At 40.1% G+C, this 55,219-nt stretch carries 68 protein-coding genes and 1 pseudogene (1 of these 69 cut by a window edge); 62 read left to right on the top strand and 7 right to left on the bottom strand.

The features are described from left to right. The 4 genes from pdhA to CYL18_RS07135 form a co-directional block, all read left to right on the top strand. Positions 1-982: the 3' portion of a pyruvate dehydrogenase (acetyl-transferring) E1 component subunit alpha gene (pdhA, locus tag CYL18_RS07150; RefSeq protein ID WP_104848809.1), read on the top strand. Its footprint begins 86 nt before the window's first position; 982 of the gene's 1,068 nt are visible here — the last part of the coding sequence; its start codon lies beyond the left edge, outside the window; the stop codon is at positions 980-982. Beyond that, the gene (locus CYL18_RS07145) at positions 982-1,998 is read left to right on the top strand and encodes an alpha-ketoacid dehydrogenase subunit beta (RefSeq protein WP_104848808.1); all 1,017 of its coding nucleotides are present in this window, start codon (positions 982-984) and stop codon (positions 1,996-1,998) included. The genes pdhA and CYL18_RS07145 overlap by 1 nt, the downstream gene beginning before the upstream one ends. A gap of 12 nt (positions 1,999-2,010) precedes the next feature. Then, positions 2,011-3,246 carry a dihydrolipoamide acetyltransferase family protein gene (locus CYL18_RS07140; RefSeq protein ID WP_104848807.1) on the top strand — a complete coding sequence of 412 codons (1,236 nt, stop codon included), beginning with the start codon at positions 2,011-2,013 and terminating at the stop codon, positions 3,244-3,246. 120 nt (positions 3,247-3,366) lie between these two features. Further along, complete coding sequence (locus tag CYL18_RS07135) at positions 3,367-4,683, top strand: amino acid permease (protein WP_104849063.1); 1,317 nt, start codon at positions 3,367-3,369, stop codon at positions 4,681-4,683. A gap of 51 nt (positions 4,684-4,734) precedes the next feature. On the opposite strand, the gene CYL18_RS07130 is transcribed toward CYL18_RS07135, so the two are convergent. Beyond that, positions 4,735-5,703, bottom strand: coding sequence for an NAD(P)H-dependent flavin oxidoreductase (locus CYL18_RS07130; RefSeq protein ID WP_104848806.1), 969 nt, complete (start codon positions 5,701-5,703; stop codon positions 4,735-4,737). 68 nt (positions 5,704-5,771) lie between these two features. Between CYL18_RS07130 and CYL18_RS07125 the strand changes: the two genes are divergently transcribed. The 26 genes and pseudogenes from CYL18_RS07125 to CYL18_RS06995 form a co-directional block, all read left to right on the top strand. Further along, a complete protein-coding gene (locus tag CYL18_RS07125) occupies positions 5,772-6,290 on the top strand; it encodes a gamma carbonic anhydrase family protein (RefSeq protein WP_104848805.1) in 519 nt (172 codons plus the stop codon). Positions 6,291-6,539: 249 nt separating this feature from the next. Then, on the top strand, positions 6,540-6,725 hold the full coding sequence (locus tag CYL18_RS07120; RefSeq protein ID WP_104848804.1) for a hypothetical protein: 186 nt from the start codon (positions 6,540-6,542) through the stop codon (positions 6,723-6,725). A 140-nt stretch (positions 6,726-6,865) separates the two neighbouring features. Next, the gene (locus CYL18_RS07115; RefSeq protein WP_104848803.1) at positions 6,866-7,411 is read left to right on the top strand and encodes a GNAT family N-acetyltransferase; all 546 of its coding nucleotides are present in this window, start codon (positions 6,866-6,868) and stop codon (positions 7,409-7,411) included. A 271-nt stretch (positions 7,412-7,682) separates the two neighbouring features. Continuing rightward, the gene (paaK, locus tag CYL18_RS07110) at positions 7,683-9,020 is read left to right on the top strand and encodes a phenylacetate--CoA ligase PaaK (RefSeq protein WP_104848802.1); all 1,338 of its coding nucleotides are present in this window, start codon (positions 7,683-7,685) and stop codon (positions 9,018-9,020) included. Positions 9,021-9,089: 69 nt separating this feature from the next. Next, the gene (gene paaA, locus CYL18_RS07105) at positions 9,090-10,049 is read left to right on the top strand and encodes a 1,2-phenylacetyl-CoA epoxidase subunit PaaA (protein WP_104848801.1); all 960 of its coding nucleotides are present in this window, start codon (positions 9,090-9,092) and stop codon (positions 10,047-10,049) included. 13 nt (positions 10,050-10,062) lie between these two features. After that, on the top strand, positions 10,063-10,425 hold the full coding sequence (paaB, locus tag CYL18_RS07100; RefSeq protein ID WP_104848800.1) for a 1,2-phenylacetyl-CoA epoxidase subunit PaaB: 363 nt from the start codon (positions 10,063-10,065) through the stop codon (positions 10,423-10,425). Beyond that, positions 10,415-11,206 (top strand): 1,2-phenylacetyl-CoA epoxidase subunit PaaC, encoded by a 792-nt coding sequence (gene paaC / locus CYL18_RS07095; protein ID WP_104848799.1) that lies wholly within the window; start codon positions 10,415-10,417, stop codon positions 11,204-11,206. Before paaB ends, paaC begins: the two co-directional genes overlap by 11 nt. A gap of 26 nt (positions 11,207-11,232) precedes the next feature. Continuing rightward, positions 11,233-11,730: a 1,2-phenylacetyl-CoA epoxidase subunit PaaD gene (gene paaD / locus CYL18_RS07090; protein ID WP_104848798.1), complete on the top strand. Its 498-nt coding sequence runs from the start codon at positions 11,233-11,235 to the stop codon at positions 11,728-11,730. Positions 11,731-11,747: 17 nt separating this feature from the next. Next, positions 11,748-12,050, top strand: coding sequence for an EthD family reductase (locus tag CYL18_RS07085; protein WP_104848797.1), 303 nt, complete (start codon positions 11,748-11,750; stop codon positions 12,048-12,050). 1 nt (position 12,051) lies between these two features. Next, positions 12,052-12,828 carry an enoyl-CoA hydratase/isomerase family protein gene (locus CYL18_RS07080; protein ID WP_104848796.1) on the top strand — a complete coding sequence of 259 codons (777 nt, stop codon included), beginning with the start codon at positions 12,052-12,054 and terminating at the stop codon, positions 12,826-12,828. Positions 12,829-12,843: 15 nt separating this feature from the next. Further along, a complete protein-coding gene (locus tag CYL18_RS07075) occupies positions 12,844-13,617 on the top strand; it encodes an enoyl-CoA hydratase-related protein (protein WP_104849062.1) in 774 nt (257 codons plus the stop codon). Positions 13,618-13,722: 105 nt separating this feature from the next. Next, positions 13,723-15,219, top strand: coding sequence for an aldehyde dehydrogenase family protein (locus CYL18_RS07070; RefSeq protein WP_104848795.1), 1,497 nt, complete (start codon positions 13,723-13,725; stop codon positions 15,217-15,219). Between the two features lie 83 nt (positions 15,220-15,302). Further along, positions 15,303-16,178, top strand: coding sequence for a 3-hydroxyacyl-CoA dehydrogenase (locus CYL18_RS07065; protein ID WP_104848794.1), 876 nt, complete (start codon positions 15,303-15,305; stop codon positions 16,176-16,178). Next, entirely contained in the window at positions 16,175-17,377 is a 1,203-nt protein-coding gene (locus CYL18_RS07060) for a thiolase family protein (RefSeq protein ID WP_104848793.1), read from the top strand. The genes CYL18_RS07065 and CYL18_RS07060 overlap by 4 nt, the downstream gene beginning before the upstream one ends. A gap of 146 nt (positions 17,378-17,523) precedes the next feature. Further along, a complete protein-coding gene (gene paaX, locus CYL18_RS07055) occupies positions 17,524-18,405 on the top strand; it encodes a phenylacetic acid degradation operon negative regulatory protein PaaX (protein WP_104848792.1) in 882 nt (293 codons plus the stop codon). A gap of 134 nt (positions 18,406-18,539) precedes the next feature. Next, positions 18,540-19,013: a GNAT family N-acetyltransferase gene (locus CYL18_RS07050; RefSeq protein ID WP_104848791.1), complete on the top strand. Its 474-nt coding sequence runs from the start codon at positions 18,540-18,542 to the stop codon at positions 19,011-19,013. A 50-nt stretch (positions 19,014-19,063) separates the two neighbouring features. Next, positions 19,064-19,621 carry a GNAT family N-acetyltransferase gene (locus tag CYL18_RS07045; RefSeq protein WP_104848790.1) on the top strand — a complete coding sequence of 186 codons (558 nt, stop codon included), beginning with the start codon at positions 19,064-19,066 and terminating at the stop codon, positions 19,619-19,621. Positions 19,622-19,710: 89 nt separating this feature from the next. Continuing rightward, positions 19,711-20,199 carry a GNAT family N-acetyltransferase gene (locus tag CYL18_RS07040; protein WP_104848789.1) on the top strand — a complete coding sequence of 163 codons (489 nt, stop codon included), beginning with the start codon at positions 19,711-19,713 and terminating at the stop codon, positions 20,197-20,199. A gap of 64 nt (positions 20,200-20,263) precedes the next feature. Further along, complete coding sequence (locus tag CYL18_RS07035; protein WP_104848788.1) at positions 20,264-20,686, top strand: DUF1801 domain-containing protein; 423 nt, start codon at positions 20,264-20,266, stop codon at positions 20,684-20,686. Between the two features lie 139 nt (positions 20,687-20,825). After that, positions 20,826-21,302: a GNAT family N-acetyltransferase gene (locus CYL18_RS07030; protein WP_104848787.1), complete on the top strand. Its 477-nt coding sequence runs from the start codon at positions 20,826-20,828 to the stop codon at positions 21,300-21,302. A gap of 130 nt (positions 21,303-21,432) precedes the next feature. After that, the gene (locus CYL18_RS07025) at positions 21,433-21,906 is read left to right on the top strand and encodes a GNAT family N-acetyltransferase (protein WP_104848786.1); all 474 of its coding nucleotides are present in this window, start codon (positions 21,433-21,435) and stop codon (positions 21,904-21,906) included. A 39-nt stretch (positions 21,907-21,945) separates the two neighbouring features. Next, on the top strand, positions 21,946-22,977 hold the full coding sequence (locus CYL18_RS07020) for a serine hydrolase domain-containing protein (RefSeq protein ID WP_104848785.1): 1,032 nt from the start codon (positions 21,946-21,948) through the stop codon (positions 22,975-22,977). Between the two features lie 115 nt (positions 22,978-23,092). Beyond that, on the top strand, positions 23,093-23,551 hold the full coding sequence (locus CYL18_RS07015) for a GyrI-like domain-containing protein (protein ID WP_104848784.1): 459 nt from the start codon (positions 23,093-23,095) through the stop codon (positions 23,549-23,551). A 113-nt stretch (positions 23,552-23,664) separates the two neighbouring features. After that, positions 23,665-24,579, top strand: coding sequence for a DUF4240 domain-containing protein (locus CYL18_RS07010; RefSeq protein WP_161497098.1), 915 nt, complete (start codon positions 23,665-23,667; stop codon positions 24,577-24,579). Positions 24,580-24,713: 134 nt separating this feature from the next. Beyond that, positions 24,714-25,622 (top strand): alpha/beta fold hydrolase, encoded by a 909-nt coding sequence (locus tag CYL18_RS07005; protein ID WP_104848782.1) that lies wholly within the window; start codon positions 24,714-24,716, stop codon positions 25,620-25,622. A 627-nt stretch (positions 25,623-26,249) separates the two neighbouring features. Beyond that, positions 26,250-26,447 (top strand): annotated as a pseudogene (locus tag CYL18_RS06995) (pentapeptide repeat-containing protein); the annotation flags it as partial. Positions 26,448-26,559: 112 nt separating this feature from the next. Here the strand turns inward: CYL18_RS06995 and CYL18_RS19375 are convergent. Next, entirely contained in the window at positions 26,560-26,727 is a 168-nt protein-coding gene (locus CYL18_RS19375; protein WP_201741253.1) for a hypothetical protein, read from the bottom strand. Positions 26,728-26,978: 251 nt separating this feature from the next. Between CYL18_RS19375 and CYL18_RS06990 the strand changes: the two genes are divergently transcribed. From CYL18_RS06990 to CYL18_RS06960, 7 genes are all read left to right on the top strand, one after another. Next, positions 26,979-28,019: an ArsR/SmtB family transcription factor gene (locus tag CYL18_RS06990; RefSeq protein WP_104848780.1), complete on the top strand. Its 1,041-nt coding sequence runs from the start codon at positions 26,979-26,981 to the stop codon at positions 28,017-28,019. Next, the gene (locus CYL18_RS06985; protein WP_104848779.1) at positions 28,019-29,233 is read left to right on the top strand and encodes an MFS transporter; all 1,215 of its coding nucleotides are present in this window, start codon (positions 28,019-28,021) and stop codon (positions 29,231-29,233) included. Before CYL18_RS06990 ends, CYL18_RS06985 begins: the two co-directional genes overlap by 1 nt. A gap of 42 nt (positions 29,234-29,275) precedes the next feature. Next, the gene (locus CYL18_RS06980; RefSeq protein WP_104848778.1) at positions 29,276-29,701 is read left to right on the top strand and encodes an NUDIX hydrolase; all 426 of its coding nucleotides are present in this window, start codon (positions 29,276-29,278) and stop codon (positions 29,699-29,701) included. A gap of 276 nt (positions 29,702-29,977) precedes the next feature. Further along, the gene (locus tag CYL18_RS06975; RefSeq protein ID WP_104848777.1) at positions 29,978-30,859 is read left to right on the top strand and encodes an NAD-dependent epimerase/dehydratase family protein; all 882 of its coding nucleotides are present in this window, start codon (positions 29,978-29,980) and stop codon (positions 30,857-30,859) included. 279 nt (positions 30,860-31,138) lie between these two features. Further along, on the top strand, positions 31,139-31,438 hold the full coding sequence (locus CYL18_RS06970; RefSeq protein ID WP_104848776.1) for a DNA-binding protein: 300 nt from the start codon (positions 31,139-31,141) through the stop codon (positions 31,436-31,438). Between the two features lie 158 nt (positions 31,439-31,596). Further along, on the top strand, positions 31,597-32,115 hold the full coding sequence (locus tag CYL18_RS06965; protein WP_104848775.1) for an NUDIX hydrolase: 519 nt from the start codon (positions 31,597-31,599) through the stop codon (positions 32,113-32,115). A 109-nt stretch (positions 32,116-32,224) separates the two neighbouring features. Further along, positions 32,225-32,545, top strand: coding sequence for a hypothetical protein (locus tag CYL18_RS06960; protein ID WP_104848774.1), 321 nt, complete (start codon positions 32,225-32,227; stop codon positions 32,543-32,545). A 162-nt stretch (positions 32,546-32,707) separates the two neighbouring features. Here CYL18_RS06960 and CYL18_RS06955 read toward each other — a convergent pair whose 3' ends face one another. Continuing rightward, the gene (locus CYL18_RS06955) at positions 32,708-32,911 is read right to left on the bottom strand and encodes a hypothetical protein (RefSeq protein WP_104848773.1); all 204 of its coding nucleotides are present in this window, start codon (positions 32,909-32,911) and stop codon (positions 32,708-32,710) included. 1,087 nt (positions 32,912-33,998) lie between these two features. Between CYL18_RS06955 and CYL18_RS06950 the strand changes: the two genes are divergently transcribed. Next, complete coding sequence (locus tag CYL18_RS06950; protein WP_104848772.1) at positions 33,999-34,751, top strand: hypothetical protein; 753 nt, start codon at positions 33,999-34,001, stop codon at positions 34,749-34,751. Positions 34,752-34,854: 103 nt separating this feature from the next. Next, entirely contained in the window at positions 34,855-35,403 is a 549-nt protein-coding gene (locus CYL18_RS06945) for a GNAT family N-acetyltransferase (RefSeq protein WP_104848771.1), read from the top strand. A 69-nt stretch (positions 35,404-35,472) separates the two neighbouring features. Here CYL18_RS06945 and CYL18_RS06940 read toward each other — a convergent pair whose 3' ends face one another. Next, positions 35,473-35,766: a hypothetical protein gene (locus CYL18_RS06940; RefSeq protein ID WP_104848770.1), complete on the bottom strand. Its 294-nt coding sequence runs from the start codon at positions 35,764-35,766 to the stop codon at positions 35,473-35,475. Between the two features lie 501 nt (positions 35,767-36,267). Here CYL18_RS06940 and CYL18_RS06935 point away from each other — a divergent pair. The 17 genes from CYL18_RS06935 to CYL18_RS06855 all read left to right on the top strand — a co-directional run bounded on the left by CYL18_RS06935 (position 36,268) and on the right by CYL18_RS06855 (position 48,217). Then, complete coding sequence (locus tag CYL18_RS06935) at positions 36,268-37,062, top strand: aminoglycoside adenylyltransferase domain-containing protein (RefSeq protein WP_104848769.1); 795 nt, start codon at positions 36,268-36,270, stop codon at positions 37,060-37,062. A 118-nt stretch (positions 37,063-37,180) separates the two neighbouring features. Further along, on the top strand, positions 37,181-37,642 hold the full coding sequence (locus CYL18_RS06930) for a hypothetical protein (RefSeq protein ID WP_104848768.1): 462 nt from the start codon (positions 37,181-37,183) through the stop codon (positions 37,640-37,642). Positions 37,643-37,906: 264 nt separating this feature from the next. Then, positions 37,907-38,368 (top strand): NUDIX hydrolase, encoded by a 462-nt coding sequence (locus CYL18_RS06925; protein WP_104848767.1) that lies wholly within the window; start codon positions 37,907-37,909, stop codon positions 38,366-38,368. A gap of 123 nt (positions 38,369-38,491) precedes the next feature. Continuing rightward, entirely contained in the window at positions 38,492-38,728 is a 237-nt protein-coding gene (locus CYL18_RS06920) for a DUF3953 domain-containing protein (protein WP_104848766.1), read from the top strand. A gap of 465 nt (positions 38,729-39,193) precedes the next feature. Next, entirely contained in the window at positions 39,194-39,592 is a 399-nt protein-coding gene (locus tag CYL18_RS06915; protein ID WP_104848765.1) for a DUF2178 domain-containing protein, read from the top strand. A gap of 67 nt (positions 39,593-39,659) precedes the next feature. After that, on the top strand, positions 39,660-39,956 hold the full coding sequence (locus CYL18_RS06910; RefSeq protein ID WP_104848764.1) for a TIGR04104 family putative zinc finger protein: 297 nt from the start codon (positions 39,660-39,662) through the stop codon (positions 39,954-39,956). Positions 39,957-40,094: 138 nt separating this feature from the next. Next, positions 40,095-40,772 (top strand): HAD family hydrolase, encoded by a 678-nt coding sequence (locus CYL18_RS06905; protein ID WP_104848763.1) that lies wholly within the window; start codon positions 40,095-40,097, stop codon positions 40,770-40,772. Positions 40,773-40,968: 196 nt separating this feature from the next. Further along, on the top strand, positions 40,969-41,136 hold the full coding sequence (locus tag CYL18_RS19085) for a hypothetical protein (protein WP_236636299.1): 168 nt from the start codon (positions 40,969-40,971) through the stop codon (positions 41,134-41,136). 287 nt (positions 41,137-41,423) lie between these two features. Further along, the gene (locus CYL18_RS06900) at positions 41,424-42,155 is read left to right on the top strand and encodes an ABC transporter ATP-binding protein (RefSeq protein WP_104848762.1); all 732 of its coding nucleotides are present in this window, start codon (positions 41,424-41,426) and stop codon (positions 42,153-42,155) included. Next, positions 42,152-43,216: an ABC transporter permease gene (locus tag CYL18_RS06895; RefSeq protein WP_104848761.1), complete on the top strand. Its 1,065-nt coding sequence runs from the start codon at positions 42,152-42,154 to the stop codon at positions 43,214-43,216. Before CYL18_RS06900 ends, CYL18_RS06895 begins: the two co-directional genes overlap by 4 nt. Positions 43,217-43,256: 40 nt before the next feature. Then, positions 43,257-43,898, top strand: coding sequence for a TetR/AcrR family transcriptional regulator (locus tag CYL18_RS06890; protein WP_104848760.1), 642 nt, complete (start codon positions 43,257-43,259; stop codon positions 43,896-43,898). 649 nt (positions 43,899-44,547) lie between these two features. After that, the gene (gene ltrA / locus CYL18_RS06880; RefSeq protein WP_104848759.1) at positions 44,548-45,813 is read left to right on the top strand and encodes a group II intron reverse transcriptase/maturase; all 1,266 of its coding nucleotides are present in this window, start codon (positions 44,548-44,550) and stop codon (positions 45,811-45,813) included. Positions 45,814-46,008: 195 nt separating this feature from the next. Then, on the top strand, positions 46,009-46,215 hold the full coding sequence (locus CYL18_RS06875; protein ID WP_104848758.1) for a hypothetical protein: 207 nt from the start codon (positions 46,009-46,011) through the stop codon (positions 46,213-46,215). A 316-nt stretch (positions 46,216-46,531) separates the two neighbouring features. Continuing rightward, complete coding sequence (locus tag CYL18_RS06870) at positions 46,532-46,903, top strand: VOC family protein (RefSeq protein WP_104848757.1); 372 nt, start codon at positions 46,532-46,534, stop codon at positions 46,901-46,903. A 102-nt stretch (positions 46,904-47,005) separates the two neighbouring features. After that, positions 47,006-47,239: a hypothetical protein gene (locus CYL18_RS06865; protein WP_104848756.1), complete on the top strand. Its 234-nt coding sequence runs from the start codon at positions 47,006-47,008 to the stop codon at positions 47,237-47,239. Between the two features lie 77 nt (positions 47,240-47,316). Further along, positions 47,317-47,886: a 2-phosphoglycerate kinase gene (locus CYL18_RS06860; RefSeq protein ID WP_104848755.1), complete on the top strand. Its 570-nt coding sequence runs from the start codon at positions 47,317-47,319 to the stop codon at positions 47,884-47,886. A 109-nt stretch (positions 47,887-47,995) separates the two neighbouring features. Further along, positions 47,996-48,217 carry a hypothetical protein gene (locus tag CYL18_RS06855; RefSeq protein WP_104848754.1) on the top strand — a complete coding sequence of 74 codons (222 nt, stop codon included), beginning with the start codon at positions 47,996-47,998 and terminating at the stop codon, positions 48,215-48,217. A gap of 43 nt (positions 48,218-48,260) precedes the next feature. Here the strand turns inward: CYL18_RS06855 and CYL18_RS06850 are convergent, their stop codons facing one another. Next, positions 48,261-48,500: a DUF6429 family protein gene (locus tag CYL18_RS06850; protein WP_104848753.1), complete on the bottom strand. Its 240-nt coding sequence runs from the start codon at positions 48,498-48,500 to the stop codon at positions 48,261-48,263. Positions 48,501-48,665: 165 nt separating this feature from the next. Between CYL18_RS06850 and CYL18_RS06845 the strand changes: the two genes are divergently transcribed. Then, positions 48,666-49,703, top strand: a complete 1,038-nt coding sequence (locus CYL18_RS06845) for a hypothetical protein (protein WP_104848752.1) — start codon at positions 48,666-48,668, stop codon at positions 49,701-49,703. A 134-nt stretch (positions 49,704-49,837) separates the two neighbouring features. Here the strand turns inward: CYL18_RS06845 and CYL18_RS06840 are convergent, their stop codons facing one another. Beyond that, a complete protein-coding gene (locus tag CYL18_RS06840; RefSeq protein ID WP_201741252.1) occupies positions 49,838-50,113 on the bottom strand; it encodes a hypothetical protein in 276 nt (91 codons plus the stop codon). Positions 50,114-50,643: 530 nt separating this feature from the next. Between CYL18_RS06840 and CYL18_RS06835 the strand changes: the two genes are divergently transcribed. The 4 genes from CYL18_RS06835 to CYL18_RS06815 all read left to right on the top strand — a co-directional run bounded on the left by CYL18_RS06835 (position 50,644) and on the right by CYL18_RS06815 (position 53,230). Then, positions 50,644-50,985, top strand: coding sequence for a hypothetical protein (locus CYL18_RS06835; protein WP_104848751.1), 342 nt, complete (start codon positions 50,644-50,646; stop codon positions 50,983-50,985). 342 nt (positions 50,986-51,327) lie between these two features. Next, positions 51,328-51,609: a hypothetical protein gene (locus tag CYL18_RS06830; RefSeq protein WP_104848750.1), complete on the top strand. Its 282-nt coding sequence runs from the start codon at positions 51,328-51,330 to the stop codon at positions 51,607-51,609. A 162-nt stretch (positions 51,610-51,771) separates the two neighbouring features. Then, the gene (locus CYL18_RS06825) at positions 51,772-52,170 is read left to right on the top strand and encodes a DUF5412 domain-containing protein (protein WP_104848749.1); all 399 of its coding nucleotides are present in this window, start codon (positions 51,772-51,774) and stop codon (positions 52,168-52,170) included. A 574-nt stretch (positions 52,171-52,744) separates the two neighbouring features. Beyond that, a complete protein-coding gene (locus CYL18_RS06815) occupies positions 52,745-53,230 on the top strand; it encodes an NUDIX hydrolase (RefSeq protein ID WP_104848747.1) in 486 nt (161 codons plus the stop codon). 543 nt (positions 53,231-53,773) lie between these two features. On the opposite strand, the gene CYL18_RS19370 is transcribed toward CYL18_RS06815, so the two are convergent. Beyond that, entirely contained in the window at positions 53,774-53,938 is a 165-nt protein-coding gene (locus CYL18_RS19370; RefSeq protein ID WP_201741251.1) for a hypothetical protein, read from the bottom strand. Positions 53,939-54,154: 216 nt separating this feature from the next. On the opposite strand from CYL18_RS19370, the gene CYL18_RS06810 reads away from it, so the two are divergent. After that, positions 54,155-54,583 carry an ester cyclase gene (locus tag CYL18_RS06810; RefSeq protein WP_161497096.1) on the top strand — a complete coding sequence of 143 codons (429 nt, stop codon included), beginning with the start codon at positions 54,155-54,157 and terminating at the stop codon, positions 54,581-54,583. Positions 54,584-55,219 lie beyond the last annotated feature (636 nt).

Here is a 55,219-nt window from a genome sequence, read left to right as displayed (position 1 = left end):
GCTGGTGAGAGAGTTCTATTATCATATGGTTCGAATCAGAACGTTTGACCGAAAGGCCATCAGTTTACAGCGTCAGGGACGATTAGGAACCTATGCACCGTTTGAGGGCCAGGAGGCAGCGCAGGCGGGAAGCGCGCTCGCTCTCGGAAATGAGGATTGGGTATTCCCGACCTATCGCGACCACGGTGCAACCTTAACCTTCGGCGCCAATATGGCACGGACCTTCTTATATTGGAACGGCCGGGTGGAAGGCTGTGTGCCGGAGGAAGGGAAGAGAATCTTTCCGCCTGCCGTGCCTATTGCGACACAGCTTCCCCATGCAGCAGGTGCTGCATGGGCTGAGAAGAGAAAAGGGACGAAAAATGCCGCGATTGCCTATTTTGGTGATGGGGCCACTTCAGAGGGAGACTTCCATGAGGGGATGAACATGGCGAGTGTATTCAAGGTCCCTGCCGTCTTTTTTAATCAAAATAACGGGTTTGCCATATCGGTTCCGATTGAAAAACAAATGAATTCTGAAACCGTAGCGCAAAAGTCGGTTGCCTATGGCATACCAGGCGTCCGGGTGGATGGGAATGATATTTTCGCGGTCTATTTCCAGACAAAGGAAGCCTTGGGGCGGGCACGTAAGGGAGAAGGCCCGACATTAATTGAAGCGGTTACCTGGAGATATGGGGCTCATACAACAGCAGATGACCCGACCAAATACCGCAATCAGTCAAAGAGCGATGAAATCAGGCAAACACGTGATCCGCTTATGCGCCTGGAACGCTACATGAAGAACGAGGGCATCTGGGATGAGGGGTGGACCACTCAGATTCAGAATCAAATCACCGAAGAGGTCGAGCAGGCAATCCGAGAAGTGGAGAGCTATCCGAAGCCGAAGGTAGATGATCTATTCGACTATGTATTTGAAACACCGACTTGGACAATCGCGAAGCAAAAGGAAGAGTATTTCCAATTGTTAGGAGGAGAAGCTTAATGGCATTAAAAGAAGAACAGCTGTCAGCAAGCATCAAGACAAAGAACATGACACTCATTCAGGCGATAACGGACGGATTGGGAACCATGCTTGAAGAGGATGAACGCGTACTCTTGCTAGGGGAGGATATTGGTAAAAACGGCGGGGTTTTCCGTGCGACCGAGGGCTTGCAGGAACGATTTGGCCAGGACCGTGTCATGGATACGCCTCTTAGCGAATCAGGAATTATCGGCACCTCTGTCGGCCTTGCGGTTAACGGGTTTAAGCCTATTGCCGAAATGCAATTCTTCGGGTTCATCTATCCAGCCTATGAGCAAATCATGACCCATGTTTCCCGGCTGCGCATGAGAACGATGGGACGCTATACGGTGCCGATGGTCATTCGCGCCCCTTATGGAGCGGGTATCCGTGCACCGGAAATCCATTCAGACAGTGTAGAGGCCTTATTCACCCATATGCCTGGGATTAAGGTTGTCTGCCCATCGTCCGCGCATGATGCAAAGGGGCTTTTAATCGCGTCCATTGAAGATCCTGACCCGGTCTTATTTCTAGAGCCATTGAAGCTTTACCGCTCCGTTCGGGATGAGGTGCCTGAAGGGAAATACATGGTAGAGATCGGCAAGGGCAAAAAAGTAAAAGAAGGGGAGGATGTGACACTCATCGCTTGGGGAGCGATGGTACAGGTGGCCATGAAGGCGGCTGAGCAAGCCGAGAAGGAGGGCATCACCTGTGATGTCATTGACTTAAGAACCTTATACCCTATCGATCGTGACATCATTTCTGAATCGGTCCAGAGAACTGGGAGAGCGGTCATTGTACATGAGGCACATGAAACTGGCGGGGTAGGCAATGATATTGTATCCATTATTAATGATTACTCCTTCCTTTATATGAAATCACCGATTGAACGCATCGCAGGATTTGATGTTCCGGTTCCATTCTTTGCCCTTGAGGAGCACTATTTGCCAACATCGGCAAGGGTTTATCATGCCATCAAAAAAACAGTCAATTTCTAGGAGGGGAATATAGTGGTCGAAGTGAAACTGCATGATATAGGTGAAGGGATGACTGAGGGGGAAATCCTCCATTATTTCGTGAAGGTGGGAGATGCCGTTAAGACGGACCAGCCATTGGTCGAGGTGCAGACTGATAAGATGGTTGCTGAGCTTCCTTCTCCAGCGAGCGGTGTTGTCAAAGATATCGTTATTGATAAAGGAAATACGGTTTCGGTCGGAACGACGCTGCTCGTGCTCGAAGAGGCGGGCGGCAAGGAAACGGCTGTCTCTGCAGAACCAATCCTTGAATACATCGCACAGCCAAACAAGAGAACAGAGCGCCTCTTTATTAAGGCGGCTCCATATACACGAAAGATTGCGCGGGAAGTCGGGGTGGATATTCAACAGATCAAAGGAACAGGAAAGAATGGCCGCATTACCGTCGAAGATGTCTATAATTTTGCGAAAAGCAATAGCCATGGGGAAGAGGTGAAAGAAGAGAAAAAGGAAGTCATCTCTCTTCCAGCAGCCCCTGAGCCAAAAGAGACAGTAGATAATGCACAAGGCAGTCGCCCGAACGCAGAGACCATTCCTTTCAGGGGACGCCGCAAGCAGATTGCCAAAAATATGGTGAAGTCACTCTACACCATTCCGCATGTCACGCATTTCGAGGAGGTGGATATGACGGAGCTTTTGGCCTACCGCAAGAAAATTGATGCGATGGGAAGATCGGTTTCGGTAACAGCCTTCCTAATAAAGGCCATCACCCAAGCCTTGAAACAATATCCGGTCTTCAATGCCAAGCTGGATGAAGAACAGGAAGTCATCATTCTTGAAAAAGAGTACCATATCGGTATTGCCGCTGACACAGAGGATGGCCTGGTTGTGCCGGTCATTCATCATGCGGATCGGTTGTCAGTCCAAGAGATTCATAGGAAGCAAAAAGAACTGACACTAAAAGCGAAGGAAGGTACTCTGACAGGTGTGGACATGAGAGGGGGCACATTCACAATCAGCAATGTTGGACCGCTTGGAAGCATGGGGGCGACCCCAATCATCAATTACCCGCAAACGGGGCTGATTGCTTTTCATAAAACAAAGAAAATGCCGGTTGTGATGGAGAATGATGAAATCGCCATCCGGAGCATGATGAATATCTCCATGTCCTTTGACCACCGTGTCGCAGACGGCGCAACCGCCGTTGCCTTTACGAATGCATTTAAACAATACATCGAGAATCCAACATTATGGCTGATTGATATGGCTTAACTAGAAACATAGAAAATGTTATACGGGGGGTCCATTATAAATAGATTGAAGGAGGAAATGTGTGTGATTTCGAACCAAAATGAAACGCTTCAAAAAAGACTCTTGCCTCGCCATATTACGATGATGGCGATGGGCGGAGCGATTGGGACAGGTATTTTTAAAGGAAGTGCCGAAACGGTGACATTAGCAGGACCGGGGGTCATCTTAACCTATGTGTTCGCAGGCCTCCTGCTGCTTGTCGTGATGGGAGCCATAGCTGAAATGGCCCTCGTGTATCCAAATACGAATATGAAGGGGTTCATACATAGAGCGTTCGGAAAACGGGTCTCGTTTGTCGTCGGCTGGATGTATTGCATTATGTGGCTTGCGGTGTGCGTCATTGAGGTGGTCGTGGCAGGGAGCTTCCTGCAATATTGGTTCCCATCCATTCCGCTGTGGGCCTTAAGCCTTGTCTGCACAGCCTTTGTCATAGGCATCAATATGATGAATGTGAAAAATTACGGAGAGTTTGAATTCTGGTTTGCCGGAATCAAAATCACGATGATCATTCTTTTTATCATCCTTGGGGCATGTATTTTATTTGGACTTATTCCAAGTAATGAATCGAATTATTTGCAGAACTTCACAGGCCATGGCGGCTTTTTCCCGAATGGCTGGACGTCCATCTTTGCGGCCCTGCTCATTGTCATGTACTCCTATGGAGGCTCTGAATTGATTGGGGTTACCGTGAATGAGGCAAAAGATGCCGAGCGGATTCTCCCTAAGGTAATCAAAAGCTTCATTTGGCGGATCATTCTCTTTTATACGCTGCCGATTTTGGTCATTTGCGGACTCATTCCGTGGAACCAAATTAGCGATCAATCGAGTCCATTTGTACAAGTATTATCGATGGCAGGACTGCAGGGTGCCGCACATATCATGAACTTCATCTTAATCACGGCCGTTCTCTCTGCTGCCAACTCTGGTTTATATGGCTGTACGCGTATGCTCCATTCCCTGGCTGCCGGGGGGGAAGCCCCTAAGTCCTTTGGTCAGGTGACCTCAAAAGGGGTGCCGTTCTATAGCCTGATGTTCAGTGCGGCTGTCCTTGTCGGCGGTTCAATGATCGCTTTCTTTGCACAGGACAGGGTGTTCACATTATTAATGGCCTTCCCGGGATTTGTCGTATCCTTAGTGTGGATTAGCGTCACTCTTGCACAGATTAAACTTCGTCCATCCTATCCTTCACTGCCGAGCTTTAGAATATGGGGATACCCATATATCTCAGGGTTTACGGCATTGACCTTAAGCGTGATTACCGTCATTTTCATGTTTAATGAGAGCCATCGGCCAAGTGTGATTACCTGCCTGTTGACGATTGGCATTCTGATCACCATATCCATTGTGAAGTTTCGTGAGAAGGAGCCGGCTGTTAAGGAAGAAGAGGCAGTTCTATAATAGGAAAAAACCATGGCCTCAAACATTTAGAGCCATGGTTTTTTATGAGTTTTAAGATAAATGGCTGTATGTCTTAAGAAGAGCCGTTCCTTTTTGAAGCTGTTCATCTGCTTCTTTCATAATGTCTGCGAGCAGCTCCTTTACTGATGGAATGGACGTGATCAAGCCTGCCACCTGACCGCTATTGAGGAATCCCTCTTCAAGATTTCCATCCATGGCGGCACGGACATGCTTATCCTCATCTGTCAGCTGTGCATATTCTTCTATGGTTAATCCTTGTTGTTCTATCTGGATGAGCTTTTCGGCATAAGGGGTATGCAGAATCCGTCTCACTCTGCCAACCGTTCGCCCGAAGATGAGGGTATCGGTATCAGATGCATTCAACAGCCGCTCCTTATATGCTTCATGCATTGGTGCTTCTTTTGTGGCGATGAAGCGTGTGCCCATTTGCACGCCGCTTGCTCCAAGCATCAGGGCAGCGGCCAAACCGCGGCCATCCCCGATGCCGCCAGCTGCGATGACTGGGATTTTCACCGCATTGGCGATTTGCGGAATCAAGGAGAACGTTGTAATCTCCAGGCTTGAATTAATGCCGGCGGCTTCAAAGCCTTCTGCGACTAACAGGTCAGCGCCTGCCGCTTCAGCTTTTTGGGCATGCTTAACAGAGGCGACGACAACGATGACTTTAATGCCTTCTTTATGTAATAGGGGAATCAGTTTCCCAGGGTTACCTGCTGAAAGGCTTACGACAGGAACTTGATGGGCAATCGCCAGTTCAACTAGTTCTTTGGCATACTTGGTGACGGTAATCGGAATATTGAGTGAGAATGGCTTGCTTGTCCCTTCCTTCACCTCTTGAATCATTTGGTCTACCTCTTCAGGTGTACGGGTGCCCGCACCAATTGTGCCGAGTCCTCCCGCTTCAGAAATGGCGGCGGTGAGTAGAGCATTGCTGATGTTTCCCATGCCCCCCTGGATAATCGGATAGGTAATGTGGAGCAATTCATGAATTGTTTTCAAATCATCTTCTCCTTTTTTTCTTATGTTATAATAAAATGAAAATTATGGCAATTTTAGGAGGTATTTGTATGCTGGTACCATACGGAAAAAAACAGGCAGTCATTGATGAGTCTGTATTTGTAGCACCAGGAGCATTCATCATCGGAGATGTCACAATCGGGGAACAATCCTCCATCTGGTTCAATGCGGTCATGCGCGGGGATGAAGGTCCAATCGTAGTTGGAAAACGGACAAGCATTCAGGATAATTCGACCTTGCATTTGTATGAGGGACAGCCTCTGACAATCGGGGATGAAGTCACCGTTGGCCATAACGCGATCCTGCATGGCTGCACGATTGGCAATCGCTCCATCATCGGCATGGGTTCCACTATTTTGGATGGGGCCGAAATCGGCGAAGAGTGCATCATCGGGGCCAACACATTGATCTCCCCTGGTAAGAAAATTCCTCCGCGTTCATTAGTGGTCGGTTCTCCCGGTAAAGTAGTGAGAGAGCTTGGGGAGAAGGATCTGCAGCTCATCCAGCTATCGATCGAGACCTATGTCCAAAAGGGGCGGGAATTCAAGGAGATTCTGGATCAGAAATAACGAAAATGCTGGTGAAAGGGTGGACTGTGTCGTCCATTCTTTTATCTTTTTTTTAGGCTGTTTTCGTATAGATTGTTGATACTGAAGAAAAGGATATGAATATCCAATTTGTGGTGCAGTTGAATTAGGATGACTTGTTGAACATATGCGGCAGATTAACGGAAGAAGAACTAGTTCTTTCTCTCAATAATGGGATATAAAGTTAGATTAATAACAAGATATTTATTAAGAAGAACAGGAAGTGAAGAAGTGAATAGGAGAGTGCTAAAAGATACAAAGACAATTCTAGCTTTTACTATAGCTTTTGTGTTAGAAATTATAGGAATAGTCTTAGCATTGAAAAATGATGATGCTTGGGTAGCGTTTGTTATTTTCGGTATGTTTTTAACGTTTTATGGTGCGAATAGAGCTGATCGACTTTATAGGGAAAATTAATATCAATGTTTACAATCCTAACAAGGGTATTATTTCACAGAGAAATAATGTCCTATTTTTGAATGTCTAATGGAAGTAAAGCGGCAGTTTAGTTGTACTAGGATTAAAATAATCGATGATAGATTGAGGGGGTATATTTTATGGGATATCCTGAGTTAGAAACTAATCGACTGAATTTAGTTCAAGTAAAAGAAGAACATACAGAAAGCTTTTTCGAAATTATGTCAAAAGATGAAGTGACTAAGTATTACGGAATGGATAGCTTGAAAAGTTTAGAAGAAGCTTCAAAAGTAGTTGAGTCCTTCCAAAGCACTTATGAGAATAAAAGAGGTATAAGGTGGGGCATTGTATTGAAAGATACAGGTAATTTTGTTGGTACATTAGGATTAAACAACCTTAGCACGTGGAGTAAAAAGGCTGAGATTGGATTTGAATTGCATCCTTCACATTGGAATAAAGGAATTGCCTTCGAAGCAGTAAAAGAAGTATTAAGGTATTCGTTTGAAAATTTGGAACTGTTTAGGATTGGAGCAGTGACTTATCCGCAAAATGACCCATCTATACACTTATTAAATCGTTTAGGTTTTACTAAGGAAGGTTTGTTGAGGGGATACCTCTATCAAAATAATCAATCTCACGACTCCTTAATTTTTTCATTGTTGAGTACAGAATGGACAAAAATATAATTAAACTAACCGGGGCGTTAGTCCAATAACAAGTACAGCCACTTCCTTTTGGAGGTGGCTATTTTCATATCATGAACAAGCACCAATCAATAGCAACAATCCTTATGAAAACAGCTTTTTTAAAAAATAGGAGAAAAACGTTTTCTAATTATTTACAAAATTGTGTCGATGTGTTAATTTTTATATAACGGAAATACATCGAAGATAAATATCTTGTTATATATTTTTTTCATACTCAATGAAAGCGCTTTATTTATGAAGGAGGAATAGGATGATTCTCCATGAAAATGAGACTTTGCCTAAAGCTGAGATGGAAGATATTCAGCTAGCCAGACTGCAAGAGACTGTTCGAAATGTCTATGAGAAAGTGCCTTTTTACCGTGATAAGTTCGATCAGGCGGCGATTCAGCCTAGTGACATCCAAACATTAGCCGATTTAAAGAGACTTCCTTTCACGAAAAAAACGGATTTGCGAGAGCATTACCCCTTTGGACTAATGGCTGTTGACCAGAAGGATATCGTACGAATCCATGCCTCCTCTGGTACGAGCGGGAAACCGACCGTTGTCTGCTATACGAGAAAGGACATCGATATGTGGGCAGATCTCGTTGCAAGGTCCATAGCGATTGCTGGCGGCCAGCCGGGAGAAATTTTTCATAATGCTTATGGGTATGGATTATTCACCGGGGGACTGGGCCTGCATTATGGGGCTGAACGCCTCGGGATGGCGACCGTGCCTGTTTCTGGGGGGAATACCGAGCGGCAGATCAGTTTGATTCAAGATTTTAATCCGGCTGTCATCGCGGGAACGCCGTCCTATATCTTGAATATCATCGAGAAAATGGAGACACTCGGATTGGATCCTGCAGACACATCGCTGAAATATGGCATTTTCGGTGCCGAGCCTTGGTCGGAGGAAATGAGAAGGACGCTTGAAGGGAAGCTTGGCATTAAAGCCTGTGATATTTATGGGTTGAGCGAGGTGATGGGTCCGGGGATTTCGATGGAATGTCATGAGGCGCAAGACGGGCTTCATATCGCGGATGACCATTTTATCGTGGAGGTCATTGACCCAAACACACTTGAGCCCGTTCCTGACGGCGAGATAGGGGAGCTTGTTTTCACTAGCCTGACAAAAGAAGCTCTGCCAATCATCCGCTACAGAACGGGGGATCTATCCTCCATTCAAAAAGGTATATGCAAATGCGGACGGACGACCACAAGGATGGCAAGAATCAAGGGCCGTATTGATGATATGCTCATCATCCGCGGAGTCAATCTATTTCCTTCAGAAATAGAGCATCATCTGCTAAAGATTGCTGAATTAGCCCCGTATTATCAGGTGCATCTGCATAGAAGCGGTGTGCTTGATGAACTGGCCTTGCATGTGGAGCTCAGTGAGGAGTTCTACTTAGCCATAGGAAGCGATATGAATCATCCAGACATTTTGATGTTAGCCAAGACAATTCAGCATTCGATGAAGAATAACTGTCTCGTTGCAATGGCGATTCAAATTCTGCCTCCAAAGAGCATTCCGCGCTCAGAAGGAAAAGCCGTTAGAATCATAGACAAACGGGCGCACGGTATCCAATTGGAAACGCAGGGCTGATTGCTGCATATGAATATAACAAATATTTAACGATATTTTTTATATCGTTACAAAGGAGTGGGAAGACACATGGCTGAAATGCTTCCGGCAATGACAGATGAGGAAGAAAAGCTGCGTCAATTTGAACTCAGAATCGCCAATGGAGAAAAGATTGAAGCGGATGACTGGATGCCTGATATTTACCGCAACACCTTGATAAAGCTGATTTCGATGCATGGCATTAGTGAAATCATGGGTGCCCTGCCGGAGAAGGAATGGGTGCCAAAAGCGCCAACCCTTCAAAGAAAGCTTGGCATCATGGCGAAGGTTCAGGATGAAATGGGCCATGGCCAATTATTATTGCGTGTCGCCGAGGATTTAATGAAACCTTACGGGAAAAAGCGGGATGATATCCTCCAGGACTTATTTAACGGAGATTTAAAGTTTCATAATGTCTTCCATATGGAAGCGAAATCATGGGGCGATGCCGGCTTGATCGGCTGGCTAGTCGATGGTGCCGCCATTATCACCCAGACAGACATGCTCGGCGCCTCCTATGGACCATATGGGCGTGCCCTGCAAAGAATCTGCGCGGAGGAGGTCTTCCATGCCCAGCATGGTGAGGCGATTATCATGGCACTCGCAGAGGGGACGGACGAACAAAGAAAGATGGTGCAGAATGCTATTGATTATTGGTGGGAATCGCTGCTCCTCTTCTTCGGACCGCCGAGCAAGAATGAGGTCGGTGCATCCAAACAGGACATCACCATTAAATACCGTATCCGAACCAAAACAAATGAAGAGCTGCGCCAATCCTTCCTGACTAAATATGTGAAGAGAATACGGTCGCTTGGATTCACGATTCCTGATGAGACATTAAGATTTGATGAAGAAACAGGCAAATGGATCTATAAGCAGCCGGATTGGATGAAATTAAAGCAGATTGCCAAGAACGAAGGCCCTAAATCACAGGAGCGCTTAAACCTGAGAAGAAGCTCCTATAAAGCAAACCAATGGGTGCGAGAAGCGCTGGCTCCAAAGGCAAATTAAAGGAGTGAGGATCATGACGAACGAGCAAGGAAGTTTTTATGAGGAGTTTGATGTGTTCAGCCGCAAGACACCGACTGGACCGGTCCAATACCAGTTTAATCTGCTTGCGCCAAATGAAGAGATCGCGCTGATGATGGCCCAGGAAAATTTCATGCGCCGTGAAGCGGTGGCGGACATTTGGGTCGTGAAAAGCAAGAATATCCGTAAGATGACCCATGAGGAGAAGCAAACGCTCACCCGCCTGGATAATAAGGATTACCGGACCACAAAAGGATATGGCTATTTAAAGAAGAAATGGCGCCATTATGAGCAGGAAATGCTCGATGAGAAAGAGATTATGTCCTGGGCAGGAGGGGTGAAGAAGAATGTCAAATGAGGAAACAGCTGCAGTGAAAGAACTGCTGTACCAATTAGCGGATGATGATTTCATCCATTCCTACCGAGGGTCCGAGTGGCTGGGCCTTGCCCCGCATATTGAAGAGGATGTAGCGGCATCTTCCATTACGCAGGACACGATGGGGCATGCAGCCATGTTCTATCAATTGCTTGAAGAGCTTGATGAAGGGGATGCCAACCAATTAGCCCATGACCGTCCGGCTTCCGAACGGAAAAATGCGATTATCCTTGAGCTTGAGAACGGCCCTGGCCATTATATGGGCGAACCAGCTTATGATTGGGCGTTTGCGGTCGTACGCAACTACTTCTATACACAGGCAAAGATGATCAAGATTCAGTCCCTGCAAAGCAGCTCCTATCAGCCGCTTGCCGATATTGCCGTCAAGGTGCGAATGGAGCTCTATTATCACCTGCTGCATTGGAAAACCTGGTTCATTCAACTGATGGGCTCTGGTCATGAGGAGGCTATGACAAGAATGAAAGCAGCGATAGAGAAGACATCCTCTGACATTAGAGGGGTGTTCTCCTATGGCGGGCATCATGATTCATTTGTTCAGGAAGGCTTAATTGAAGATGAAGCTGTTTTGCTCGAAAGGTGGCAGCAATCCGTTACGCCTGTATTGGAGGGCGTTGGACTTGGCAACGTGGAAGCGGGACTCGCATTGGGAGATGGCCGCAAAGGCATCCATACAAAGGATTTAGAGACAGCGCTTGATACCTTAAGGGAAGTTTATGCCATCGACAAAGCAGCCACCTGGTAAAGCTCAAGAGGGAGGGGGGAAGAAAAATGACAAATCGTTTACTGACATCAGCTGACATATATAAAGCCCTTGAAGACGTGAAGGACCCTGAAATCAATACGGTCAGTGTCGTTGATTTAGGGATGGTAGAGGATGTGGTGATAGAAGGCTCCCATATTACCGTGAAGATGCTTCCGACCTTCCTTGGCTGTCCAGCGCTACCAATCATTCAAAAGAATGTGGAGGCGGCTGTCAAGACGCTTGCCTATGCCGAAGAGGTGAAAGTGGAGTTCCTTCATTCGCCATCCTGGACATCTGACCGCATCTCGGAAAAAGGGAAAGCCGGATTAAAGGCATTTGGCATCTCCCCTCCCCCGAAGCATATGGCTGAAGATGGCTCCTGGCATGTGGATTGCCCATATTGCGGCTCGACTTACGTGACATTAGATAATATTTTTGGACCGACTGCCTGCAGAAGCATCCTATACTGCAGGTCCTGCAAGAATCCGTTTGAGGCCATGAAACCAATGATAAAAACAATGTAGAAAATGGAGGAATAAACATGATCAAATTAATCGCTCTATACAAACAGCCTAAGGATAAAGAGGCTTTTGACGAACACTATTTCAATGTGCACGGACCAATCACGGAAAAAATCCCTGGATTGCAAAGAATGGAAGTGACAAAGATTGTCGGCACACCGATGGGCAAGGAATCTGAGTTTTATATTCTTTGTGAAATGTATTATGAGAATCAAGAAGCCCTTCAAAACGGGATGCGCTCGGCAGAAGGAAAGGCTTCAGGCAAAGATTTGATGGGATTTGCGGGTGACTTGGTCACACTAATGATTGGTGAGGAAGTGTAAGATGGAATCTTTGTCATTCATTGAAACATCTATGGAGGACAAAATCGGATTCATTACCCTGAATCGGCCGAAGCAATATAACGCCTTGAATAGACAGATGATTCATGAAATTGTTACGGCCGCAGAGGCATTTGATCGGGACCCAAATGTGCGGGTTATTCTCTTGTCAGGCAATGGACAAGCCTTCTCAGCGGGGGCCGATATTGACGAAATGGCAGAGGAGGGCGCCGTCCAAATGGAACTGCGCAATCAATTTGCTGATTGGGACCGGCTAAGCCTTATTAAAAAGCCGATCATCGGTGCCGTGAAGGGCTATGTATTAGGAGGCGGGTTTGAGCTCGCCTTGAGCTGCGATTTATTAATTGCCGGTAGCGATACACGCTTCAGCTTTCCAGAGGTGACCCTAGGTGTCATGCCTGGTGCGGGGGGAACGCAGCGGCTCACAAAGCTCGTCGGTAAGACAAAGGCCCTTGAATGGATTTTGACAGCAGAGCGGATTGATGCCGAAACGGCCTTGCAATATGGGATTATCAACCGGATAACCGAGCCTGAAAATGTGCTTATGGAAGCGAGAGAAATGGCGGAGAAAATAGCTGCGCAAGCACCACTTGCCGTCCGTCTCATAAAGGAATCCGTTCATAAGGCAGTTGATTATTCCCTGTATGAAGGCATGCAATATGAGCGGAAGAATTTCTATATGCTCTTTGCCTCAGAGGACCAAAAGGAAGGCATGCAGGCATTCGCCGAGAAAAGAAAACCAAATTTCAGAGGCAGATAAGGGGTGGAGATCATGATGTATAAGACCATTACATATCGGACGGAAAATGCGGTTGCTTGGATTGGATTGAATCGTCCCGATAAATTGAATGCATTCACTAGGCAGATGAATGAGGAGATCGAACAAGCAATCAAGCATGCGGAAGAGAATGATGCCATTCGGGCTATTGTGATTACCGGGGAAGGGCGCGCGTTCTGTGCCGGACAAGATCTGACAGAAGTGAGTGACCAAACCAATTTGGGTGATGTGCTGCGCGACAATTATGGTCCGATGATCAAGGAAATCGCAAGCTGTGAAAAGCCTATCATCGGGGCCATCAACGGTGTGGCAGCAGGAGCGGGATTCAGCTTGGCCTTGGCCTGTGATTTCCGGCTTGTATCTGAGAAGGCGAGCTTCTTGAATGCATTCGTGAATATCGGCTTAATCCCGGATTGCGGCAATCTTTATTACCTGACAAGGATGATTGGCCAGGCGAAGGCGATTGAGCTTTCCTTACTAGGCGAGAAGGTATCAGCGCAAGAGGCTGAGCGTCTAGGACTGGCAACCAGGGTGATTGCAATGGATGAGTGGGAAGAGCAAGTCAGCGCTTTCGCCGAAAAGGTTGCAAGCAAACCAACAAAAGCTATTGGGCTGATTAAGCAGTCCATAGAGGCATCCTATCATCTGCCATTCGACCAGTATTTGAAGGTTGAAGCAGAAGGCCAGCGTATAGCCGGCTTAACGAAGGATTATGCTGAAGGGGTTACCGCCTATCTGGAAAAGAGAAAGCCCCAATTTGTCGGGCAATAAGGGGAAAATCATTCAAGAGCACCAAAGCTTTTCATTCGCCATGCAGCGAAAATCTAACAATAAAAGGGGTAGATTCCAATAGCTAAAGTACAGGAAACACCACAAATGAGCAAAATGGACATGAAACGGGATTATTATCATTTAATCATTAATGGAGAGCGCACAGAAAGCTCTAACGGAGAAACCATCGAAGCAATTAATCCGGCAACAGGGGAGTTAATTGCAAAAGTCGCTAAAGGAACCAAAGAGGATGCAGAGAAAGCGGTGCTGGCAGCAAGGGAAGCATTCGATCATGGCAAATGGAGAAAGGCCTCTGTCAATAAACGCTCTCGTGTATTGAATAAGATTGCCGCAATCATGCGTTCACGATTTAATGAATTGGTCGAGCTTGAGGTGCTCAACAGCGGGAAGACACTTTCCACTGCCCAAGGGCAGGTTATGCAGGCTATCGAGGATTTTGAGTTTTACGCCGGCGCGATTGTTGGTCATGGCGGTTCCGTCAACAATATCGCTGGACAGTTTCATAATTATACTGAAAAGGAGCCCGTCGGGGTTTGTGCGCAAATCATTCCTTGGAATTACCCAATGATGATGGCTGCCTGGAAAATCGCTCCTGCGATTGCCGTGGGCTGCTCCGTCATTGTGAAGCCAGCTTCCTTAACGCCACTCACAGCGATTATTCTTGGTGAGATTTGTTTAGAGGCGGGTGTGCCGAATGGTGTCGTCAATGTTCTCCCTGGCTCTGGCTCTGATGTGGGCAATTATTTAGTGGAGCATCCATTGGTGGATAAGGTGGCCTTCACAGGGTCTACTCCAATCGGACGAGACATTATGGGCAAAGCCTCGCAAACATTGAAGCGGGTCACTCTGGAGCTTGGCGGTAAATCTCCTAATATCGTGTTTGACGATGCAGATATCGATGCGGCAGTGGATGGCTCATTATACGGTATCTTCTATAATACGGGGCAATCCTGTGAAGCAAGGTCAAGACTGTATGTTCATGAGGATATTTATGAGGAGTTTATCGAGAAATTCGCTGAAAAGACGAAAAAACTCCAATTGGGTGACCCGTTTGATAAAGGGAGCCATGTCGGTGCGGTTATTGATCAGAAACAGCTTGACGTTATCGATGGCTACGTGAAGTCTGCGATGGAGGATGGAGCGGAAATCCTCACAGGAGGCAAGGCGGCGATCGTTGATGGGTTTGAAGATGGTTTTTGGTATGAGCCAACCATCATTACGAATGTGAATCATGATATGAAGGCTGTCAAGGAAGAAATTTTCGGGCCGGTTGTCGTTGTCATGACCTTTAAGGATGAAAAGGAAGCCATTAAGCTTGCGAATGATACGGAATTCGGCTTAGGCTCAGCGATTTGGACGAAGGACGGAGCGCGTGCAACGCGTGTCGGCAACCAAATCCAAGCAGGAATCGTCATGGTTAACTGCCCATTCTCCGCTTTCCCTGGGACGCCATTTGGCGGTTACAAGCAATCGGGATTCGGACGTGAGCTTTGCATAGAAACATTGGATTTATATACGGAAACGAAGAGCTTTGTTTCCTACTATGGAAGCCGTCCGCTCAATCCTTTTGGCATCCAATAAGTGTAGTTCAATAGAATGTGAGTGTAAGCGGAAAGGTCATTTGCCAAAATGGCCTTTCTCTAATATGAAGGGGGATGTTTCGAATGATCTCGAATATCATGGTCGTTGGTTCAGGTGTCATGGGAAGAGGAATCGCCTATACGGGTGCTTTAGGCGGATTCTATGTCACGGTCGTTGATGTGAATCCAGGGGCATTGGATAGTGCGCGCACAGAGATTGAAGCCATCGTAGAGAAGGGAATCCGTTACGGTAAGATCAGTGAATCAGCGGCAGGTGAAATGAGGGAGCGCCTATCTTTTTCCTCTGCAATCGAGGAGGCTGCTGCATCGGCAGAGCTGATTATTGAGGCGGTACCTGAAAAGGAAGCGATCAAGAAGGCTGTTTTTGAAACGATTGAGAAGCATGCGAAAGCGGATTGCTATTTTGCGACGAACACATCGACGATGAGTCCGACAGAAATCGCTTCATATGCGAAGCGCCCGGAGAAAACGATTGCGATGCATTTCTTCAACCCGGTTCATAAAATGCCGCTCGTTGAAATTGTCCGCGGTTTGGAGACGGATGATGAGACCGTCAGCGCAGTGAAGTCCGTTGCGGAGCGAATGGGGAAAGAAACGGTCGTCATTAATGAATTTCCTGGCTTTGTCACTAGCCGGATTAGCTGCCTCGTTGGGAATGAAGCATTTATTATGCTGCAGGAAGGGCTTGGGACACCAGAAGAAATTGATAAGGCGATTAAATTAGGGCTGAATTACCCGATGGGTCCTTTTGAGCTCGTTGATTTAGTCGGATTGGACGCCCGCCTCAATAATATGAATTATCTACATAGCAAGCTAGGTGAAAAATATAGACCTGCCCCGCTTCTTGAACAATATGTTAAAGCCGGCAGATTGGGCAAAAAATCAGGCAGGGGAGTCTATGATTATAGAGAACAGGAAAAAGGGGATGGAGAGAAATGAGGGAAGTCGTAATTGTGGATGCTGTCCGTACACCCATTGGCCGTTATAAGGGCCAATTGAAAAGCGTGCGTCCCGATGATTTGGGGGCGATTGTCATCAAGGCATTGCTTGAGAGAAATCCGGACATTCCTCCTGCAGCTATCGAGGAAGTCGTATTCGGGAATGCCAATCAAGCCGGGGAGGACAACCGGAATGTTGCACGCATGTCTGCCTTGCTGGCGGGCCTGCCTGTAGAAGTAGCAGGAACAACCATCAATCGGCTATGCGGATCAGGTCTTGATGCGGTCATCTATGGAGCGAGAGCAATAGCCGTGGGAGAAGGCGACATATTCATTGTCGGCGGAACGGAAAGCATGACACGCGCTCCATATGTGATGGCGAAGCCGGATAAGGAATTCCCGCGTGGGTCCATGGAGCTGCAGGATACGACAATTGGATGGCGCTTCACGAATCAGAGGCTAGAGGAGATGTACGGGGCAGAAACGATGCCGAAGACAGCTGAAAACGTGGCTGAGCGCTTTGGGTTATCGCGTGAAGAACAAGACGTATTCGCGCTCGAAAGCCAAACCAAGGCACAAAAGGCTATTGAGGGGAACCGCTTTGCAGATGAAATCGTCCCTGTTGAAATACAAGACCGGAAAGGAAATAAAATCGTCATAGATAAAGATGAACATCCCCGAGCTGATACTTCAATTGAAAAGCTGGGCCGCTTGAATCCGATATTCCCTGGCGGCACGGTGACGGCAGGGAACGCATCCGGCGTCAATGACGGAGCATCAGCTCTCTTAATCATGAGTGCGGAGAAAGCGAGTGAGTTAGGCGTCAAACCACTCGCGAAATATGTGACAAGCGCGACATCAGGGGTAGAGCCGTCGGTGATGGGCATAGGACCGATTTATTCAACCAAAAAAGCGCTTAAGCGGGCGGGGCTGACAGTGGGAGATATCGATTTAGTTGAACTGAATGAAGCATTTGCATCCCAATCGCTTGAATGCATTCGTCAATTAGAGCTGAATCCGGATATCGTCAATGTGAACGGGGGAGCCATTGCGCTGGGTCATCCATTAGGTGCGAGCGGAGCACGGATCCTGACGACCTTAATTCATGAGATGAAGAAAACAGACGTCCAATACGGACTGGCGACTATGTGTGTTGGAGTTGGTCAAGGCATCTCAGTCATTGTCCAAAAGGAATCCTGATTAATTGATTGTCTGAATTTACGGAATGATTAAACGAATGATAAAATAGGAATGACTGGTAAAAGATTATTCGACATGACAAGCACAGTGAAGCTCTTGTTGAATAGAATGGGACGAACCTTTATGCGGGTAGAAAGAGTGATAACATGCCGGACAATACACAATCAATGATATTTACAATTTATGGGGATTATATCCGTCATTACGGAAATAAAATTTGGGTAGGCAGCCTGATTCAGCTCCTCGATGCCTTTGGTCATAATGAGCAGGCGGTGAGAGTGGCCATGTCCCGGATGTACAAAAATGGCTGGGTCCAATCCGAGAGGGCAGGGAATAAAAGCTATTATTTCTTAACCGAACAAGGCATCAAACGAATTGATGAGGCAGGGAAACGGATATTCAGGGTGAAACCGCACTCCTGGGATGGGAAATGGCGCATGCTCTTTTATTCCATTCCAGAGGATAAACGGCATTTGCGGGATGAGCTAAGGAAAGAATTGATATGGAGCGGCTTTGGCAGCTTCACGAACAGCGTATGGATCAGCCCGAACGATTTGGAGGAAGAAGTGCAGCTGATTATCAGAAAATACGAGATTGAGGTATACGTGGACTTCTTTATCTCGGAATATTTAGGTCCGCATTCTTTCGAATCCATCGTAAGGCGGAGCTGGTCACTGGAATTGACCGATGAGAAATATAGGAACTTCATCAAAAACTACAGCGAAAAATACATCATCCACCAAAACTTGCTCCAAAAGGGACAAATGAGTGATGCGGAATGCTTCGTTGCCCGGACCTATTTGGTTCATGAATACCGGAAATCCCTATTCGTTGACCCAGGACTGCCGAAGGAATTACTCCCTGAAGTCTGGTCCGGAAGCCCGGCAGCCATGCTCTTCAAGCAATACTATGAATTACTGGCTGAGCCTGCGAGCCGCTTTTTTGAGCACATCTTTGAAAAGGATAATGAGCTGAGAAATAAGGATAAACAGTATGATGCCTATGCGCATCCATATATAAATGATTGATTTGAAAGGTATCCCTTCTAAGTGTCATGGCTGTCCAATGGGCAGCCTTTTCTTATGCCGCAATAGGAATATGGAAGAAGGGATTTGTTTATTCATGAAGAATATTATTTTAAGGCAGAATGGAAGGGGATAAGATGAAATTCACAATAAGGAATATGGATGAAGATTATGCAGTAGAAATTTTGAATTGGCGCTATGAATCTCCCTATGACTTTTACAATAATGAGGTAAATCCTGATTCTTTGAAGGAATTGCTAGGGGGTTCTTATTCAATCGTGCTGGATCAAAATAATAGCTTGATTGGATTTTTTTGTACAGGAGACTCTGCCCAAGTCCCGGCTGGCCGCCAATTTGGTGCCTATTCAGAGGCTATGGTTGACTTAGGGATTGGGATGAAGCCTGAGTTAACAGGACAGGGGCATGGCAGCACCTTCTTTTCCTTTGTCCTTCGATACGTGCAAGACAATTATGAAGGAGTTCCCATTCGCCTGACGGTGGCGAAATTTAACGAAAGAGCCATTCATCTTTATAAGAAATTTGGATTTGTGCAGAGGATGGGATTTAACAAGGCTACAACGAGATTTATCGCAATGGTGAAGGAACGATAAAGTTAAGGTCAAGGCTGTCCAATGGCCGATATTTTTAAGGATGTGAAGATGTGATTAGCCATATGATTGATCAAGAAGTATCTTTAAGACTATTTACGGAGGATGATGAAGAGGAATTTCATCAATTAATCATGAATTCAAAGGAGCATCTAAAGACTTGGATTACCTGGATAGACACAGTTCATAGCCAGGAGGATACAAATGAAAGTTTAACATTAAGAATAGCATTATTAGCGGAAAATGGCGGGTATCCGATGTGGTTTGCCATTCTCTACAATGGTCGAATGGCGGGGACGATTGGGTTTAATGAGGTTGATAAGACGAATAGAGCAGGGGAAATAGGCTATTGGTTAGGTAATGAGTTTCAAGGAAAAGGGATTATGTCAAAATCATTCAAGGCTGTGATCGATTATGGGTTTCAACAATTGAAACTAAATAGAATTGAGGCCTTTATAGCAGCTGGAAATGAACGAAGTCGTGCCTTACCTGAGAAATTCGGCTTTAAGGAAGAAGGCAGAATAAGGCAGGCGGAATGGTTGTATGACCATTATGAGGACCAGATTATTTATGGGCTTTTGGCTGAGGACTGGAAGGAGCTCCCGAAGTAATCCAGAGGAATGATGATGAAAGGCGAACTCAAGGAGCTGGATTTGTTCTGTTCTGGGTTAATGAAAAGATTTAAAGGGAGGACTGGAAAGTGGAATATCAATTTACCAGTATGACACAAGAGCAAGCGGAAGATATCGCCTATACCTGGCATTATGATGGCGAATATTCCTTCTATGATATGGAAGCCGATCAGGAAGATTTGTCGGAATTCTTGAATCCGGAAACAAGAGGGGAAACGATGTTTGCCGTGACATATAAGGATGAACTAGTCGCTTTTTTGAGTGTGGCAAGAGTGGGTAATAGGACTTTTAAAATTGGATTAGGGATGAAGCCTTCCTTAACTGGGCGGGGGAAGGGGACAGAATTTCTAAAGGCTTCCATTGACTTTATTAAGTCGGAATTTCGTGCTGAAAAGATTACCTTATCTGTGGCTGCATTTAATGAAAGAGCTATAAAGGTCTATCGGAAAATGGGATTTGAAGAAGTCGGGATGATGATGCAAAAAACAAATGGTAGCACGTTTGAGTTTTTGAACATGGAGTTAAACATAAACCCCGTTATAGCTAAAGCTAAGTAGTTCAGATAAGTTAGATGGTCATATGCAGGTAAATACTAAGGATGTAAGGGGTGATTAAATAATAATGACAACAAATAAAAAAGCAGGCAAAAGTAAAAAGTTGACTGGACCTGAACAGGTAGCAGAATTCATGAACAACCTTGAACATCCATTTAAAGAAGAAATAGAAGAGGTTCGAAAGATCATTTTAAGCACGGATGATAGAATAACGGAACACATTAAATGGAATGCACCTAGTTTCTGTTATGAGGGGGAAGACCGAATTACATTCAATCTTAAGGGAAAAGGGTTTTTTCGACTCATATTTCATTGTGGGGCTAAAGTAAAAGAACGAAATACAAAGGAACCGCTGATTGAAGATACTAGAGGACTATTGGAATGGAAAGCAGTTGACAGAGCTATGATTCACTTTACGAATAAAAAAGATGTTAGAGCCAAAGAAGAACAGCTTCGCGAAATAATTACTAAGTGGCTAGCAGTTAATTAAGATGGAAGATGCCCCCTATTTTCACAAACAGGCAGCTATAATGGCGTTGATAATAGCAGTGTGTTTGATTATGAGAGAAAATATAATAGAATTATTTAAAGAGAGACAGAAATTGTTGATGACAACTGGGGGAGTATGAATGCGGATTCGGCCTATTGAAGAAAAAGATAATAAGACAATCGAACAAATTATCAAGCGATCACTGGAATCATTTGAGTTAGATATTCCGGGAACAGCCTATTACGATCCGCAGCTTGGCAGTTTAGCTCAATTCTACAGGGAGCAGCCTAATGCAAAGTACTGGGTTGTCGTGGATGAAGAGGATGAAGTGCTTGGCGGTGTGGGCATTGCGCCATTTGGGCAGAAGACAGAGATATGTGAATTGCAGAAGCTCTATATCACTCCAGATGCACAAGGGCTGGGTTTGTCAAAGAAACTCATGCAAGCAGCACTTGACTTTGCAAGGGAGCATTATACATACTGCTATTTAGAAACCATGAAGAAACTTGAGGTGGCTAACCTCCTGTACGCTAAATTTGGTTTCCGCCAGCTTGAAAAACCGCTGGATGGGTCAGAGCATGGTACGATGGATGCCTGGTATATAAAAGAATTATAGTAATAAATATGCTAGCTATATCCTTGAGGATATGGCTTTTTTGTTGTTCATTCAAAGGAGGATTTGAACGAAGAATGAAGAATACTATTCTTTAGCTTTCCTTTATACAGACCATCTAAAGAGGTGAATTATGGTTATTAGAGAGATGAACTACCTAGATGTAGAACGCGTCAGAATGATTGCTGCAGACACTTGGAGGGATACATATACATCGTTCATACCAGCAGAGATACAGGATAAGGTTTTGAAAGAAGCTTATTCGAATGAGGCAATGGATAACAGGTTTAAATCCTCCATAAACTTGGTTGCTGAAAGCAATGGCGTGATGATGGGATATGCGTTTTTCTCAGGTGACAAAGATGTATTTTTAGAATCCATCTATCTTCATCCAAATTACCAAGGAAAAGGAGTTGGAAAATGCCTATTGGAAACGGGCCTTTCTAAATTCAAGGAAGCTGATTCCATATCGCTTACCGTTTATAAGGGGAATCGGAATATTTCTTTCTATGAGAAAGAAGGATTTCAGGTGGTGAAAGAAAACAAGAGCGATTTCTTTGGACATCCAGTTACCTTTATTTTGATGAAAAAGCATTTACACCAATGAATAAGCGAAAAGCCTTTTGGAACGGAGGTGCTTACGGATATGAATATTAAGGAGCGGAGGGAGCATTATCATATAGCTGGCATGAGTGTTTCCGTCATAACAAATGCGGAGATTAAACGGCTGGAACAGTATGGTGTGCTGAAGGCAGGGACGGAAAAACAGATTAATCGCCAATCTTTATTTAATGCCTGTTCCATCAGCAAGCTCTTAACCTCCATGCTCATTATGGTGCTGAGTGAAAAAGGCAAAGTGAATTTAGATGAGGATGTGAACGAAAAATTATCATCTTGGAAAATCCCCTTAAATGATTTTACAAAGGTGAGACCTGTAACCTTACGGAGCTTGCTGAGTCATCAGTCCGGCATTATAGACCCTGAAAATAGTTTTGCAGAGCTTAACGGGAAGGATGGCATTCCAAGGCTGGCTGAATTATTAAATGGGAAGACCTCTTATTGCAAGGAGTCTATTGAAGTTAAATATGAACCGGAGAGCGAATTCTATTATTCAGATGCAGGCTATTGCATCATCCAACAGCTGATAGAAGACGTGACGGGAGAGTCATTTGCAGAAATCGTAAAGGAATCCATCTTTCAGCCATTAAACATGCAAAACAGCACGTTAACCATGGAGGTTTCTGAAGAGGAATTGTGTTCGTTTAGCTGCGGCCATAATAAATACGGAGCGGTGATTGATGGCAAATATCCGATTTATCCTTATGCCGCTGCAGCCGGATTATGGACAACTCCTTCAGATTTATCCAAATTAACCATAGAGCTCATGCATTCGTTGAAGGGAAGAAGTAAGCTTGGGCTTTCTGTAAGCAAAGCTGAAGAAATGATAACCCCGCAAGGCAGTCAAGCGTTCACCGGACTAGGAGTGTTTTTAGAAGGTTCTAAGAGAGAACTCGAAATTTCATCGCTTGGCTGGGGAGCGGGTTTCCAGTCAATCATGGTTAGTTATCCTTATAAAGGAACAGGCTTGATCGTCATGACCAACACAGATACGGGTGTGCATCAGATGAAGGGGATTATTGGAGAAGTCTATCATGCTTATGCCGCAGGTCTTGAATAACATGCTAGATTGATTATCCATGATCGTTTTAGCGGTCATTTTTTTGTTTTGGTTGGGGAGGAAGAAGGGTTTCAAGTGTTTTTGTAGAAATGTTCCTATGAAAGGAGCGGGTACAATGAATAAATTTATTAAAGAACTTGAAGAACTGAAATTAGTAGGCTTTCGTGTTTTATGTCCTGGTGACCAATATATCGTTGAAATCCCGAAAGCAACCGTTCGTTTAAATGAACGTATTGGTGAGATCAAACAGCTAGTCAATCCATCGCACCGCTATGGCGTATTTATGGTTGAAAATGAAACAGAGGATGAAGATGGTTACTGGGTTTGTGTGCAAGTAAAAGAATTTGAAGATATCCCCTCTGATATGGTGTCACTAACCATTCCGCCTCAAAGGTATGCAGTAATAAGACATACAGGGGAAAATCATAAAATTATGCATACGTATGAACAATTACATAAATGGATAGAGGATAATAGCTATACAAGATTAAAGGACAAATGGCATGTGGAAAAGTATCATAGCTGGGATGATGCAGGAAATGTAGATGTCGAGTTATATGATACGATACAATAATCTCCCTTCATTAGGCTGGTGAAACCAATTTTCATGGTTGTGAAGAAGACATATAGTAACAGAGCTAGGGGCCAGATTATATACATAGAATTTATTCCATCATGGGGGTTGAAATGGGTAAAGAAACGTCAAACAATACCGTATCGATTGGGGATGTTTTTGCAGTAAGATTACCCAATGGTCATTATGGAGCGATAAGAGTTGCTGACCGTGCAGATAATTCCTGTCTTATTGTCACAACTCCATATATTAGTGCTGATATACCATTTATCGATAATGAACTTTTAAGCGGTATTCTTCTCCAGAATCGGTTTTTTTATAATAATCATAAGGCGAAGATTTGGGTAGAAGGAAAGAAACCTAAAGAGGTTATTTTCATAGGGAATATTCCTGTATCTGATACTAAACAAAAAATCATTTGTAATACATTCGGAGCTCAATGGGATGGTTCTATTGGTATGGAAGCTTATTTAGAGTGGCGATGGAAATATGATAGAGAAAAGTTTGTGGAAGAGATACAGGAAGAAGAAAATAAAATAGATGAAGAACATAAAAAAATTCAAAAGCCTAAGAAAATGATGAAGGATGAAACTTTCTGGCTAATTATTTCCCTGCTTAATTCAGATGAAAAAACCGGTGAAGAAGATATACTGGAACCTGCTGTTAACGCATTGGCCAAAATGGAGATAAAGGATATAAAAGAATTTGAAGAAGCCCTAGCGAACAAACTCTATTTATTAGATACTATGGAACACGCCAAAAATATAGGGAAACATTCATATAAAGAAGAAGCTCAAGAATTTTTCTCTGCTGATTTATTCTTGTATATTAGGTGTTTTATAATTGCGAAAGGAAAAGAAAACTTTGATTTAACAGTTGAAAATCCTCAAAATATATCAGAAGTCAATTCATTTGAACCTTTGCTTTCATTGGCATCTAAAGCATATACAAGAAAAACCGGAAATGAGTTTGCATATATTTCAGGTTATGATTATGAAACATTCTCAAATATAGAAGGCTGGAAGTAATGATACGTATTTCCACCTAAAAGGTGGCATTAATCCTCAGCAGGACTAAGGCCCTTTTATGTTGAACTTTAAATGGAAGAGTAATAGATTAGTGGATGAATTTTATGAGTTAAAGAAGATGAGGATGAGATGGAATGAAGAATGGGCAATTCATAGAGATTAATGGAAAAAATCTATATGTGGAGGTCAATGATACAAACGCTGAAAAAGCCATTCTATATTTGCACGGAGGCCCTGGGGAAAGTTGTTTCGACTTTACTTACCATCAAACGAAAAGACTGGGTCAGAACTTTCGGTTGATTGCATTTGACCAAAGAGGCGTATGCAGGTCTGAGGGGATAGGAGAAAATGAACCCTTTGGTCTTGATGATTTAGTCGAAGATTGTGAAGAACTTCGCCGTTCTCTCGGAGTGAAGAAATGGTCTCTCATAGGTCATTCTTTTGGCGGTTATCTTGCTGTGCTATATGCGCTTCGGTATCCAGATTCTATTGAAAAAGTAATCTTTGAAGGACCAACATTTGATTTTACATACACAGCTAAGGCACTTCTCGAAAAAACAGCCAATTTATTTGGGAAATATAAGATGCCTGAGTATCAAGACAAGTGTTTAAAACTTTCTGATGAATCCTCCTGTTCAGCTAAAGAACTTGTAGAGGGCTATATGGAGCTTAGTGATTTTCTAGAAGAAAAAAGGATGCAAATATATACTCATAACTTTAATAATCCAACTGATTATAATAAATATTCAGATGAACAGTGGGAAGAATTTTATGATAAATCAATCATTCATTATAACCGACTTAGAGAGGAGGGGAAGATATTTGAATCCGTCTTGCCATTATTAAAAGATATCAAGCTGCCTTGTCTTTTGATTTTAGGTGAGCACGATATCGTAACCTGCCCAACTCAAATTGAAACTTATAAAAATGATGTACAGCAAGGTGAAATTTTTATGATAGAAAATAGCGGTCATACCCCTCATTATGAGGCAGCAAATCTATTCTGTGATGTGGTAACAGATTTTCTGACAAAAGACGTTTAAGGAAGCAGCATTTATTACTGCTATATGCTTATTCGTTAGTTTGCCTTGTGGAACGGAACGCAAGGGGCAGTTGAAATATGGAGGGAGACAATTGGTTTATACAGCTAAGAATCAAAAAGAATTGTTGTGGAGCTTGTTCCTATTATTTATATTGGTAATTTCCATAAATGATTTTTCTAAATGGTTATTATTCTTTGCATTAATATATTCAATGGTCATTCTTGCATTTTTATTTATCAAATATCAATTTGAAATAAATGAAGACTATCTTAGCTATCAAATATTGTTTTTTAGATGGCCTATCTATAAAACGAGAATATCCCCTAATGAAATCATTCAGATCCGATTCAAGAGAGTCGGGTGGTCTGCCAAGGGTGCTATTATACGAGTTCATAAAGGATTTAACATTCGAATTGTAAGTTTTATTCCCGACCATGTTTTTAAAGACCTGCTTGATTTTGCGTCTAGCAAGGATGTTCCGTATTTTAAAACGAAGGATTATTGTATTTTAGAAAAATAGCTATATTGCAATAGCAGGGTATTCGACTTATGGATAGTTATGAGTGAAAGAGGTGCAAACCTTAGGTGATTTAATTTGAGGTGAGCCCTGCTTATTGCTTCAGACCTCTAAGAGAAGCAGATTTAAGAAAGTCAAACCTAATTGGAGCTGACTTGAGAGATGCTGAAATAAAAGGTGCTAATTTCAAAGGCAGTATTTTTCTTACGCAAGTACAAATAAATTCAGCTAATGGCGATAGACATACTAAATTGCCGTCTTCACTGAGCATTGGTTGGGTTAATCATGGAACTGCCATAATAGTTTAGATGACATCAGTAGAATCAATAGCAAGTACCGCCACTTTCTGTATGGAGGTGGCTTTTTTGATTTCATCCTATTATAAAAATGGGAAAGGGACTGCAAACGCAGTCCCTAAAATCAAACACCCATACGTTTCCGCTGGTTGTTTGGTTTCTTTGTCAATTGGCTTTGCAATTCTTTTGTCTTTTTGACAGGGCCAGTGGAATGGCTGCTACTCTGGCTTGCCTGATTTTTGGCAGCAAGCTTTTGTTTGATGGCTTCTTGAAGACTTACTTTTTTAGACATATGCTATGGTTCTCCTTCATTCGATATCCTTAATAATATCCCCAATAGGCCATAACATCAAGAATATATCTCCTTTTAGTTTTTTATTAGAGATTGCTTTGCAATAAATGTGCAATTGGGTAACTGAATCGTGATTACAGAAGAGGCTGATCCTGAGAGAGGGAGGACAAATATAATAAATATTCAAAATATATTGAATTATATATTCGTTTATTTTAGAATTAACTCACTACCTATAAGGGGTGTTAAAAATGAAACAGCTTCATGCATCGCATTCTTTTGAGACCATATCGATTACAGTGGAATCTTCGGTCATTTGGGAGCTCATCGTCGGGATTGCTGGTTATACACATGATCGTATTCGGCATACCTTTGATTTAGATGAAAGGTGGACTGAAGAAGAGAATTCCATGCCGCAATCTTTGCGAGATAACTTAAAGTTTATGAAGGAAACCAATTTTTGGTACGGGTTAATTATGCTTCAAAACAAATTATCCTCGTCTTCAGTTCAAGAGTTTTCGAATCAACTATATGCCCTGTCTTCAGAAGAGTTTTATGAAATACTTTTGCCTTATGGAAGCCGGAAGACTGAAGCCTATCGTAAGGAGCTTGCCCGGAATTATAATCAAAAGGCTCAATTCAAGGAATATGCTAAACAATTTCATTCTCATGAATACTTGTCCTCGTATGTTTTAACGATTGCTCTATATGAGCAGCAAGATTTGTGCAAGATCATTCATGATACGTTAGACAACTGGTCTAATTGGGTGACTTGCTATAAGGAATGGGACAAGTGGACTCAAGCTATTTTCTATGAACAAAAGCAACACAGAAATATTGACCTCATGAACCCTGTGGAAGAAATCCAACGAATCACGGACGGGGTTAGGTATCTTCCTGAGCCCTCTATATGGCATATAAAATTAATCCCTCAACTATCTTACCGGCCTTGGACGTTAGAAATTAGATCTTCAGACACAAAACTATTTTTCTACCCATTGAATGACGATTACTTATTGGAGCCAGGTAAACCATCGCAAAAACTAGTGCGCGGCCATAAAGCATTAGGGGATGAGCTTCGTTTGAAATTACTGTATCAGCTTCAACAAGGGCCATTATCCCTTCAAGAAATGAGCACCCAATTTTCGATTTCAAAAACCACCTTGCATCATCAGCTCTCTATTCTAAAATCAGCCAAGTTTGTCAAGGTTCATAAAGGCATTTATTCAGTCAACAACAGTGGTATCGACAGTTTCTCCGAGCAGCTGCAGCAATTTCTTGGAGGCAAGTAATGAAGAACTATCCAAAGTCATTCAGGGCACTTTGGGTTGGGGAAATTGTCTCGGAGTTTGGCGGTGCAGCAGGAGGGATAATCAATGGCCTTTTACTGTATGAATTAACAGGCTCAAAGGAATGGATGGGTGTCATGTGGCTCGTTTACTTTATCCCATCATTAATTTTGCAAGGGATCAGTGCTCCTTTCTTGAACCATGTGATCAAGATAAGGATGTTAAAAAATATCCAGCTGATACGTGCGGCAGCTTATATCCTGCCCTTATTGGGCATTGTAATGGGCACTCATTATGGGGCAATTCTGAGTCTATTTGTACTGCAAATCACTTTGGGTTTACTGCAACCAATATACGCCAGCTTATCGTTCGCTCTCCTTCCAGAGATTTGTCAGGAGGACAAGCTTGTAGAGGCCAATTCCTTATTGGATGGAACGATTCGTTTGATGAGTTTTATAGCTCCAGGCAGTACGGCGATTCTATTGATTTTTACACCGATGTATTTAATGTATGGAATATCAGCTCTATTGTTTTTCGTTAGTTTTCTCTCTCTTTTGCAAATTCCTCTTTCCAGTGTGGAGACGGTGGCTGCTTGGACGAAAAGGTTTTGGTGGGAAGAATTGAAGGAGGGCTATCGAATCTTTTTTCAATACCCTCAGCTATTGCGCCTGACTATGCTTTCCTCAACTGTCCAATTTGCTGTTGGTGCAGTAATGGTCTTAAGCGTGCCTTTCATTAGAGGAGAACTTGGTGGTCATTACTGGGAATATGCGATATTTTCCGGGTCTTTTCCTATCGGCTATGCAATTGGGATGATGCTTCTTTCGAGAATACGAAAGACAAGCCAAACCATGTATATCGGGCTAATTGGCGGAGGATTATCTTTTGTGTTTTTGTTTTTTGTCCATTCCATCCCTGCAGCGTGGATCTGTGAATTTATCGGGGGACTACTATTCCCGTTATTTAACGCTCAAAGTGCGGCCATCTTTCAAAGGGAAGCACCGAGAGAGCGCTTATCTCAATTAAGCTCGGTTCGTTTACTTTTTCTTCGAGTAACGATGCCCTTAGGAATCGTATTTGCTTCCTCATCTTCCTTATTCCACTTAAGTACCCGAGATATATACGCTATCGTCGGAATGTTAATAGTGCTTCCGGGTTTGTATTTTTTGATCCGTACATTTTTCAAAACAGTTGAGGATTCTACACGGAGTCTGTGATTTATTCAGCAGAAAGAATTAAATGTAAAGGAGCCACCAATAATGGAAAAGTGGTATGGGTCAGCAGCTGTATGCATGAATGAACATGGGGAATTATTAATGGTCCTACAAGGAAGACCGGAAGAGAGGAAAACATGGTCGATTCCATCAGGAGGGAAAGAACAGGATGAGACATTTGAAGAGTGCTGCATAAGAGAAGTGAAGGAAGAAACAGGCTATCTAGCAGATATCATACAGGAATTGACCGTGAAAAAAGGAAGCTATGATGACCTTCATATCGCATATGAAATTCATTACTTTTTGGTGAAAATGATTGAAGGACATAGACTTTTTAATGACCCGGACAATTTGATTCATGATATCGCCTGGAAAAGTGGAGAGGAAATCAAAACACTATCATTATCCTATCCGGAAGATAGGGATTATTTATTGAACTATATATCAGCGGCTATTGAGAAAAAGGAATGAAAATCAGCTTAATAAAGGCTGTTTTCGTAAAAAGATTGTTGATTTTTGAACAAAATAGGAAGCTGCCATCCATTTAACGGCGATTAGGTAGGGAGTACCTTCTTGAACAAGCGAGGCAGATTAGCAGAAGAAGGATTAGAACATATCATAGCGAATAATTAATACTATGTGCTACCACAATCAAGAATGCCTGTTCGTACAGCTTTATGCAGATAGATTACTGTCATTTATTTTATTGACGATAAAAAGTAATGTAAGAGATAAGGGAGTGACTTGTTGGAGGATATAGAAGCTAAAGTTTTAATTACAGGGGTAACTGGGACATTAGGAGGCCGGGTCGCGAGTAAGTTCTTGAAGCATGGTGCGTCTATAAAAGGGTTGGTAAGAAACGAAAGCAACGTAGATTTGATTTCAGGATTAGAGGTACAAACCGTTCAAGGTGATTTGCTAAATAGAAACTCTCTTTATAAGGCATTAAAAGATGTTGATATAGTGATACATTGTGCAGCTTATTTAGGAGAAGAAGAGGAGGAAGCGGTCAACTCAAATGTTCTTGGAGTTGAAAACATTGCGAGTATTTCATTGGAGCTAGGGATTAAGAAGTTTATTCACCTTTCAACCTTGGCTGTTTATGGTGAACCAAACGAGGGATTTTATGATGAGTCTAGCCCAATCATAGAAAATCATGAAGAGATCTATATTAAAACGAAGGTTCAATCTGAAAGAATACTAGAAAAATATAAGCAAAAAGGGCTCAATGTAATAATCCTAAGGCCAGGTGCAATCTGCTCAGAAGAAAACTCTTATTGGGGAGATAGACAAATCATCAGGATGATAGATGCTGAAAAAGTAACTTGGGTGCACCCCAACGACATTGTGCCTTGGATTCATGCAGATAACTTGGCAGAAATGATTCATTTGGTTTGTTCTAATGGGAAACCAGGAGACATTTATAATGCAATTGATGGGAATTTTCCAGAAAAAAATTTCAGGATAAAGTTGATAAGTGCGCTAGGCAAAGAATATCAAATTCCCAACCGTCAAGCGGAGTGTGCCATCTACTCGAATGAAAAAATCAGGTCGTTAGGATACAGGCCCATCAGAACGTTTGCAGAAACAATCAGCAATCTCAGTGATTTAGCAATTAGTAAATTATAAATATCGTCCGTTTGTATGGAATTGTTATTGAATAAGGAATTTATGCTCTTAATCTTCGTTTTATCATTAAGCAAGTCCAAAAAACGCAATATTATAAAGCGATGGCACACTTAGACATACAAGGCGTTGATCCAGGAAAATTAATGTCTTTTATGTAGAAAAGGGGAGGATAACTTTGGAGAGTGTTTAATTTATTCTAAACACTCAATCCATATTCTGGAGCAAAACCAGATTTTAATCGTAGATAATATAAATATCTATTTTTAAGGGGAGAAAATAATGGAATGGTATTTTATTTCGACAGCCATAGGGATTGCGGCCGCAGGATATTTTATTGGAGATGGACTAAAAAATCTTAAAAATCCAAATGCAAAAGGTCTTATTGATTCTGTTGTTGAAGAGGATGATGAACACGAACTTATAAAGGAAAATGATGTCCATTATTTTATGGGTATATCAAAAGAAGATGCAAGGTCTTTAATACAAGAGCATTCAGATATTCCGCATATTATTATAAACAGTAAAGTGTATTATCCAAAGGCAAAATTGCGCAAATGGTTAATGAATATTGGAGAGTGAAGTTATTATGTTCGACTATCAGAGGTTAATCTAGGAAGGATTAATGCTCCTTAGATTTCTTATTGTAGAAAAGGGACAGTTTACTTGAGGGGCAAAGTTTTACTTGCTTCAACATTGAGTAAGATTCTTAAGAAAAAACGATATTAAGGAGCTTAGTGGTGGAAAAATGGGATTTATATGATAAGCATCGTAATAAAAAAGGCAAACAGATTACTCGTGGAGATGATATGACATCAGATGAGTTTCATTTAGTCATACACGTTTGTATATTTAACTCTAATGGAGAAATGCTTATTCAACAACGTCAGTCCTTTAAGCAAGGTTGGCCGAATCTTTGGGACATCACTTGTGGTGGAAGTGCTGTAGCAGGCGACACCAGTCAGCAAGCTGCTTCAAGAGAGTTATTTGAGGAGTTGGGTATTCGTTATAACTTCGAGGAGATACGCCCACAATTTACTATTAACTTTTCACGTGGATTTGATGATTTTTACTTAATTGAATATGACATAGATTTGAATGAATTGACGTTACAGACTGACGAGGTACAAGCAGTGAGATGGGCTTCAAAAGAGGAAATCTTAGAGCTTATCGAATTAAAAAAATTTATACCTTATTATGAGAGTATCATTTCGTTTCTTTTTGAGAGTCGAAGGCATTATGGCTCTATTCGTTTTTAAATGAAACGGGCAATTAGCTGAAAAAGAAATAAATCGTTTTGTGACGGATTATTAGGCAGGTTATTATTTGATTAAAGTATTTAAATTTTCAAATTAAGGAGGTGGGAAAATGTATTGGGAAACACTTCCCAATTGGATGTGGGCTAGTTATTATGCATTTTTATTATTCACTTTAATTCTAGCAATTATCAGTATTAAACAAAGTAACTTTAAAGGCTTGTCAATTATAACGATTGTACTTATTTTTACTACACCTTTTATAGCTATAATCAATAGCATTGGCAGAGAGTATGGGGTAAATGAATTTGAACACTTAGTTACTCATTTGCAGCAAGGATCTTTGTGGGCCCTTTATATAATAATTAGTTATCTATACATATTAGTTTGGTGGGGTTTGCTTTTCTTTAAGAATCAAGTAGTTAAACATTAAGCATTGCTGGTATATTGACGGTCTTTTCTTATGGTGTTAATGGGGGTAGTTAGCTCAATAACCAATTCTGGTGCCTTTATGAATGAGAAATCCATAGTCTATTTCAGAACGTATGGGAACTTAATTAATCATTAAAACCATTCAGACTAAATCTGAATGGTTTTAAAAAAGTGCTCTACAATTTGGACATTGTTGATCATATTGTTGTCTTTTCATCTTTGTATGGCATTTTGTACAACTTACCATTTTTGTTTTTTCCTCTAGCATTGCTTTTCTATCTAATAGAATTGCTGTACCTTTCACAAAATATCTAATATATAATGCGATCACCAATCCTGCAATAATTAGACCGATTAAAAGCTCCATTTTAGTTACCCACCGCCTTTTCAAAATATCCTTAATTGAATTATACCATTTATTTACATAGTGCGTCGGGTGAACATTTAGCTTGAAGAGGGTGATTGGAAGAAAAATGTTTAATGTCTTCTTTGTTGATCTATTTATTGAAGAAAAGGATAAGGTTAGCGGAAAAAGAAATTACATCTTTTAGTCGAAGTTATTACAGATGCAGCTTAGTGATATTATAGTGTACATATGAATGGATTAACTTCTATATGATAGGTGGGAAAAAATGAACAAAGAACAAAATCGAAACAATAAATTAGGTCAGCAAGTTTATGTTATATGGCATTCAATAACGCCAAAGTGGTTCCGTTTTTTATTGGTATTTGGAGGATTAATAATATTAGCATATTTCGTAAATAAGTTCAGATAGTTACGTTTTAGTTTTCGAATCAGTCTGTGATTGTCTTGGTTAAGGAAAATGAACTATTGTTATGCCAGCACTTTATTGAGTAATGAGGTATTTTTAGAGGTTATTTAAAATTTGATAGGACATGAGAAGAGCGAAATAATTAAAATTTACGCTTATTTAAGTGGTACATCGATGGTTACTATATAAAGTTATTCTGATACGAACTAGGGCAGTGATCTGAGAAGGATTAATGCTTTTTTTGTTGAATTCCTTATTGAAGAAAAGGGGTAGTTAGCTTAATAAAGGCATTGCGGAAATGGAGGTTTTACCCATAAAAACCAATAGGTGTGTACATTGTAATAGTGAAGAAATTAGAAAAGGCGTGTTGGGAGCTACTGTTGGAGAAGTTTATTTGTATCCAGAAAACAATTTAAGGAAGAAGCCATCTTCTATTTCCGTAGAGTATTGCAGGGACTGTGGAAGCATACTTTCTTTTAATGTGGACAACCCCAAAAATTTGGGATAACAGCTGCACTTAGGGTATTAACAAAACCATTGATGACACTTCGTTACTCAGAACTGTGATTTTTTCTTCTTCCGTAAACGGTGCAGGTTAGCGGACGAAGGATAAAAGCCTATTATGTCGAACTACTTATAGTATCAAGGGCTTTGCTTTTAACGAAGGGAAGTAAGACTTAAATGAAACAAATATACGCTTTCGAAAGGAAAGAGGAATTTTTAAAGTATCAAGATGTTATTCAAAGATTTGTTGAGAAACTGAGCGAATACCGAATTATACTAGAGCAACAATATGGTTTAACAGAACTTCCAAAAGGCATTTTATGGACGAACGAAGAATTAGCGACTAAGGTATTTTCCAATATACCTATACCAGCCTACACGAATAAAGATTTAATCTATATGTCCCCTGATGTAGAAAGCTGGAGAAAACTCTTACTAAGACAATTAGACGAAAAGGAACTTCCTGATGTTCAAAAATTTTATGAAAGCTTCTCTGAAAATCAGATATTCATTATACTCGCACACGAATTAACTCACCATTCTGATTTATTTATAGATGAATTTGAAGATGCAAGGGAAAACAGTATTTGGTTTGAGGAGGGTATGTGTTTTTATCTGCCTAGAAAATTATTATTAAGTGATCAGGAATTCAATGAAATAACAAATACAGAAATTCAATTATGCGAAGCATTCAAAGGGAAATATGGTAAACATTCATTAGAAGACTTTGGTACCAGTTCATATCGAGGCAGCCTTTCAAGTATTATGTTTGATTATTGGCGTAGTTATCTTTCTGTAAGGTATCTAGTAGAGGTTCATGCAAATAATAATGTGATACAGGTCTTTGATACATATCATAAATGGGATAGAGAAGGGAGAAAGGTTCCGCTAACGGAATACTTCGAAATAAGTCCTCTAGGCTGTCTTTAATAGACAGCCTTTAATGCTGCTAATGGGACAGGTTAGCTGAAGAAGGACTTATTTAAATTCAATCGAATTTTAAAGTAATTAATAGAATTAGGGGATGGGATAAATGTTTTCTTTTAATGTAGATGATCAAATAGATATTGAAATGCTGCAGCAACAACATAAAGAGGAGCTGTTCAACTTAATAGATAACAATAGGGAACATTTAAGAAAATGGCTACTATGGGTTGATAAAAGGAAATCTGCACAGGATTTTGAATCAATCATACCTTTATGGATAACCAATTACGCAAATAACAATGGTTTCGATGCTGGAATTAGATATAATGGCACATTAGTGGGAATGATTGGTTTGCATTTTATTGATTGGAAAAATCGCGAAACGAGTATTGGGTATTTTCTTGCTGAACAATATCAAGGAAAAGGAATTGTAACTCGATGTGTTAGAGCATTAGTGAACTATCTTTTTGAAGAGATGGAGATAAACCGAATTGAAATACAGGTAGCAGAAAATAATCACAGGAGTATAGCTATCCCTAAAAAATTGAGATTTACTCAAGAAGGAATAAAGCGTGAAGGCCAATGGTTATATGACCATTATGAGAATTTAATCATATTTAGTATGTTGAAAAGAGAGTGGAAACATTTTGATTAACCATCTTTTATTGAACTGAACTATATGGGTCATTACCGAGAAGGGTTAATGCCTTTTTGAGTTGAGCTACTACTTGCTTTTGTATGAGTTCAACGAATTGATCACTGATAATACAATAATGGCAATGGTCATATAAGTATAGTTATTTACATCTAAATTTATCTCGTCAGCAGCATAACCTAAAAAGATTAGAAGTAAGCCGGAAACAACAATAGAAATGCAAGATGCACTAATAACGGTAAACCAATTAATTGATTTTTCTTTGCTTTTCATTAAGGTTATTGAAATAAGCAAACCTACCTGAATGATGATTAAGAAGATAAAAATATAATTAATATAATTAAAAGATTCATTTGAGAGCAAATTCATTCCTCCTAAAATTTATGGGTAATTATAGATTAAATGATAACCTAATTTCCTAAAAATTGTAATAGGGTACATATTCATTCTTAAAAGACTAGAGTGATAGCATCTGAAAAGTCAGGGGTATGATTGAGATTATTGAAAGTTTTCTTCAGATACCGAATGAAAATAATAAATGGAACACTCAAATAATACAGGTATTCATTTCTTGGATTATTACAAAGGTATGAAAATCGTAAAATTTGCTAATAGTACATCTCACCTGGATTGATTAGTTTGTGAAATATATACTGGGGCATTATCGAAACAAGGAGACAGTATACGCTGTCTCTCTTTTTTAATGTTACGATAATAGTCTAAGAAAATGAAAATTAGGTCAATAAGTTTCAAGGCAGTCAATAATTTTCAAGAAAGCATGGTTAATCTCACTAATTCAGCCATTATTCAAAGAGTGCTCTTGTGACTAGACTGACAAAGTAAAACAAGAAAGGGGATGGGGAGATGGAGGATAGTTGGCATTCGGCACCACAAGAAATAAAGGATTTCGTCCATAATCATAATCGAAATATAAAGGGGATTCTTAATGGAAACTACGCGGGTTTATATTTGCACGGTTCTTTAGCGATGGGCGGATTTAATCCTAAAAGCAGTGATATTGATATTTTGGTTATTACGGAGGAATCAATGGGGAGTGAAGTGAAAAGAGAATTAATTCGTCTCTTTCTGCGGGATTCTAATTCTCCGTACCCGATTGAGGTCAGTTTTATATGTAAGGATCAATTAAGACAATGGCAGTATCCTTGTCCGTTTGATTTTCATTATAGTGAGTTTTGGAGAGAGCGATATACGGAAGAGTTATTGAATGGTACCGCCGGGTTATTAAATAGTAATCCTCGTACCGATGCAGATTTGGCAGCCCATATAACTATTATTCATTCAAGAGGCATATGTATAGAGGGGGCGTCTATAGGTGAGGTATTTCCTTTGGTCCCAAGGTCTGATTATTTATCGTCTATTTTAGCAGATTATCAGGAGTGTTTGCTGGGACTTGAAAAGGACCCCATCTATTGTTCATTAAATTTAATTAGAGTGTATTGGTATGCAAAAGAGGGAGTTATATCATCCAAGCAAGAAGCAGGTATATGGGCGATCAAAGAGATGCCGAAAGAAATAGGGATTACGATTAAAAAGGTATTGAGCTGTTATTCTGATACAAAGGATATATGCAGGTTTGATCAAAGTGAACTAGCAAGGCTAAGGGAATATATAGAAGAGTTGATGCAAGCGATACGCTAAACAGATGTATAGATTCTATAAAAATAATTCTTTATTGCCTCGGTCAGTAAATAAAGGACTTTGGTAAAAGAATATCGAAATAGTAAAATAGGAAAACATTATGGATATAAGGTGAACTATGGGGGTTTTTATAAACATTTATTCTGTCAAGCACATTGGTACTGAAAAATACGCAAAAACGTTTTTCGAGCTCTTGAATCAATACGGATTGAACATAGAGAAAATCGGACTGTTTGAACCTGTCAGGAAGCCATTTACAATGAATGAGGCCATACAGATGTGGACGCTTGAGGAACCTGGTATATATGATAGGACAATTGATGAGATGATTGGGAAATACGGAAGCATGTTAGGTCGTAGCAAGGGATATTGGTTTAGTACTACTTGGTGGCTGCACCCGACGGATTTAATGCTGAACGATGTAACTGTCTATATGAATAAAAAAGTATTTAATCAAATAAAGCATGATATACAAGCATTGTTTGAGGATTTAGTGGACTGCTTTGAAGCTGTGTATGGCTATGTAACGGAAGCCGAAGCGAAGGATAGGCAGCATATAACCGGAACATTAACCAATTGAATACCGGGTATCTTCTGGCTAAATTACTATTCTCCCGTCTTTGTGAACTATTTGAATCAAGACAAAGCCTTTGATGAATTTCCTTGGTACAGGGTTGAAGATAGGAATCAAGGTGTCTTCACGCAATTATCGGCTAGCCCGTTTGACAACCTTGCTGATTTGGAAAAACAGGCACAAAACTCATTAGGGGTACATAAATTCAATGCAACAGCAGCTGATTATCCTAACATACTAACACCATAATAGATGGAGGCAGGGGAAGAGATGGATTACATAAGGCACTTAAGGTCGCTGGTTGGAAAAGAAAAAGTTATTATGGTCGTGGCTGGTGCTTTCGTCTTTGACCAAGAAAATCGATTGCTTCTGCAAAAACGGATGGATAACGAGAAATGGGGGCTTCCAGGCGGCTTTATGGAATTGGGTGAAACCGTACAAGATACGGCAAGACGGGAAGTGTTTGAGGAAACAGGACTGCGTTTAGGGAAACTTGATTTGTTTGGCGTATATTCTGGAGCAGAATATGATAAAACATTTTCTAATGGCGATCAAGTCTCTATGGTTCTAATCCTGTTCACTTGTAATGAGTATGAAGGGGATTTAGTAAACTATAATTCAGAGTCACTGGGGAATTCATTTTTTTCTCTGGACCGGCTGCCTAAAAATCTATTCTCGGAACATGAAGGAATTATACTAGATTACGTATCCCAAAAGAAAACCCAGCCATAGAGAGAGCTTTGTAGTTTGGTCAGTGTTCATACATCGCACTTACTGGTGATGATTACCAATGAGATAAATAGATGTTATAATGATTATATCGACGCTTGAAAGACGAATCAGATGGAGGCGAATATGCTGAAACTTTTGCAAACTATTTTAGCTGGTGCCGTTATCGTCTTATCGGCATATGGTTTAATCATCCAAAACTTCATGTTTATGCCTTATTCAATGTTTTTGTTGGGCGCGCTTATGTTGACCATGGGTTTAACCGAGCTGAAGGAAGACCGAAAAAGAGCGGGTGGCTATTTGTTTCTGATTCTTTCGGTATTTATATTCTTTGTGATTGTACAGGATCTGATGGTAAATTAAGGCGTGTGAGTTAGTTGACTTTCTGTCCTGAGGAACTCTAGGGGGTGAACGGTTGTCTATTGGTATCCTTGCACTTGTAACGACTGTACTGTGGATTGTACAAATCTATGAGTTAATTAAACCAGAGGAAAGGCAAGATAATCAAAGAATCATCTTACTGACATCAGTCGGTTGCGTATTTACAGCAATTTTAACTGTACATCTATTCCAAACCTTCATCGCTTGAAGATTCGTCCGACTGTCGCTGGCTCGGACTTTTTTTATTGCTTAGGACATGTTTGCTGCATGACTTTCCTTGTGAAGGCAAAAGACAAAAATAGAATTTACATGGCATCCATTTATTCAGCAAGTTAAGTTTTAACTTTTATGATTCATGAGAAAACCGGGAAGGGTTCTTCACTTTTACAGAGAATTATTTAAGCATAGGGTTTGTCCAATTGATTTAGAGTGAAGGGAACGGAAGAAATGCTGGCAGTCAAAAGAGTGAGTGTAATTGGTTCTTTAGTGGTCATTATAGCGATAGGCGGTTTTGGTATTTATGAATGGATGACAAAAGAAATCATTACCGCCTCTACGATCTTCTTTGTCGCTTTAGGAATCGGCTTCTTCTTTCATTCTTTAACCTGGGGTGAAATAGATGGGGAAAATGAAGGTGATAAAGACGAAAGAGAAAAGCAGATTACCTTAATAAGCGCCAAAATAAGCTATTACGTATTATTGGTCATGATATTAATTGTTTTGATCGCTTCTGAAGGAGTAAAGGCAATGAATGAGATCGAAAATATCCCGCTTGTGATTGTCTTTGCGCTTGCGTGGATAATCATGCCTGTGACTGAATTCATTGTCTCAAAAAAATACCGGTAGAATCCTCCAAACTCCATTCATTCCAGATGGCAGGGAGAAAGTACGAAGAGAAAGAGAGGGAGAGCATATGCCTGTTTGTCAGAATTGTCACCAAAAATGGACATGGAAGCAAACCTTCAAGAAATCTTTTACGTTAGATAATGGAATGTATTGTCCCTATTGCGAGAAAAAGCAATACATTACGAGGGCTACAAGGCTAAGAAGCGCCTTAATTTTGTTTCTGCCGATTACGCTGCTAAATATATGGAATCTCTCCTTTGGCCCCTCAATGATTATTCTCTATATCTGGATATTGCTGATCCCCTTGGTCATTGGTCTTTATCCTTTTTGGGTGGAACTATCAAATACAGAAAAAACGAATTAACGAAACTTAATAAGCGGATATAAAGGGAAGGATAGGCTTTTTACATCTAATGCAGCGTTTAACTAAGCAACCGTATTAAGCATGCTTTAGTTTGGGTATAGAAGGAATAGAGTTATATACAGGAGAGGAAGATGGAGGATGCGGCTAAAAACGATATTGTTTGACTTTGATGGAACGATTGCGGACACTCTGCCTGCATCATTTGCAGCGTTTAAGTATGTTTTCAAGAAATATGATGACAAGGAAATGTCCGATGAAGAAATCGTCCGCCTGTTCGGACCAATTGAAGATGAGTTGCTAAGAAAGCATCTTAAGAATAAGAATAAGCTGGAGCAAGCGATTGAGGATTATTATGATCATTATGAAAAGGGACATGACGGGGAGTTCGAGGGGCTGGAGAATATTCAGCAAATGCTCGATCAGTTTAAGGAAATGGACCTCAACCTAGGAATCGTAACGGGGAAAAGCAGACGGGCGCTTACCTTCTCATTAGAAGCACTTGGCATTTATGATTATTTCGATGTGACAATCGCGGGAGATGATGTGAAGAATCCAAAGCCTGATAAGGAAGGCGTCGAGAAATGTATGAAGCTTTTGCAAAACAAGGCTTCAGAGGTCCTTTTCGTCGGCGACAGTGAATCCGACATGGCCGCGGGCGCTTCCGCTGGTGTACCAATAGTCGCTGCACAATGGTTCAGCACCGTGCAAACATCGGATTTTAAAACCATGCCTGATTTCTTATTCACATCCATTCCTGAGTTTTGTCAGTTTGTTGAGGAGAATCGAATGACGAAACGTGAGAAGAAGGTTCTATAAGAGCCAGGCAGGGAGGGATTCCTTTTTTAACTCTTCCATAACTCAACACAATGGTTAATACGGGTTTATACGTAAAGGTAAGGGATTCTTGATGAATTCCTTCTTTTTTTATGGCTGTTTTCGTATAGATTGTAGGTTTTGAAAAAAAGAGGGAAGCTGTTATCCATCTTATGGTGGAATTGAGAGGGGGTGTTTATTGCAAGTTGCAGGAACGATTAAAGGATTGGTCATTGGACGCTTTCAAAACTCTTCGAATGTAACGGAAGAAGAACTTCAATTTATATTGGATCAGCATCCACAACTAAGACATATGCCTGCGCTTTATGAGTTAGATTTTGGACATACACAGCCTATTATGTCATAACCAATCGGCGGTGAAATTAGCTTAAATACTAGAAAAATGAGCTTGAAAGTTTCTAAATTCTAATACATATTCTTCAACTAACAAGGGGCGGTGATTTAAGAGGAAGATTAATGCTTTCTGTTGAATTTCTTATGCTAGTAAATGCGAAGGTTAGCGGCAGAAGAATATAATATATAACCTGAAAAAAGTGAGTAATAACTCACTTTTTTATATTGAAAATTAGCTGTCTTGGAATTATAATCAACATGAGTGAGTAAACACTCACTTTTTGAAAGGAGGACTACATAATGAATGAAACGAATACTATTCAGGTACAAGCAGTCACGAAAAGTTTCGGCAAAAAAGTGGTATTAAAAGATATCAACTTAGATATTAAACAAGGTAGTATCTATGGTTTTATAGGGCCTTCTGGAGCAGGAAAAACAACCTTGATCAAGCTGATTGTTGGAATGGATTTTCCTGATGAAGGTTCCGTTCATTTATTAGGTGAAAAAATGCCTAATTTAAATATCCTGCAAAAAATTGGCTATATGGCACAATCAGACGCCTTATATGAAGCACTTACTGGCAAAGAAAATCTTATGTTTTTCGCATCGCTCTTTAAGTTAGACAAAACTGAAAAACAGAAACGGATTACCTATGCCGCACAATTAGTTAAATTGACCGCAGACCTGAATAAAAGAGTGTCAGCGTACTCAGGAGGTATGAAACGTCGATTATCTCTTGCAATCGCTTTAATTCAAAATCCTAAAATTTTGATATTAGACGAACCTACTGTGGGAATAGACCCTGAATTAAGGTTAAGTATTTGGAATGAGCTGTTAAGATTGAAAAACGAGGAAGGCAAAACGATTATTGTAACGACTCACGTAATGGATGAAGCCGTAAAATGTGATTATATCGCAATGGTTAGAGATGGTTCCTTCATAGCATCTGGCACACCTCGCCAATTGAAAGAACAATATAATGTCAATAGTTTAGATGAGGTATTTTTGGGTGCTGGGAGGAAAGTACAATGAGAACAGTAGCACTTATTAAGAGGATTTTATTGCAAATACTTAGAGATAAGCGTACATTGGCTCTTCTCTTTGTTGCTCCATTATTAGTATTAACACTAATGAACCTAGTCTTTAATGGAAATACCGTTGATCCTGTTTTAGGAGTTGCTAATGCGAATCAGCAAATCATCGAAAAATTAGAAGACGCAGATATCGTAGTAAAAGAATATAACGATGTTTCTAATGTTAAGGATATGATACTTGATAAAGATTTAGATGGTTTTTTACAAGTGGAAGGCGATCAAACAACCTTAACTTTACTGAATGATGATCCGACAATAGCGAAAAGCTTAGAAATGAAAGTAAAGCAAATTGATACTCAAGCAAAGCAATTAAAATTGATGGGGACTAACACAATACAGAGTGATTTACTCTCACAAGATTCCTTGAACACAAATTATGTTTATGGCAGCAGTGAAACAGAGCTTTTTGATACCTTTAGTCCTATTCTAGTCGGGTTCTTTGTCTTCTTCTTCGTTTTCTTAATCTCTGGCATAGGCTTATTAAACGAAAGAACAACTGGCACGTTGGAACGACTATTAGCAACCCCTATTAAAAGAGGAGAGATTGTCGCAGGATACCTTGTTGGCTATGGATTACTGGCATTAATACAGACAGTTATAATCGTTTTATTTGCGATAAATGTATTGGATATGGTTTTAGTTGGTTCTATTTGGACGGTTATGTTAATCAATGTCATCATCGCTCTTGTAGCCTTGTCACTTGGAATATTATTATCTTCTTTCGCAAGTTCCGAGTTTCAGATGATTCAGTTCATACCAATTATTATCGTGCCACAAATATTCTTCTCAGGTATTTTCTCCATTGAGGGAATGGCGGATTGGCTGCAAGTATTCGCAAACTTTATGCCGTTGTATTATGCAGCAGATGCATTAAAAGGAGTCATGTACGAGGGCTTAAGTTTAGCTGAAATTAGTAGTAATCTATATATTCTATTGGCTTTTGCAGCAGTATTTATCATTTTAAATTTGTTTGCTTTGAAAAAGTATCGTAAGCTATAATACGGAAGCGTTACAGCTATACGCAAAGATGGTGATTTAAATGGTTAATAATAATCTACTGGATGAAATGGCTAAAATACTTGAAAAATCCAATAAACAAACGGTTAAGCAAAAGAAAATTATTGAGGTTGCTATCACTTCTTTTGCGGAAAAAGGATATTCAAATACATCAACATCTGAAATAGCTAAAAAAGCAGGCGTAGCAGAAGGAACAATTTTCAAACATTATGGAACAAAGGAAAATTTATTGTTATCTATAATGGTTCCTTTTCTAAAAGATTTTTTCCCTACGATGGCAGATGAACTCTATGGGGAACTAATGAGTGATAAGCGTTCTTTTGAGGAATTTTTAAGAGCTCTTTTAACAAATCGCAGTGCTTTTCTCGAAAAAAACAGAGAAATATTTCAGGTGTTCGTTAAGGAAATCTTTTATAAAGAGGAACTTAGAAACGAATTCCTTCCCATTGTTTTAGAAATTGTATCCACTCACTTAATAAAAGTGATTGAGGTGTTTAAACAACGGGACGAAATTAGAGATATACCGAATGAAATAATTTTAAAAATGCTAGGCACTGTAATAGGTGGATTATTTATTTCTAATTTTGCATTGCTAAATAAACATTCGGTTAGCGAAAATGAAATTGAGGAAGCCATATCTTTTATACTGAATGGTCTTGGGTAATCTCCTCAATAGAGGGATTTTTCTTTGGAGATTATAGATAACAATAGACTTAAATAACATTTAAAGGCAGCTATATTTAGCTGCCTTTCCCTTTTAGTGTGCCCGGCATGGGTGTAAGCTATAGGGTGAAAGTCCCGAGCCTCGAAGGCAGTAGTAGGGGTTAGCCAAAGACAAGGGTGTCCGTGGTGACGCGGAATCTGAAGGAAGTCGGAGGCAAATCTCCGCCCCAAGGAACACGAACTGCATACAAGGCTAGCTATCATTGAGTGAGTTTGCTAAACAAAACAAAGCTCTTACTGCCGAAGGTGATAGAGAGTAAATGCAGTGGGGACATGGAGAGAAAGCGTGCACCCTTACCCGGGGAGGTCTGATGGAGATGTGAAGTACCCTTCATAACCTGTCTAGTGATAGGCAGCTGAACCATCAGAAGTCAGCCGAGGTCATAGTACGAATCGGTCTAGAACGATTCGGAAGGACCGAACAATCAAGAGAGAATAGCCCTTGGCATTCAGTCTGTCATGATGACCATAGAAAACGTAAGACACCTCACGAGAAGAAGGATGCGGTGAATCCCGCGGGGGACTTCCCGGAGGATGGAGTGACGACTGGCATAAGAAGATAAGCTATTCACGGAAGGAAGTAAAACGAGATGCTTTTGAATCAAATCCTATCACGGGAGAATATGCTCCTCGCGTTAAAGCGAGTCGAAAAGAACAAAGGAAGTCATGGAGTAGATGAGATGCCCGTACAAAGCCTACGTCAGCACTTAATTGAAAATTGGTCTTCCATCAGAGAAGCCATTCTCGAGGGAACCTACGAACCAATGCCAGTCCGAAGAGTCGAAATCCCGAAACCTGATGGCGGCATCCGGCTTCTAGGAATCCCAACCGTGACAGACCGTTTGATTCAACAGGCGATTGCCCAAGAGATATCGAAGATATACGACCCCATGTTCTCCGAACATAGTTATGGCTTCCGCCCAAACCGGAGTGCCCATGACGCCGTACGGAAAGCAAAAGGCTATATCCAAGATGGGTACAGATGGGTAGTAGACATGGACTTGGAGAAGTTCTTCGATAAGGTTAATCATGACCGACTGATGAGCACACTGGCGAAGAAAATCGCCGAGAAACCTCTATTGAAACTGATTCGCGGGTATTTACAAGCGGGCGTCATGATTGATGGGGTGGTCTCTAGTACGGAGAAAGGTACTCCCCAGGGAGGTCCCTTAAGTCCCTTGCTTTCGAATATTGTCCTAGATGAATTGGATAAAGAATTAGAAAGTCGGGGACATCGATTCGTACGTTATGCGGATGATTGCAATATCTACGTGAAATCCAAGCGTGCAGGTGAACGAACCTTGGCCAGCATTCAACGATTCATTGAGGGAAAGCTCCGATTGAAAGTGAATAAGAAGAAGTCAGCGGTAGACCGACCTTGGAAACGTAAGTTTCTGGGGTTTACTTTCACATCGACGAAAGAGCTGAAAATTCGCATCGCAAAAGCGAGCGTCCAGCGAATGAAGGAGAAGGTCCGGAAAATCACTTCCAGGAAGATGCCTTACCCAATGGAATACCGGATTCAGAAACTGAACCAGTATCTAACCGGATGGTGCGGATACTTCGCGTTAGCCGATACGAAGGCTATTTTCGGATTGCTGGATAAATGGATACGTAGAAGGTTGCGAATGTGCATGTGGAAGAACTGGAAGAACCCAAAGGCGAAGATAAGGCACCTCATGAACCTAGGTGTTCCGAAAGGACAAGCCTATGAATGGGGGAACAGTCGGAAAGGCTATTGGCGGATCTCAAAAAGTCCAATATTACATAAAGCCCTCGGCAATACCTATTGGTATTCCCGAGGGCTCAAAAGTCTACAAGGTCGGTATGAAACCTTGCGTCATCAACTTGATTGAACCGCCGTATACGGGACCGTACGTACGGTGGTCTGAGAGGTCGGGGGTTAGTCGCCCCCTCCTACTCAATTACAGAAATGATGTAATTATGCCACTTAACATAATAAACATTGTGAAAGTCACGATTAATTGGATAATTATGTTAAAATTAATGCAAGGATTTTAAGATTATCACAATCTTGGAGGTGCTGGATAATGGAAACCATCATCAGTATCTTAATTGGGCTCTTTCTAATCTTTATCGGGTTTTTGGTACTCAAGAAAAAAGCTCTCTTCCTAGTGAATATTGTTTTGTGGAACGGGGTTTCAGGAGACGAGAAATTACTATCTCGGATTTTTGGTACGATCATACTAGTGGCTGGATTTTTAGCTATTCTATTGCCATTTTTAATGAGTTTGTAAGTGATTTGAAAATCCGCAATTGAGTCGATTTAAACATTCTTCAAATATTAGGGTGTTATTCTGAAAAAGATGAATGCCTTTTTGTGTTGAATTTCTTATGGAAGTATAGGGCAGGTTCGCGGAAGAAGGAATAGTGTAATTATGAGCAGAAATAAAATAATATAATTCCTTACATAAAATCACCATTGATTCTAATAGACTCAACTATTCCAAAAGACTTAACTAGAAGAACTGGAATCAACAAAATAAAACAACATAGAAAAGGTGTATAGACGGGAACTATTGAGATACCGGATTAAACAAAGGAGCAAAGGGTATGAGTAAATCATTTATTGAACAAGTACATTATATTAGAATTCCTGTAAAAGATTTAGCACTGTCTGCACAATGGTATAGAGATGTATTAGGGCTCCAGTTACTAAACAATACTGAGGAGCGCGCCATTTTTAGGATAAATGAAGGACCTTTCTTACTTATCTTAGTTCCTACTGAGGATGAAACATTTGCCCATTTTACAATTGATCATAAACAGGAATTTAGCATAGGCTTTACAAGTCCTGAATTATCTAAATTTCATCAGCACTTAATGGATAATCAAGTTAAGGTCGAGAATATAAAAGAAGATAATGGCCATCGCTTTTTCCACTTTTATGACCCAAATGGTAATAAACTTCAAGTACACTGGTAATAGAAATTTACCTAGCAAAACATAGTAGAAAATGAGATTCAGAGGTATGGGGATAGACTTGATGTCATGCGGAATTTTTGACTTATGGAGGGAGGAGCATAAATGGCACGATGCAGTAACTGTCATAATAAATGGAGAATGAAAGATGTGTGGCTGCTCGGTTTTTCTAAAAAGGGCAAAGTATGTCCTTATTGCAAGACAAGACAATTTGCGTCCTTTAAAGATAGAGGTTTTCTTCTGGGGTTAGGTTATCTAAGCGGAACGATTGGGATAATACTGATTATCTTTTTTCCTTTCATCATTCAATTAAGCAATCAAGATGAGACGATATATTAACGAGGAAGTTTTCATGCAAAGTGGATAAGTATGAAAACCATTCGTTCAGTTGAAAACAATTAAGAACGGGGCAATGTATGATTATTTTAATAAGCGGTGTAAGCAGTATCGGCAAGACCTTGATGGCTCAGAAGTTACTAGAAAAGTATCATATCCCTTATCTATCCATAGACCATTTAAAAATGGGTATCTATAGAGGTGGTAAGAACTGCGAATTCACCCCGCTAGATAGCAGCAAAGTCATTGGGGATCAGCTCTGGCCAATCGTAAAAGGGATTATAATGACAAATATCGAGAATGAGCAGCATATCGTTATTGAAGGATGTTATCTATCGCCTGACTATGTAAAGGACTTTGATGCGGATTATTCCGAAAGGATCATTCCCGTCTTCATTGGTTTTTCGGAGAATTATATTCGAGAAAACTTTGATACAGGAATAGTGAAGTATAGGAATGTAATTGAACGCCGTATATGGCCAGAAGAAAGAACGATAAATGAGCTAATCAAGGAACATAAAGAATTTAAAGCACAATGTTTGCAAGCTGGTGTCAGGTATTTTGAAATCGAAAACGACTATGACGAAGAAATAGTAGCTGTTTATGACTTTATTGAGGATGAAAGAAAGAGAATCAATTGTGTATATTGAATTAATAGGCGTTCATGGCTGCAATTTAGAACTCTTTTTGTAGTTGCGAAAAAAGGTATATTATAGGTAGTGAGTTTGGACGGAGATTACCTTATATAAGGGGGATTTAATGGATAGCATCAAGAAAATCAAGTTATACTTTGTCGGTTATTTTCTGGTGTTCCCTGTATTGTTTATCACCAGCTCATTCCTATGGAGAGCCATAATTCTAAAGAAAGAAATGATGATGGTAGCAATAGATGCCTTGGCTATTACAGGTATTTACTATTTAATCATTAGTCTAATTTCTATTTTGGTATATAAAAAGGATATAAGGTCTTTCATGTCCTAAAATAGATTTAAATAATGAGGAATTCTCTGTTGTAGAGAATTCCTCATTGGCCGTTTATATGGTATTTCTTCATCAGCCTCTTAGCTTCCTCGATTCCTTCATCTGTGAGATAAACAGATTTTGACCGCCTGCTATCTACGATCAGCTTGTTTTCCGATAATTCATTTAGAGATTCAAAGGGATATCCCTTCCAGCTTCTTTGAGCCTCACCTAATCCATAATCATCTTTAAAAGAGGTTAAATATAACAGCATTAAAGTTAACTCATCAATTTGGTCTTTCATATGAAGCATTCCCTTCTTTTTTCTACCGTTTATCTTCACGATGGCCTAATCCATGCCAAGCTATACTTTTATTTTATAGGAAAGATCCAGACCAGAACAGCGGAAGAAGGATATTGGGATAGAATAACGATTTAAAGATTGAGGGGGGAATTATATGAAAAAATTATGATACAGGAATCTAATAATCAATTAATAAATAGCCAGGCTCAATCATTCATCCTTCCCAATGAGGATGAATGGATCGAACTTCGAACGTACATCCTGCAATACGCTGATTTTTCTGGATTAACTGATTTTGATCTCTTTTTAGAGGTGATGAAATGGATGAATAATCGTTGGACACATGATGGCATGAATGATGCAGGTGATGCCTCATCCTTAGAAATTCTGAGAAGAGCAGATGATGGGGAAAACTTTCGGTGTGTGGAATATGCAAGAGTGACCAAAGATATTCTGTTAGCCATGGGCTATATCGCAAGGTCCTTGAGTGTACTTTCAGAAAATGCCGATTATGCAGGCTTCGGTCAGGCGCATTCCGTCACTGAGGTCTGGTCTAATCGGTTTGAAAAATGGATATTTATTGATTCGCAATTCAATGTTTATGCCATAAAGGATGATATACCATTAAGTTATTATGAGATATTTGCCGTGTTTGAGGATGTTTCGTTTCGCTTTCTAAGTAATGAGACCTTCTTTAATGAATATAGAGATTTTATTGGCCGATATTTCGGTTATGCAGGTTCGAAGATGTTCATCAATGGCCTAAAAACAGATATATTTCTTCAGCTCAAAGGAAAACGTCAGTTAATGACGTTTCAGGCTATGCAATTCTCCAATTCTCTGTTTACTGAAAGGGCAGAGGACCTTTACTTTAATCCGAATAATACAGCCGTCTTATTTGAGTATACAGAGCCTGTTGACCCGATGGAAATCATAAAGGAAAACATTCTAAAAACGGTAGAGGAGATGATGAATCATTTTGATTTATTCTCTGTGAAACCGAACTTGATTTTAAGGTTTATATCCAACACTCCATATTTAAGCCATTACGAATTGGCGATCAATGAAAATGAACCGGTTGAAATCAAAAATGGCGCCTACGAATGGAGTATAAAAAATGATGTCAACCTAATCCGTGTGTGCTCGGTTAATAGGCAAGGAATTAAGGGGAGCCTCACAGAAATTAAGATAACCTATAAATGAATTGATGTTATAGAATGGTTGTTTTCGTAAAGATTATTAGAAGAAAAAATGGAAATTTAATTGTTTAACTCAAAAAGCAAGGTATGTAAAACGGAGTGCCAAAGAGTTGACGTTCCGTTTTTCTTATTACCGTTTTAGTAAGGAGAGTAGGGAATATTATAATTTAACCCGTAAGGATATGGTGGATACGGATATGGCGGATAATAAGGGTAAGGTGGTGGATAGTATCCAAATCCGGGACCTGGAGCCAACAATGCTCCAGCAGCAAGACCACCTAAGAAGCCTAAGCCAAGTCCTAATCCGGGTCTTCCAAATCCGAATCCAAATCCAGGCCTGCCAAATCCGAAGCCAGGTCTTCCAAATCCTCCAAATCCGAATCCTGGGCGTATTCTTTGATAATCGTCGGTCAAAGCAATTCCTCCTCTATTGTTCCTATTCAATAAAGGATATGCATTATTAGCCTATACGATTGGGTATCTACCTAAAGTTTTAAAATTTACATTACAATAAGCTTTGTGGTTTACAGTTGGAATTGGTGCAAAACATTAAATATATTAAAAGTATTAATCATTCTTTTTTTGCATTAACACTATCTAGCTTAGGTGTGTATTTAGGAAATAAAACAAGAGATATTGATTTACCTGTTTTTTTGTATATAACCTTAGTTTCGTTAGCAGGTCTAATAATAACTTCTTGGATAATTCATTCGAAAAAAGTAAGGAAAGACATAAATAATCCCGCCACCTGATGTAGCTAAAAGATGTGGAGTGAGTGTGGTTGAATCTGCAAATGGAAGGGTGGATCAGGGGGATGAACGGCCTTTTTCTATTGAACTCCTTATGCTACTAAAGAAACAGTTTATTCCAATAAGTAAAAAAGACTGAAACTTCAGTTTATATTTATTCGTATAATTATTATGACATTCAAAAGGTGGGTTGTTATGTACAAAGAGAACGGTATAGAAGCTTATGAAGCATATAATCGAACTGAGTTATTAGCAGGTTTAGAGGTGAAATCTGACTATATCCTTATTAAAGGAGACTATTATAAAGACATAAAAAAGGTTATGGATACTCAACCTCCAGAGAACGAAAGTATAGGAGTGGCCTTAGGAAGTGCAGGCATGTTATCAATTCTCATTTATGCAATAAATGCAGTAAGAATTTCATTCAGTAAAGCAGATAAAACAGATAAAATCATTGAAAAAAAGTTAAATTCATACAAAATTAAAAGGATGACAGATGACGGTTTATTATTGAGTTTAAAGCAGTTAGATTATTAGAAAATACATATAGAGAATAGTTCTATGTAAATAAATACAGTTAAACTATCGAGGGCATTACTCAGTGTCAAGGGCTGTGTGATCAGCTCTTTTTTTCTTATTCCGGAAAAGGATCAGGTTAGCAGAAGAGGAATATTAACATAATATATCGAATAATTAGCATAAGTTATTCACTGAGAAATTAATGGTTAATTGAGGGGTTGCTGCTCTTTGTATATAGTAGTTGAAAATTGAAAGAGATTGGTTTTCTGAAACTTACCAGAATGGATTTGTTATAGGTAAAGCTTTAGAAGATAAAAATATTCATTAATAAGTTAGAAATTCCAAAAGGGAGTATAAAATATGAACCTTGTTAAATTTTTTGGTTTACAGTTCCTACTATTTGGTGTAGTTCTGCTGACTAACTTCTACTTAGACAGCTATATTAGTAAGCCATTTACTTTTACGGACTTTATCGCAATAATTATTGGATTGTTGATAATAATACCTGTATTTATTCTTTATGGAAAGTTAGACAAGCGTCTAAAACCTATTCCTATATTTATTGTAATTTTACTGATTATATTAGCAATGGTTTTTGCAAGTATTTTTACTGCTTTTATGACTGGAGAAGTACAGTTTTAATTCTAATTCTATTAAGGAGGCATTGATCCAAGAAGGATTGAAGTCTTTTTTTGTGTTGAATTTCTTATGGAAGAAAAGGGGCAGTTTAGCGAAAGAAGGATTTTTATTATACATAGGAGAACTAATATAATTATTAACCGGTACTGAGAGAGGTTTAACTGTATGACAACTTACTTGAAGAAAGAGAAAAATAAAGCTCCTAAAAAAGCACTTAGAGTATTCCTTGTTATCTGTCTATTATTTACTGGGGTTATTGCTTATGGAGTATATTGGGCGTTTTTCGATATGAACAGACTACCAAAAGGAGAATATCTTATCGAAAAAACATCACCTGGCGGCCATTACACACTAAAAGCATATCTCACTAATAGAGGGGCTACAACGTCATATGCTGTTCGTGGCGAGTTGGTCTTTAATGAAGGCAATAAGAAAGCCAAAAATATTTATTGGAATGAACGAGAAGAAACTGCCAATATTACCTGGACAGACAATGATACAGTTGAGATCAACGGGCACACATTAAATGTACCTAATGATAAATTTGATTTTAGACATCAATGATTCATCACTAAACATACTGTTGAATCAAGATAGATTCAAAACTCTTAATTCTTTATTGGACAAACGGGCAGGTTAGCGGAATAAGGAGATAATAAATATCATAGAGAATGATTTATAGAATATAGAATAAATTTTATTGATAAGGGTGTGTTGGATTGAAGGGACTAGCTTGTTTTTTGCTAATCTTTCATTTAATTATCGCAGGATTGTGGATAGCTAATTCGCAGTATTTATTTTCATTTTGGAGTGTAATTATATGGGGGATTTCTATAATCTTGGGGTTTCTCACTTATAAAAAAATCAACGAGGGAATCATTATTAGGAAGCTTATATTGTTTGGAAGCTCATTTATGTTTTTTTTGTTAATATTAACTGGTTTGATACATATTGCAACAGATTCAATGCCGTAAAATTAAATATTCAACTTCAACTAATATAATGAAATTCAACGGGTAGGAATTGGCGGAAGTTACAAGGTTGTGAGAATGTAGCATAGTATGTGAATAAATGTTTTTTACAAACAGGGGCATTGATCCAAGAAGAAGGAAAAATGTCATAAGGAGGATAACTCAATATGTCTAGTAATAGGTATCACAGAGCTTTCGGAGTTTACGGTATTTATGTAGAGGATGGAAAACTCTTAGTTATAAATAAGAATGGTGGTCCATATATAAATCGTTTTGACTTACCTGGGGGAAGTTTAGAAGAAGGTGAAACTTTATCAGAAGCAATGAAAAGAGAATTTCTTGAAGAAACAGGTCTGGAAATTGAAATAGAAGAAAGCATTGGGGTGATAGATTTTAAACTGCTTTGGTTATGGAAGGAGTTTACGAATGTTCATCATATTGCGGTCTATTATGTCGTTAAAAAAGTGGGAGGAAAAATAGAAATTCCTGAACAGTTTGAAGGCCAAGATTCATTAGGAGCAGTTTGGATTTCTGAAAAAGATGCTTCATTAGATAATGCTTCACCGTTAGTGTTAAAAGCGTTTGAGTGGTTAAAGACCAAGGATTTAGGGATAGATGCCGAAGTGTATAAGGATTGGATAGTCTTGAAATAAATGTTTTGTTATTCAGTACGGGGTGTTAACTCAAGGAGGATTGAAGATCTTTTTTATTGAATTCCTTATCAAAAAAAAGGGCAGGTTTGTTCAATAAGTAAAATAGAAGTGTAGAGAAATATTTATGGTTCTGTTGTTAGAATCGCAATTACAGTTATTATTACTACAAATGATAATGTAAACGAGAATGTGTTTTTAGGATGGTCCTCTCCATCATTAATTTTTCCGATGATTGAAATCAAATTCAAGCAAAAAACAATACCCCAAATTGGCAGTGTTATGAATCCGATTATTACGTAAAATTTTAAAATATGAATTACTCCTTCCAAAGAAAATGGTACGATAATAAAATCTATTTTACCAAAGTAGTTTGAACTAAAAAAATTGATATTTAAACATATGGAACAGATTGCTTATTTCAACTTGTCAAAAACGAATAAAACACCTATAAACACTTTGAGATACATCTCAAAGAAAAAATACCACCATTGATGGTATTCAATCTTCTAATTCTAAAATTGATAGTGGAAAATAACGTAAATGCTAATCAACTTTATTATTTTTCCTTATTACATCACGAATTTCCTTTAGATAATCATTTTTCTGTTTCATTAAATTTAAGATATTAATTGCAACATAAATAGCAAAAACGAGTAATCCTAAATTTATCAGAATAGGTATAATTGCCACAAAAGTCAACGCTCCCATAAGTTCCCCTCCCCTCCACATTATTATATTCTAAATATATTTACCATGTTTTAACTCAAAAATTTTCTTTTGTTTTTGTACAAATGGTGTATTCCCAAGGAAGGATTAATGTCTTTTTCTGTTGAATTCCTTATTGTAGAAAAGGGGCAGATTAGCTCAATAAGAATGAAGAATTATATTGATAAGTTAGGAAATCTGTTTTATGGGGGGAAATGTATGATAAGTATTGATAAACAAAAAATTATTGAAAGGTGGTTTAATGAATTTTTTACTAGAGGTAAATTGGATGTTTTAGAAGAACTTACGACTGCGGACTTTATTTATCACTCAAGAAACGGTGATAATACGAAAGAAAAAATGAAGGAATTTATGAAATGGTACCGTAATGTTTTCCAAGACGATGAATGGATTATAGATGATTTGATAGAGCAAGATAATAAGTTAGTTGTTCGTTATACGGGTTGGATGACATATAAGGGAGGATGGTTTAATATTCCTTCTGAAAACCAACGTGTTAAGGAAACGGGTATTATGATTTTTACATTTGAAGATAGAAATATTAAAGAGCTATGGTGTGAGAATAGTGATGCTGCTATCCTATTTGAATTAGGTGCATTAGAAAAAAATACTCATAAGATTTTTTAATTATTGTGGTACTATCAAGGGCATTGATTCAAGGAGGATTAATGCCTTTTTATGTTGAATTCCTTATAGAAGTAAAGGGGCAGTTGTGCGGCCGAGCCTAGGTCGTATCATATAGCGGGTGGGATTCCCGCCGAGTAAGAACTAGCCATTCGCTCGTAGCGAGTCTTGGAGGGGCAAAGGTAACTTTGGTCTTTAAGCGTAGACAGTTAGGTGGCGGGCCGAAAGCCAAATGGTTGAAGGGATTGAGCTCCATAAACGTTTGTAAACCGAGAGGGCTGATGACTTAACTGCGTGCAGAAAGCAATATTTTATCTTTTGTTATAGGCGAGAAAGATAAAACCTCTCTGGAGTCAGAGACCTTGGCACGTCATACATAGATATGGTACGGCAACTCGGGAGACCCTACCGGTCTTTTCTGTTTTTTTTAGAAGAGTATGATGTACAAGCGATAACAAGTAAGGAAACCAAATGCCGGGTAGGGAGTCGGATAGCAGCGTAGTACCAATGAAGTTGGGTAATGCCGATGGAGGAAAGGCTAGCTACCAGTTATTGCCCTTATTAGGGACACATTTACTACACACAGAGGTAGGGATAATAAATGGAAACAAAACTACTAAGGATAGCAGAATTAGCTAA

Origin of the sequence: Pradoshia eiseniae, assembly GCF_002946355.1 — a bacterium.
Lineage (GTDB): Bacteria > Bacillota > Bacilli > Bacillales > Pradoshiaceae > Pradoshia > Pradoshia eiseniae.
Note: the sequence above shows the minus strand (reverse complement) of the source record. Positions and strands in the feature narration are given on the sequence as shown.

What these genes read in the sequence shown, in the direction of transcription:
- CYL18_RS07145 (WP_104848808.1), top strand. Translation starts at nt 982, where the DNA reads ATGGCATTAAAAGAAGAACAGCTGTCAGCAAGCATCAAGACAAAGAAC.
- CYL18_RS07135 (WP_104849063.1), top strand. Translation starts at nt 3,367, where the DNA reads ATGATGGCGATGGGCGGAGCGATTGGGACAGGTATTTTTAAAGGAAGT.
- CYL18_RS07125 (WP_104848805.1), top strand. Translation starts at nt 5,772, where the DNA reads ATGCTGGTACCATACGGAAAAAAACAGGCAGTCATTGATGAGTCTGTA.
- CYL18_RS07115 (WP_104848803.1), top strand. Translation starts at nt 6,866, where the DNA reads ATGGGATATCCTGAGTTAGAAACTAATCGACTGAATTTAGTTCAAGTA.
- paaK (WP_104848802.1), top strand. Translation starts at nt 7,683, where the DNA reads ATGATTCTCCATGAAAATGAGACTTTGCCTAAAGCTGAGATGGAAGAT.
- paaA (WP_104848801.1), top strand. Translation starts at nt 9,090, where the DNA reads ATGGCTGAAATGCTTCCGGCAATGACAGATGAGGAAGAAAAGCTGCGT.
- paaB (WP_104848800.1), top strand. Translation starts at nt 10,063, where the DNA reads ATGACGAACGAGCAAGGAAGTTTTTATGAGGAGTTTGATGTGTTCAGC.
- paaC (WP_104848799.1), top strand. Translation starts at nt 10,415, where the DNA reads ATGTCAAATGAGGAAACAGCTGCAGTGAAAGAACTGCTGTACCAATTA.
- paaD (WP_104848798.1), top strand. Translation starts at nt 11,233, where the DNA reads ATGACAAATCGTTTACTGACATCAGCTGACATATATAAAGCCCTTGAA.
- CYL18_RS07085 (WP_104848797.1), top strand. Translation starts at nt 11,748, where the DNA reads ATGATCAAATTAATCGCTCTATACAAACAGCCTAAGGATAAAGAGGCT.
- CYL18_RS07080 (WP_104848796.1), top strand. Translation starts at nt 12,052, where the DNA reads ATGGAATCTTTGTCATTCATTGAAACATCTATGGAGGACAAAATCGGA.
- CYL18_RS07075 (WP_104849062.1), top strand. Translation starts at nt 12,844, where the DNA reads ATGTATAAGACCATTACATATCGGACGGAAAATGCGGTTGCTTGGATT.
- CYL18_RS07070 (WP_104848795.1), top strand. Translation starts at nt 13,723, where the DNA reads ATGAGCAAAATGGACATGAAACGGGATTATTATCATTTAATCATTAAT.
- CYL18_RS07065 (WP_104848794.1), top strand. Translation starts at nt 15,303, where the DNA reads ATGATCTCGAATATCATGGTCGTTGGTTCAGGTGTCATGGGAAGAGGA.
- CYL18_RS07060 (WP_104848793.1), top strand. Translation starts at nt 16,175, where the DNA reads ATGAGGGAAGTCGTAATTGTGGATGCTGTCCGTACACCCATTGGCCGT.
- paaX (WP_104848792.1), top strand. Translation starts at nt 17,524, where the DNA reads ATGCCGGACAATACACAATCAATGATATTTACAATTTATGGGGATTAT.
- CYL18_RS07050 (WP_104848791.1), top strand. Translation starts at nt 18,540, where the DNA reads ATGAAATTCACAATAAGGAATATGGATGAAGATTATGCAGTAGAAATT.
- CYL18_RS07035 (WP_104848788.1), top strand. Translation starts at nt 20,264, where the DNA reads ATGACAACAAATAAAAAAGCAGGCAAAAGTAAAAAGTTGACTGGACCT.
- CYL18_RS07030 (WP_104848787.1), top strand. Translation starts at nt 20,826, where the DNA reads ATGCGGATTCGGCCTATTGAAGAAAAAGATAATAAGACAATCGAACAA.
- CYL18_RS07025 (WP_104848786.1), top strand. Translation starts at nt 21,433, where the DNA reads ATGGTTATTAGAGAGATGAACTACCTAGATGTAGAACGCGTCAGAATG.
- CYL18_RS07020 (WP_104848785.1), top strand. Translation starts at nt 21,946, where the DNA reads ATGAATATTAAGGAGCGGAGGGAGCATTATCATATAGCTGGCATGAGT.
- CYL18_RS07015 (WP_104848784.1), top strand. Translation starts at nt 23,093, where the DNA reads ATGAATAAATTTATTAAAGAACTTGAAGAACTGAAATTAGTAGGCTTT.
- CYL18_RS07010 (WP_161497098.1), top strand. Translation starts at nt 23,665, where the DNA reads ATGGGTAAAGAAACGTCAAACAATACCGTATCGATTGGGGATGTTTTT.
- CYL18_RS07005 (WP_104848782.1), top strand. Translation starts at nt 24,714, where the DNA reads ATGAAGAATGGGCAATTCATAGAGATTAATGGAAAAAATCTATATGTG.
- CYL18_RS19375 (WP_201741253.1), bottom strand. Translation starts at nt 26,727, where the DNA reads ATGTCTAAAAAAGTAAGTCTTCAAGAAGCCATCAAACAAAAGCTTGCT.
- CYL18_RS06990 (WP_104848780.1), top strand. Translation starts at nt 26,979, where the DNA reads ATGAAACAGCTTCATGCATCGCATTCTTTTGAGACCATATCGATTACA.
- CYL18_RS06985 (WP_104848779.1), top strand. Translation starts at nt 28,019, where the DNA reads ATGAAGAACTATCCAAAGTCATTCAGGGCACTTTGGGTTGGGGAAATT.
- CYL18_RS06980 (WP_104848778.1), top strand. Translation starts at nt 29,276, where the DNA reads ATGGAAAAGTGGTATGGGTCAGCAGCTGTATGCATGAATGAACATGGG.
- CYL18_RS06970 (WP_104848776.1), top strand. Translation starts at nt 31,139, where the DNA reads ATGGAATGGTATTTTATTTCGACAGCCATAGGGATTGCGGCCGCAGGA.
- CYL18_RS06960 (WP_104848774.1), top strand. Translation starts at nt 32,225, where the DNA reads ATGTATTGGGAAACACTTCCCAATTGGATGTGGGCTAGTTATTATGCA.
- CYL18_RS06955 (WP_104848773.1), bottom strand. Translation starts at nt 32,911, where the DNA reads ATGGAGCTTTTAATCGGTCTAATTATTGCAGGATTGGTGATCGCATTA.
- CYL18_RS06950 (WP_104848772.1), top strand. Translation starts at nt 33,999, where the DNA reads ATGAAACAAATATACGCTTTCGAAAGGAAAGAGGAATTTTTAAAGTAT.
- CYL18_RS06945 (WP_104848771.1), top strand. Translation starts at nt 34,855, where the DNA reads ATGTTTTCTTTTAATGTAGATGATCAAATAGATATTGAAATGCTGCAG.
- CYL18_RS06935 (WP_104848769.1), top strand. Translation starts at nt 36,268, where the DNA reads ATGGAGGATAGTTGGCATTCGGCACCACAAGAAATAAAGGATTTCGTC.
- CYL18_RS06930 (WP_104848768.1), top strand. Translation starts at nt 37,181, where the DNA reads ATGGGGGTTTTTATAAACATTTATTCTGTCAAGCACATTGGTACTGAA.
- CYL18_RS06925 (WP_104848767.1), top strand. Translation starts at nt 37,907, where the DNA reads ATGGATTACATAAGGCACTTAAGGTCGCTGGTTGGAAAAGAAAAAGTT.
- CYL18_RS06920 (WP_104848766.1), top strand. Translation starts at nt 38,492, where the DNA reads ATGCTGAAACTTTTGCAAACTATTTTAGCTGGTGCCGTTATCGTCTTA.
- CYL18_RS06915 (WP_104848765.1), top strand. Translation starts at nt 39,194, where the DNA reads ATGCTGGCAGTCAAAAGAGTGAGTGTAATTGGTTCTTTAGTGGTCATT.
- CYL18_RS06910 (WP_104848764.1), top strand. Translation starts at nt 39,660, where the DNA reads ATGCCTGTTTGTCAGAATTGTCACCAAAAATGGACATGGAAGCAAACC.
- CYL18_RS06905 (WP_104848763.1), top strand. Translation starts at nt 40,095, where the DNA reads ATGCGGCTAAAAACGATATTGTTTGACTTTGATGGAACGATTGCGGAC.
- CYL18_RS06900 (WP_104848762.1), top strand. Translation starts at nt 41,424, where the DNA reads ATGAATGAAACGAATACTATTCAGGTACAAGCAGTCACGAAAAGTTTC.
- CYL18_RS06895 (WP_104848761.1), top strand. Translation starts at nt 42,152, where the DNA reads ATGAGAACAGTAGCACTTATTAAGAGGATTTTATTGCAAATACTTAGA.
- CYL18_RS06890 (WP_104848760.1), top strand. Translation starts at nt 43,257, where the DNA reads ATGGTTAATAATAATCTACTGGATGAAATGGCTAAAATACTTGAAAAA.
- ltrA (WP_104848759.1), top strand. Translation starts at nt 44,548, where the DNA reads ATGCTTTTGAATCAAATCCTATCACGGGAGAATATGCTCCTCGCGTTA.
- CYL18_RS06875 (WP_104848758.1), top strand. Translation starts at nt 46,009, where the DNA reads ATGGAAACCATCATCAGTATCTTAATTGGGCTCTTTCTAATCTTTATC.
- CYL18_RS06870 (WP_104848757.1), top strand. Translation starts at nt 46,532, where the DNA reads ATGAGTAAATCATTTATTGAACAAGTACATTATATTAGAATTCCTGTA.
- CYL18_RS06865 (WP_104848756.1), top strand. Translation starts at nt 47,006, where the DNA reads ATGGCACGATGCAGTAACTGTCATAATAAATGGAGAATGAAAGATGTG.
- CYL18_RS06860 (WP_104848755.1), top strand. Translation starts at nt 47,317, where the DNA reads ATGATTATTTTAATAAGCGGTGTAAGCAGTATCGGCAAGACCTTGATG.
- CYL18_RS06855 (WP_104848754.1), top strand. Translation starts at nt 47,996, where the DNA reads ATGGATAGCATCAAGAAAATCAAGTTATACTTTGTCGGTTATTTTCTG.
- CYL18_RS06850 (WP_104848753.1), bottom strand. Translation starts at nt 48,500, where the DNA reads ATGAAAGACCAAATTGATGAGTTAACTTTAATGCTGTTATATTTAACC.
- CYL18_RS06845 (WP_104848752.1), top strand. Translation starts at nt 48,666, where the DNA reads ATGATACAGGAATCTAATAATCAATTAATAAATAGCCAGGCTCAATCA.
- CYL18_RS06835 (WP_104848751.1), top strand. Translation starts at nt 50,644, where the DNA reads ATGTACAAAGAGAACGGTATAGAAGCTTATGAAGCATATAATCGAACT.
- CYL18_RS06830 (WP_104848750.1), top strand. Translation starts at nt 51,328, where the DNA reads ATGAACCTTGTTAAATTTTTTGGTTTACAGTTCCTACTATTTGGTGTA.
- CYL18_RS06825 (WP_104848749.1), top strand. Translation starts at nt 51,772, where the DNA reads ATGACAACTTACTTGAAGAAAGAGAAAAATAAAGCTCCTAAAAAAGCA.
- CYL18_RS06815 (WP_104848747.1), top strand. Translation starts at nt 52,745, where the DNA reads ATGTCTAGTAATAGGTATCACAGAGCTTTCGGAGTTTACGGTATTTAT.
- CYL18_RS19370 (WP_201741251.1), bottom strand. Translation starts at nt 53,938, where the DNA reads ATGGGAGCGTTGACTTTTGTGGCAATTATACCTATTCTGATAAATTTA.
- CYL18_RS06810 (WP_161497096.1), top strand. Translation starts at nt 54,155, where the DNA reads ATGATAAGTATTGATAAACAAAAAATTATTGAAAGGTGGTTTAATGAA.